General features: G+C 62.4%; 65 protein-coding genes, 1 tRNA gene and 1 riboswitch (1 of these 67 cut by a window edge). Of the genes, 56 read left to right on the top strand and 10 right to left on the bottom strand.

Annotated features, from left to right (window positions below; genetic code table 11):
* The 39 genes from SMD31_RS20895 to SMD31_RS21085 all read left to right on the top strand — a co-directional run.
* Positions 1-76: EF-Tu C-terminal domain-related protein (locus tag SMD31_RS20895; protein ID WP_211104280.1), on the top strand; the 76-nt coding region annotated here is incomplete at its 5' end.
* A gap of 27 nt (positions 77-103) precedes the next feature.
* Positions 104-418, top strand: coding sequence for a 30S ribosomal protein S10 (gene rpsJ, locus SMD31_RS20900; RefSeq protein WP_298681953.1), 315 nt, complete (start codon positions 104-106; stop codon positions 416-418).
* A gap of 14 nt (positions 419-432) precedes the next feature.
* On the top strand, positions 433-1,125 hold the full coding sequence (gene rplC, locus SMD31_RS20905; protein ID WP_320502885.1) for a 50S ribosomal protein L3: 693 nt from the start codon (positions 433-435) through the stop codon (positions 1,123-1,125).
* 7 nt (positions 1,126-1,132) lie between these two features.
* A complete protein-coding gene (gene rplD / locus SMD31_RS20910; RefSeq protein WP_320502886.1) occupies positions 1,133-1,762 on the top strand; it encodes a 50S ribosomal protein L4 in 630 nt (209 codons plus the stop codon).
* Positions 1,763-1,776: 14 nt separating this feature from the next.
* Entirely contained in the window at positions 1,777-2,091 is a 315-nt protein-coding gene (locus tag SMD31_RS20915) for a 50S ribosomal protein L23 (RefSeq protein ID WP_320502986.1), read from the top strand.
* Positions 2,092-2,094: 3 nt separating this feature from the next.
* The gene (gene rplB / locus SMD31_RS20920; RefSeq protein ID WP_320502887.1) at positions 2,095-2,919 is read left to right on the top strand and encodes a 50S ribosomal protein L2; all 825 of its coding nucleotides are present in this window, start codon (positions 2,095-2,097) and stop codon (positions 2,917-2,919) included.
* Between the two features lie 15 nt (positions 2,920-2,934).
* Positions 2,935-3,213, top strand: a complete 279-nt coding sequence (gene rpsS / locus SMD31_RS20925; protein ID WP_320502888.1) for a 30S ribosomal protein S19 — start codon at positions 2,935-2,937, stop codon at positions 3,211-3,213.
* Between the two features lie 2 nt (positions 3,214-3,215).
* Entirely contained in the window at positions 3,216-3,608 is a 393-nt protein-coding gene (rplV, locus tag SMD31_RS20930; RefSeq protein WP_320502889.1) for a 50S ribosomal protein L22, read from the top strand.
* Positions 3,608-4,333 carry a 30S ribosomal protein S3 gene (rpsC, locus tag SMD31_RS20935; protein ID WP_320502890.1) on the top strand — a complete coding sequence of 242 codons (726 nt, stop codon included), beginning with the start codon at positions 3,608-3,610 and terminating at the stop codon, positions 4,331-4,333. Before rplV ends, rpsC begins: the two co-directional genes overlap by 1 nt.
* 12 nt (positions 4,334-4,345) lie before the next feature.
* Positions 4,346-4,762, top strand: coding sequence for a 50S ribosomal protein L16 (rplP, locus tag SMD31_RS20940; protein ID WP_320502891.1), 417 nt, complete (start codon positions 4,346-4,348; stop codon positions 4,760-4,762).
* 18 nt (positions 4,763-4,780) lie between these two features.
* The gene (gene rpmC, locus SMD31_RS20945) at positions 4,781-4,978 is read left to right on the top strand and encodes a 50S ribosomal protein L29 (protein WP_407652154.1); all 198 of its coding nucleotides are present in this window, start codon (positions 4,781-4,783) and stop codon (positions 4,976-4,978) included.
* A gap of 11 nt (positions 4,979-4,989) precedes the next feature.
* A complete protein-coding gene (gene rpsQ, locus SMD31_RS20950; protein WP_320502892.1) occupies positions 4,990-5,235 on the top strand; it encodes a 30S ribosomal protein S17 in 246 nt (81 codons plus the stop codon).
* A 40-nt stretch (positions 5,236-5,275) separates the two neighbouring features.
* A complete protein-coding gene (rplN, locus tag SMD31_RS20955) occupies positions 5,276-5,644 on the top strand; it encodes a 50S ribosomal protein L14 (RefSeq protein WP_320502893.1) in 369 nt (122 codons plus the stop codon).
* Between the two features lie 23 nt (positions 5,645-5,667).
* Positions 5,668-5,985, top strand: coding sequence for a 50S ribosomal protein L24 (gene rplX / locus SMD31_RS20960; protein WP_320502894.1), 318 nt, complete (start codon positions 5,668-5,670; stop codon positions 5,983-5,985).
* A gap of 14 nt (positions 5,986-5,999) precedes the next feature.
* On the top strand, positions 6,000-6,545 hold the full coding sequence (gene rplE / locus SMD31_RS20965) for a 50S ribosomal protein L5 (RefSeq protein ID WP_320502895.1): 546 nt from the start codon (positions 6,000-6,002) through the stop codon (positions 6,543-6,545).
* 21 nt (positions 6,546-6,566) lie between these two features.
* Positions 6,567-6,872: a 30S ribosomal protein S14 gene (gene rpsN, locus SMD31_RS20970; protein ID WP_320502896.1), complete on the top strand. Its 306-nt coding sequence runs from the start codon at positions 6,567-6,569 to the stop codon at positions 6,870-6,872.
* A 13-nt stretch (positions 6,873-6,885) separates the two neighbouring features.
* The gene (gene rpsH / locus SMD31_RS20975; protein WP_320502897.1) at positions 6,886-7,281 is read left to right on the top strand and encodes a 30S ribosomal protein S8; all 396 of its coding nucleotides are present in this window, start codon (positions 6,886-6,888) and stop codon (positions 7,279-7,281) included.
* Between the two features lie 18 nt (positions 7,282-7,299).
* A complete protein-coding gene (gene rplF / locus SMD31_RS20980) occupies positions 7,300-7,833 on the top strand; it encodes a 50S ribosomal protein L6 (RefSeq protein WP_320502898.1) in 534 nt (177 codons plus the stop codon).
* A gap of 9 nt (positions 7,834-7,842) precedes the next feature.
* Positions 7,843-8,205 (top strand): 50S ribosomal protein L18, encoded by a 363-nt coding sequence (gene rplR, locus SMD31_RS20985; protein WP_320502899.1) that lies wholly within the window; start codon positions 7,843-7,845, stop codon positions 8,203-8,205.
* Positions 8,206-8,222: 17 nt separating this feature from the next.
* Positions 8,223-8,792, top strand: a complete 570-nt coding sequence (rpsE, locus tag SMD31_RS20990; RefSeq protein WP_320502900.1) for a 30S ribosomal protein S5 — start codon at positions 8,223-8,225, stop codon at positions 8,790-8,792.
* A gap of 15 nt (positions 8,793-8,807) precedes the next feature.
* Entirely contained in the window at positions 8,808-8,993 is a 186-nt protein-coding gene (gene rpmD / locus SMD31_RS20995) for a 50S ribosomal protein L30 (RefSeq protein ID WP_320502901.1), read from the top strand.
* A 12-nt stretch (positions 8,994-9,005) separates the two neighbouring features.
* Complete coding sequence (gene rplO, locus SMD31_RS21000; RefSeq protein WP_320502902.1) at positions 9,006-9,497, top strand: 50S ribosomal protein L15; 492 nt, start codon at positions 9,006-9,008, stop codon at positions 9,495-9,497.
* Between the two features lie 106 nt (positions 9,498-9,603).
* Positions 9,604-10,971 carry a preprotein translocase subunit SecY gene (secY, locus tag SMD31_RS21005; RefSeq protein ID WP_320502903.1) on the top strand — a complete coding sequence of 456 codons (1,368 nt, stop codon included), beginning with the start codon at positions 9,604-9,606 and terminating at the stop codon, positions 10,969-10,971.
* Positions 10,968-11,624, top strand: coding sequence for an adenylate kinase (locus SMD31_RS21010; protein ID WP_320502904.1), 657 nt, complete (start codon positions 10,968-10,970; stop codon positions 11,622-11,624). Before secY ends, SMD31_RS21010 begins: the two co-directional genes overlap by 4 nt.
* Before the next feature lie 180 nt (positions 11,625-11,804).
* Positions 11,805-12,182, top strand: a complete 378-nt coding sequence (gene rpsM, locus SMD31_RS21015) for a 30S ribosomal protein S13 (RefSeq protein ID WP_320502905.1) — start codon at positions 11,805-11,807, stop codon at positions 12,180-12,182.
* 21 nt (positions 12,183-12,203) lie between these two features.
* Positions 12,204-12,608, top strand: coding sequence for a 30S ribosomal protein S11 (rpsK, locus tag SMD31_RS21020; protein WP_320502906.1), 405 nt, complete (start codon positions 12,204-12,206; stop codon positions 12,606-12,608).
* A gap of 176 nt (positions 12,609-12,784) precedes the next feature.
* On the top strand, positions 12,785-13,798 hold the full coding sequence (locus tag SMD31_RS21025; protein ID WP_320502907.1) for a DNA-directed RNA polymerase subunit alpha: 1,014 nt from the start codon (positions 12,785-12,787) through the stop codon (positions 13,796-13,798).
* Between the two features lie 182 nt (positions 13,799-13,980).
* On the top strand, positions 13,981-14,400 hold the full coding sequence (gene rplQ / locus SMD31_RS21030; RefSeq protein WP_320502908.1) for a 50S ribosomal protein L17: 420 nt from the start codon (positions 13,981-13,983) through the stop codon (positions 14,398-14,400).
* A gap of 125 nt (positions 14,401-14,525) precedes the next feature.
* Positions 14,526-15,917, top strand: coding sequence for a DegQ family serine endoprotease (locus tag SMD31_RS21035; protein WP_320502909.1), 1,392 nt, complete (start codon positions 14,526-14,528; stop codon positions 15,915-15,917).
* Positions 15,918-15,934: 17 nt separating this feature from the next.
* Positions 15,935-17,263: a replication-associated recombination protein A gene (locus tag SMD31_RS21040; RefSeq protein ID WP_320502910.1), complete on the top strand. Its 1,329-nt coding sequence runs from the start codon at positions 15,935-15,937 to the stop codon at positions 17,261-17,263.
* A gap of 314 nt (positions 17,264-17,577) precedes the next feature.
* On the top strand, positions 17,578-18,234 hold the full coding sequence (locus SMD31_RS21045; RefSeq protein ID WP_320502911.1) for a cysteine hydrolase family protein: 657 nt from the start codon (positions 17,578-17,580) through the stop codon (positions 18,232-18,234).
* A gap of 25 nt (positions 18,235-18,259) precedes the next feature.
* Complete coding sequence (locus SMD31_RS21050) at positions 18,260-19,273, top strand: RluA family pseudouridine synthase (RefSeq protein WP_320502912.1); 1,014 nt, start codon at positions 18,260-18,262, stop codon at positions 19,271-19,273.
* Positions 19,274-19,275: 2 nt separating this feature from the next.
* Positions 19,276-19,965 (top strand): HAD-IA family hydrolase, encoded by a 690-nt coding sequence (locus tag SMD31_RS21055; protein WP_320502913.1) that lies wholly within the window; start codon positions 19,276-19,278, stop codon positions 19,963-19,965.
* A gap of 74 nt (positions 19,966-20,039) precedes the next feature.
* Positions 20,040-22,109: an AsmA family protein gene (locus SMD31_RS21060; RefSeq protein ID WP_320502914.1), complete on the top strand. Its 2,070-nt coding sequence runs from the start codon at positions 20,040-20,042 to the stop codon at positions 22,107-22,109.
* Between the two features lie 2 nt (positions 22,110-22,111).
* The gene (locus tag SMD31_RS21065; protein WP_320502915.1) at positions 22,112-22,825 is read left to right on the top strand and encodes an ATP12 family chaperone protein; all 714 of its coding nucleotides are present in this window, start codon (positions 22,112-22,114) and stop codon (positions 22,823-22,825) included.
* A 127-nt stretch (positions 22,826-22,952) separates the two neighbouring features.
* A complete protein-coding gene (locus SMD31_RS21070) occupies positions 22,953-24,485 on the top strand; it encodes an acyl-CoA carboxylase subunit beta (protein ID WP_320502916.1) in 1,533 nt (510 codons plus the stop codon).
* 43 nt (positions 24,486-24,528) lie between these two features.
* On the top strand, positions 24,529-26,514 hold the full coding sequence (locus SMD31_RS21075) for an acetyl/propionyl/methylcrotonyl-CoA carboxylase subunit alpha (RefSeq protein WP_320502917.1): 1,986 nt from the start codon (positions 24,529-24,531) through the stop codon (positions 26,512-26,514).
* The gene (locus tag SMD31_RS21080) at positions 26,514-26,795 is read left to right on the top strand and encodes an acylphosphatase (protein WP_320502918.1); all 282 of its coding nucleotides are present in this window, start codon (positions 26,514-26,516) and stop codon (positions 26,793-26,795) included. The genes SMD31_RS21075 and SMD31_RS21080 overlap by 1 nt, the downstream gene beginning before the upstream one ends.
* A 22-nt stretch (positions 26,796-26,817) precedes the next feature.
* A complete protein-coding gene (locus SMD31_RS21085) occupies positions 26,818-27,594 on the top strand; it encodes an SDR family oxidoreductase (RefSeq protein WP_320502919.1) in 777 nt (258 codons plus the stop codon).
* On the opposite strand, the gene lipB is transcribed toward SMD31_RS21085, so the two are convergent.
* A complete protein-coding gene (gene lipB, locus SMD31_RS21090; RefSeq protein ID WP_320502920.1) occupies positions 27,591-28,226 on the bottom strand; it encodes a lipoyl(octanoyl) transferase LipB in 636 nt (211 codons plus the stop codon). The two genes, SMD31_RS21085 and lipB, sit on opposite strands and share 4 nt — an antisense overlap.
* 125 nt (positions 28,227-28,351) lie before the next feature.
* On the opposite strand from lipB, the gene SMD31_RS21095 reads away from it, so the two are divergent.
* From SMD31_RS21095 to SMD31_RS21130, 9 genes are all read left to right on the top strand, one after another.
* Positions 28,352-28,436, top strand: a tRNA-Leu gene (locus SMD31_RS21095).
* A 179-nt stretch (positions 28,437-28,615) separates the two neighbouring features.
* The gene (locus SMD31_RS21100) at positions 28,616-30,919 is read left to right on the top strand and encodes an NADP-dependent malic enzyme (protein WP_320502921.1); all 2,304 of its coding nucleotides are present in this window, start codon (positions 28,616-28,618) and stop codon (positions 30,917-30,919) included.
* Positions 30,906-32,327 (top strand): magnesium transporter, encoded by a 1,422-nt coding sequence (mgtE, locus tag SMD31_RS21105; RefSeq protein ID WP_320502922.1) that lies wholly within the window; start codon positions 30,906-30,908, stop codon positions 32,325-32,327. Before SMD31_RS21100 ends, mgtE begins: the two co-directional genes overlap by 14 nt.
* Positions 32,328-32,487: 160 nt before the next feature.
* Positions 32,488-33,651 carry an isovaleryl-CoA dehydrogenase gene (locus SMD31_RS21110; protein WP_320502923.1) on the top strand — a complete coding sequence of 388 codons (1,164 nt, stop codon included), beginning with the start codon at positions 32,488-32,490 and terminating at the stop codon, positions 33,649-33,651.
* A gap of 39 nt (positions 33,652-33,690) precedes the next feature.
* Positions 33,691-33,864, top strand: coding sequence for a DUF1272 domain-containing protein (locus tag SMD31_RS21585; protein WP_407652156.1), 174 nt, complete (start codon positions 33,691-33,693; stop codon positions 33,862-33,864).
* A gap of 4 nt (positions 33,865-33,868) precedes the next feature.
* Entirely contained in the window at positions 33,869-34,249 is a 381-nt protein-coding gene (locus SMD31_RS21115; protein WP_320502924.1) for a RidA family protein, read from the top strand.
* 11 nt (positions 34,250-34,260) lie between these two features.
* A complete protein-coding gene (locus SMD31_RS21120; protein ID WP_320502925.1) occupies positions 34,261-34,935 on the top strand; it encodes an SDR family oxidoreductase in 675 nt (224 codons plus the stop codon).
* 7 nt (positions 34,936-34,942) lie between these two features.
* Positions 34,943-35,548 (top strand): 2-hydroxychromene-2-carboxylate isomerase, encoded by a 606-nt coding sequence (locus SMD31_RS21125; protein ID WP_320502926.1) that lies wholly within the window; start codon positions 34,943-34,945, stop codon positions 35,546-35,548.
* A gap of 20 nt (positions 35,549-35,568) precedes the next feature.
* On the top strand, positions 35,569-36,843 hold the full coding sequence (locus SMD31_RS21130) for an ArgE/DapE family deacylase (protein ID WP_320502927.1): 1,275 nt from the start codon (positions 35,569-35,571) through the stop codon (positions 36,841-36,843).
* A gap of 132 nt (positions 36,844-36,975) precedes the next feature.
* Here the strand turns inward: SMD31_RS21130 and SMD31_RS21135 are convergent, their stop codons facing one another.
* The 4 genes from SMD31_RS21135 to SMD31_RS21150 form a co-directional block, all read right to left on the bottom strand.
* Complete coding sequence (locus tag SMD31_RS21135) at positions 36,976-37,326, bottom strand: cupin domain-containing protein (protein ID WP_320502928.1); 351 nt, start codon at positions 37,324-37,326, stop codon at positions 36,976-36,978.
* A 32-nt stretch (positions 37,327-37,358) separates the two neighbouring features.
* A complete protein-coding gene (locus SMD31_RS21140; RefSeq protein WP_320502929.1) occupies positions 37,359-37,883 on the bottom strand; it encodes a tetratricopeptide repeat protein in 525 nt (174 codons plus the stop codon).
* 208 nt (positions 37,884-38,091) lie between these two features.
* Entirely contained in the window at positions 38,092-38,352 is a 261-nt protein-coding gene (locus tag SMD31_RS21145; protein ID WP_320502930.1) for a hypothetical protein, read from the bottom strand.
* Between the two features lie 232 nt (positions 38,353-38,584).
* A complete protein-coding gene (locus SMD31_RS21150) occupies positions 38,585-40,189 on the bottom strand; it encodes a 5-guanidino-2-oxopentanoate decarboxylase (RefSeq protein WP_320502931.1) in 1,605 nt (534 codons plus the stop codon).
* Positions 40,190-40,395: 206 nt separating this feature from the next.
* On the opposite strand from SMD31_RS21150, the gene SMD31_RS21155 reads away from it, so the two are divergent.
* Together SMD31_RS21155 and SMD31_RS21160 are read left to right on the top strand one after the other, a co-directional pair.
* Positions 40,396-41,277 carry an AEC family transporter gene (locus tag SMD31_RS21155; RefSeq protein WP_320502932.1) on the top strand — a complete coding sequence of 294 codons (882 nt, stop codon included), beginning with the start codon at positions 40,396-40,398 and terminating at the stop codon, positions 41,275-41,277.
* 50 nt (positions 41,278-41,327) lie between these two features.
* Positions 41,328-43,340, top strand: coding sequence for a CocE/NonD family hydrolase (locus tag SMD31_RS21160; RefSeq protein WP_320502933.1), 2,013 nt, complete (start codon positions 41,328-41,330; stop codon positions 43,338-43,340).
* A gap of 3 nt (positions 43,341-43,343) precedes the next feature.
* Here SMD31_RS21160 and SMD31_RS21165 read toward each other — a convergent pair whose 3' ends face one another.
* Positions 43,344-43,973, bottom strand: a complete 630-nt coding sequence (locus tag SMD31_RS21165; RefSeq protein ID WP_320502934.1) for a hypothetical protein — start codon at positions 43,971-43,973, stop codon at positions 43,344-43,346.
* A 196-nt stretch (positions 43,974-44,169) separates the two neighbouring features.
* Here SMD31_RS21165 and SMD31_RS21170 point away from each other — a divergent pair, with 196 nt between their 5' ends.
* Entirely contained in the window at positions 44,170-44,979 is an 810-nt protein-coding gene (locus SMD31_RS21170) for a maleate cis-trans isomerase family protein (protein ID WP_320502935.1), read from the top strand.
* 2 nt (positions 44,980-44,981) lie between these two features.
* Entirely contained in the window at positions 44,982-45,572 is a 591-nt protein-coding gene (locus SMD31_RS21175) for a hypothetical protein (RefSeq protein ID WP_320502936.1), read from the top strand.
* Positions 45,573-45,692: 120 nt separating this feature from the next.
* Here SMD31_RS21175 and SMD31_RS21180 read toward each other — a convergent pair whose 3' ends face one another.
* Positions 45,693-46,943: a D-amino acid dehydrogenase gene (locus SMD31_RS21180; RefSeq protein WP_320502937.1), complete on the bottom strand. Its 1,251-nt coding sequence runs from the start codon at positions 46,941-46,943 to the stop codon at positions 45,693-45,695.
* Positions 46,944-47,057: 114 nt separating this feature from the next.
* On the opposite strand from SMD31_RS21180, the gene SMD31_RS21185 reads away from it, so the two are divergent.
* Positions 47,058-47,531: a hypothetical protein gene (locus tag SMD31_RS21185; RefSeq protein ID WP_320502938.1), complete on the top strand. Its 474-nt coding sequence runs from the start codon at positions 47,058-47,060 to the stop codon at positions 47,529-47,531.
* A gap of 6 nt (positions 47,532-47,537) precedes the next feature.
* Here SMD31_RS21185 and SMD31_RS21190 read toward each other — a convergent pair whose 3' ends face one another.
* Both SMD31_RS21190 and SMD31_RS21195 read right to left on the bottom strand, forming a co-directional pair.
* A complete protein-coding gene (locus SMD31_RS21190) occupies positions 47,538-48,533 on the bottom strand; it encodes a glycosyltransferase family 2 protein (protein WP_407652155.1) in 996 nt (331 codons plus the stop codon).
* Positions 48,530-49,153 (bottom strand): TetR/AcrR family transcriptional regulator, encoded by a 624-nt coding sequence (locus tag SMD31_RS21195; RefSeq protein WP_320502939.1) that lies wholly within the window; start codon positions 49,151-49,153, stop codon positions 48,530-48,532. Before SMD31_RS21195 ends, SMD31_RS21190 begins: the two co-directional genes overlap by 4 nt.
* Before the next feature lie 229 nt (positions 49,154-49,382).
* Here SMD31_RS21195 and SMD31_RS21200 point away from each other — a divergent pair, with 229 nt between their 5' ends.
* Both SMD31_RS21200 and SMD31_RS21205 read left to right on the top strand, forming a co-directional pair.
* Complete coding sequence (locus SMD31_RS21200; protein WP_320502940.1) at positions 49,383-51,464, top strand: elongation factor G; 2,082 nt, start codon at positions 49,383-49,385, stop codon at positions 51,462-51,464.
* Positions 51,465-51,557: 93 nt separating this feature from the next.
* A riboswitch (yybP-ykoY riboswitch) is annotated at positions 51,558-51,729 on the top strand.
* A gap of 17 nt (positions 51,730-51,746) precedes the next feature.
* Positions 51,747-52,325 carry a TMEM165/GDT1 family protein gene (locus SMD31_RS21205; RefSeq protein WP_456077542.1) on the top strand — a complete coding sequence of 193 codons (579 nt, stop codon included), beginning with the start codon at positions 51,747-51,749 and terminating at the stop codon, positions 52,323-52,325.
* A gap of 79 nt (positions 52,326-52,404) precedes the next feature.
* Here SMD31_RS21205 and SMD31_RS21210 read toward each other — a convergent pair whose 3' ends face one another.
* Positions 52,405-54,159, bottom strand: coding sequence for a PHA/PHB synthase family protein (locus tag SMD31_RS21210; protein ID WP_320502941.1), 1,755 nt, complete (start codon positions 54,157-54,159; stop codon positions 52,405-52,407).
* 300 nt (positions 54,160-54,459) lie between these two features.
* Between SMD31_RS21210 and SMD31_RS21215 the strand changes: the two genes are divergently transcribed.
* Positions 54,460-54,721, top strand: partial view of an OmpA family protein gene (locus SMD31_RS21215; protein ID WP_320502942.1) — the 5' portion only. Its footprint extends 1,106 nt past the window's final position; the window shows 262 of its 1,368 coding nt (coding positions 1-262); its start codon is at positions 54,460-54,462; its stop codon lies beyond the right edge, outside the window.

Consider the following 54,721-nt stretch of genomic DNA (forward strand, 5'->3'; position numbering starts at 1 on the left):
TGAAGGCCTGCGCTTCGCGATCCGCGAAGGCGGCCGCACCGTCGGCGCCGGCGTCGTCGCCAAGATCGTCGAGTAAGGCCGTCAGGCCCAAAGGATCCAGGAAATGGAAAGCCAAAATATCCGCATCCGCCTCAAGGCGTTCGATCATCGTGTGCTCGACCAGTCGACCAACGAGATCGTCTCCACGGCGAAGCGTACCGGTGCTCAGGTTCGCGGCCCGATTCCGCTGCCGACCCGCATCGAGCGTTTCACCGTCAACCGTTCGCCGCACGTCGACAAGAAGAGCCGCGAACAGTTCGAGATCCGCACCCATAAGCGGCTGCTCGATATCGTCGATCCGACCCCGCAGACGGTGGACGCGCTGATGAAGCTCGACCTCGCCGCCGGCGTGGACGTCGAGATCAAGTTGAAGAATTAAGAGGAGGGGCACCTATGCGAACCGGCCTCATTGCCCAGAAGCTGGGCATGACCCGCGTCTTCGCCGAAGATGGCGCGCACGTGCCCGTGACCTTGTTGAAGGTCGCTGGTTGTCAAGTCATCGCGGTCCGGACCGAAGAATCGAACGGCTACAACGCCGTTCAGCTCGGTCTCGACAAGGCGAAGGTTAAGAACGTCTCGAAGGCCCAGCGGGGCCATTTCGCCAAGGCGAAGGTCGAGCCGACCAAGAAGATCGCGGAATTCCGCGTCGACAAGGATGCGCTCCTCGAAGTGGGCGCCGAACTGTCGGCTGATCATTTCGTCACCGGCCAGTTCGTCGATGTGACCGGCACCACCATCGGCAAGGGTTTTGCCGGCGGTATGAAGCGCTGGAACTTCGGCGGTCTGCGCGCGACCCACGGCGTCTCGGTCTCGCACCGCAGCCTTGGTTCGACCGGTCAGCGTCAGGATCCGGGCCGTACCTTCAAAGGCAAGAAGATGGCCGGCCACATGGGCGACGAGCGTGTCACCACGCAGAACCTCAAGGTCGTCGGCACCGATCCCGCGCTCGGCATCGTCATGGTGAAGGGCAACGTTCCGGGCCACGAGGGCTCCTACGTCCTCATTAAAGACGCCGTGAAGCGTCCTTTGCCGAAGGACGCGCCGTTCCCGGCCGCCCTTAAGGGCAAGGCCGAAGCGGCGGAGTGAGGAAATCATGAAGCTCAAGGTCATCGACATCAATAACAAGCCGCAGGGCGAGATCGAGTTGGACGACACCACGTTCAACGACATCTTCGGCCGTCCGGTTCGCAAGGACATCCTGGCCCGTGTGGTCAACTGGCAGCTGGCCAAGCGCCGCTCCGGTAACCACAAGACCAAGGAAATCGGCGACGTTTCCGGCACCACCAAGAAGCCGTATGCCCAGAAGGGCACCGGCCGCGCCCGCCAGGGTTCGCTGCGCTCGCCGCAGTTCCGTGGCGGTGCGACCATTTTCGGCCCCGTCGTGCGCAGCCATGCCCACGATCTGCCGAAGAAGGTTCGCGCCCTCGGCCTGAAGACGGCTCTCTCAGCCAAGGCCAAGGAAGGCAAGCTGATCGTCCTCGACAGCGTCGGCGCCGACGCCAAGACCAAGGACGTGGTCGAGAAGTTCAACGCGCTCGGCTGGAAGTCGGTTCTTCTCATCGAAGGCCCGGCGGTCACCGAGGGTTTTGCCCGCGCCGCCCGCAACATCCCGCATGTCGACGTGCTGCCGCAGCAGGGCGCCAATGTGTATGACATCCTGCGCCGCGACACCTTGGTTCTCACCAAGGACGCTGTGCAACATCTGGTGGAGCGCCTGAAATGAGCCGCGCACGTAAGATGGTTACGCCCAAGGTGAAGCTCTCTGAAGCAGCGATGCTGGAGATCATCCGTCGCCCCCATGTGACCGAAAAGTCGACCATGGGGTCGGAGCACAACCAAGTCACCTTCAAGGTGCCGCTCGATGCCAGCAAGCCGGAAATCAAGGCTGCGGTCGAGGGCGTGTTCAAGGTGAAAGTGGACGCCGTCAACACCATCCGTGTCGAAGGCAAGTCCAAGCTGTGGCGCGGCCGTGCCGGCAAGCGCCCGGATTTCAAGAAAGCGATCGTGACCCTCGCCGAGGGCCACAAGATCGACGTGACGACGGGGATCTAAGCCATGGCCTTGAAGACATTCAAGCCGACCTCCGCCGGTCGCCGCCAGCTGGTGCTGGTCGACCGTAAGGAGCTCCATAAGGGTGAGCCGGTTAAGGCTCTCACCGAGGGTCTCAAGAAGTCGGGTGGTCGCAACAACTATGGCCGTATCACGGCCTTCCGTACGGGCGGCGGTCACAAGCGCCGTTACCGTATCGTCGACTTCAAGCGCAACAAGTTCGACGTCGCTGCGACGGTCGAGCGTTTGGAATACGATCCGAACCGCACGGCGTTCATCGCCCTCATCAAGTATCAGGACGGCGAACTGGCCTACATCCTGGCGCCGCAGCGCTTGAAGGCCGGCGACCAGGTCGTCTCCGGCGAGCGCGTCGACGTGAAGCCCGGCAATGCGATGCCGCTGCGGTCGATCCCGGTCGGCACCATCATCCACAATGTCGAGCTGAAGCCCGGCAAGGGTGGCCAGATGGCCCGTTCCGCCGGCACCTTCCTGCAGCTGGTTGGCCGCGACCAGGGCAATGCGCTGCTGCGCATGCCCTCGGGCGAAGTCCGCATGGTGAAGTCGGAGTGCATGGCGACCATCGGTGCGGTCTCCAACCCGGATCAGCAGAACACCTCGATCGGCAAGGCCGGTCGCGCCCGTCATCTCGGCTACCGCCCGACCACGCGCGGTATCGTGATGAACCCGGTCGATCACCCGCACGGTGGTCGTACCAACGGTGGTCGCGCCTGGGTCACCCCCTGGGGCAAGCCGACCAAGGGCAAGAAGACCCGTCATAACAAGAAGACGGATGGCCAGATCCTGCGCCGCCGTCACGCAGCTAAGAAGTAAGGAGGGCGACAGAATATGACTCGCTCCGTTTGGAAAGGCCCGTTCATCGACGGCTATCTGCTGAAGAAGGCAGAGACCAGCCGCGCCTCGGGCCGCAACGAGGTGATCAAGACCTGGTCGCGCCGTTCGACCATCTTGCCGCAATTCGTCGGCCTCACCTTTGGCGTCTACAATGGCCAGAAGTTCCTGCCGGTCCTCGTCAACGAGAACATGATCGGCCACAAGCTCGGTGAGTTCTCGCCGACCCGGACCTTCCACGGCCATGCCGCCGACAAGAAGGCTAAGAGGGCCTAAAGATGAGCAAACAGAAGAAAGCACGCGCGCTGAAGGATACCGAGGCGAAGGCCGTTGCCTCGGTCGTGCAGACCACGCCGCGCAAGCTTAACCTTGTTGCACAAATGATCCGCGGTCTCGGCGCCCAGCCGGCCCTGGCGGCCCTCACCTTCTCCAAGAAGCGTGCGGCCCAGGACGTCAAGAAGGTGCTGCAGGCGGCGATCGCCAATGCCGAGAACAACCACTCGCTCGACGTCGACCGGCTGTTCGTGGCCGAAGCCTATGTCGGCAATAGCTTCCGTCTGAAGCGTTTCCACGCCCGCGCCCGCGGCCGTGGCGTGAAGGTGGTGAAGCTCTGGAGCAACCTGACCGTGGTCGTGCGTGAGCGCGCCGAAGTCGCCGAGGAGGCAAAGTAATGGGTCAGAAAGTCAATCCGATCGGGCTGCGCGTCGGTATCAACCGCACCTGGGACTCGCGCTGGTTCGCCGATAAGGACTATGCCCAGCTCCTTCATGAGGATCTGCGCCTCAAGAAGTACCTGACCGACCGCCTGAACCAGGCCGGCGTCGCCCGCGTCGTCATCGAGCGTCCGGCCAAGAAGGCCCGCGTCACGATCCACACGGCGCGTCCGGGTGTCGTGATCGGCAAGAAGGGCGCCGACATCGAGAAGCTGCGCGGCGACCTCTCGAAGATGACCGGTTCGGAAGTCAGCCTCAACATCGTCGAAATCCGCAAGCCGGAAATCGATGCCAAGCTGATCGCCGACAACATCGCCCAGCAGCTGGAGCGCCGCGTTGCGTTCCGCCGCGCCATGAAGCGCGCCGTTCAGTCGGCGATGCGCCTTGGCGCCCTCGGCATCCGTATCAACTGCTCGGGTCGTTTGGGCGGCGCTGAAATCGCCCGTCTCGAATGGTACCGCGAAGGCCGTGTGCCGCTGCACACCCTGCGCGCCGAGATCGATTTCGGTGAGGGTACGGCAAAGACGACCTACGGCACCTGCGGCGTCAAAGTCTGGGTGTTCAAGGGTGAGATCATGGCCCACGACCCGATGGCCATGGACAAGCGCGTTCTGGAGCAGCAGGCAGCCGGTGGCTCAGGCCATCAGGGCGGCGGATCCGATCGCCGGTCCGAGCGAGCGTAAAGGAATAGGAAGATGCTTTCTCCAAAGCGAACGAAATTCCGCAAGGCCCACAAGGGCCGTGTTAAGGGCGTGGCAAAGGGCGGCTTCTCGCTCGACTTCGGTGCCTATGGCATGAAGGCGATGGAACCCGGCCGTATCACGGCGCGCCAGATCGAAGCGGCCCGCCGCGCCATCACGCGTCACATGAAGCGTGTCGGCAAGGTGTGGATCCGCATTTTCCCGGACGTGCCGGTCAGCCGCAAGCCGGCCGAAGTGCGCATGGGTTCCGGTAAGGGCAGCCCCGAATACTGGATCTGCCGCGTGAAGCCGGGCCGCATCATGTTCGAAATCGACGGCGTTCAGAAGTCGCTGGCGGAAGAGGCGTTTACGCTGGCCTCCGCCAAGTTGCCGATCAAGACGCGCCTCGTCAGCCGTCTCGGCGAAGAATAAGGAACGAGGTACTTGATCATGAAGGCGAAAGACGTCGCCCTGAAGACCGAGGACCAGCTCAAGGCTGACCTCGTCAACCTGAAGAAAGAGGCCTTCAACCTGCGCTTCCAGCGCGCGTCGGGCCAGCTCGAGAACACCGCGCGCGTGCGCGTTGTTCGTCGTGACATTGCCCGTATCGAAACTTCGCTGCGCCAGAAGGCGCTGGTGAAGGCGTAAGGAGAGAGAGAATGCCCAAGCGCGTTCTGCAAGGCACCGTGGTCAGCGACAAGACCGACAAGACCGTCACCGTTCTGGTCGAGCGTCGCGTCATGCACCCGGTCTATAAGAAGTTCATCCGCCGTTCGAAGCGTTACGCTGCGCACGATGCGGACAACAAATGCAAGGTCGGCGACGTGGTGTTTATCCAGGAATGCCGTCCCTTGTCGAAGACCAAGCATTGGGAAGTGGTCGATGCTGCCACTGCCCAGGCTTAAGTCTGAAATCGCGTAATTGTAACGAGAAGGATCTCGAACCATGATCCAGATGCAAACGAACCTGGATGTTGCCGATAATTCCGGCGCGCGCAGGGTGCAGTGCATCAAAGTGCTGGGTGGCTCACATCGCCGCACAGCCGAGGTCGGCGACGTCATCGTCGTGTCGATCAAAGAAGCCATTCCGCGCGGCAAGGTGAAGAAGGGCGATGTCCATCGCGCCGTCATCGTGCGCACCGCCAAGGAAATCCGCCGCGCCGATGGCAGCGCCATTCGTTTCGACCGCAACGCCGCGGTCCTCATCAACAAGCAGGGTGAGCCCATCGGCACCCGCATCTTCGGCCCGGTGACTCGCGAGCTCCGCGGCAAGAAGTTCATGAAGATCATCTCGCTCGCTCCCGAAGTGTTGTGAGCGCGAGAGGCAAGGTGCTGAAAATGGCAACGAAGCTTAAAGTCAAGAAGGGCGACAAGGTGGTTGTGATCACCGGTCGCGACAAGGGCAAGACCGGCGAGATCATCGAGGTCAACCCCGCTGAAAACCGCGTCAAGGTGCGTGGCGTCAACCTGGTGAAGCGTCACCAGAAGCAGTCCATGCAGACCCCGGGCGGCATCATCGAGAAGGAGGCGACCATCCACGTCTCCAACATCTCGCATGTTGACCCCAAGACGCAGAAGCCGACCCGTGTCGGCTACCGGACCGAAGGCGAGGAGAAAGTCCTCTTCGCGCGCGGTTCGGGCGAAAAGATCCGTTAAGGGAGCGCTAGGAAATGGCTCGCACCCGTTTGCAAGATCACTACGACACCGTCGTCCGTCCGGCCTTGATGAAGGAGTTCTCCTACAAGAACGCCATGGAAGTGCCGAAGATCGAGAAGATCGTCATCAACATGGGTGTTGGTGAAGCGGCTGCCGACAGCAAGAAGATCAACGTGGCCGTCGAAGAGTTGACCGCCATTGCCGGCCAGAAGCCGGTGGTGACGAAGGCTCGCAAGTCGATCGCCGTCTACAAGCTGCGCGAAGGCATGTCGATCGGTACGAAGGTGACGCTCCGTCGCCAGCGTATGTACGAATTCCTCGATCGCTTGATCACCATCGCGCTGCCGCGCGTCCGCGACTTCCGCGGCGTCAACGGCAAGAGCTTCGATGGTCGTGGCAACTACGCGCTCGGTCTCAAGGAACAGCTGGTGTTCCCGGAAATCGACTACGACAAGGTCGATGCCATCCGCGGCATGGACATCATCATCGTCACAAGCGCCAAGACCGATGCTGAGGCCAAGGCGTTGCTGAAGGGCTTCCAGATGCCCTTCATCAATTAAGCCTGAGCCGGAGGAAAAATTATGGCTAAGACTAGCTCTGTTCAGAAGAACAAGAAGCGCGAGAAGATGGCGAAGCAGTACGCTGCCCGCCGCGCGCGCCTCAAAGCCGTGGCTGACAACGAGGACCTGCCGATGGAAGAGCGCTTTGCGGCGCGCCTGAAGCTGGCCGAACTGCCGCGCAATTCATCCAAGGTCCGCATCCGCAATCGCTGCGAGCTGACCGGTCGTCCGCGGGCGACCTATCGCAAATTCAAGCTTTCGCGCATTGCGTTGCGCGAGCTCGCTTCGACCGGCCAGATTCCTGGCATGGTCAAGTCGAGCTGGTAAGGAGCAAGAGATCATGGCAATGAACGATCCCTTGGGAGATCTCCTGACGCGCATCCGCAACGGCCAGAAGGCCCGGATGTCCGCAGTGACCAGCCCCGCTTCGCGTCTTCGGGCCAACGTGCTCGATGTGCTCAAGCGCGAAGGCTATATCCGCAACTACAGCGTCGACGGCACGAAGCCTGGCGGCGAGATCACGGTCGAGCTCAAGTATCACGAGGGTCAACCCGTGATTCAGGAGATCGCCCGCGTGTCGACCCCGGGTCGCCGGGTCTACTCGCGCATCTCGGATCTGCCGCGCTACTATAATGGCCTCGGCATCTCCATCCTTTCGACGCCCCGTGGCGTTCTCTCGGACAGCGAAGCGCGTACCCAAAACGTGGGTGGCGAAGTGCTGTGCCGGGTGTTCTAAGCGAGGAGATGGAAAATCATGTCTCGCGTTGGTAAAAATCCCGTCGCCCTGCCGCAAGGTGTCAGCATTGATCTCGCCGGCGGTCTCGCCACGGTGAAGGGCAAGCTCGGCACGCTGAAGCTCCCGATCTCGTCTCATGTCGAGGTCAAGGTGGAAGGTGACAAGGTGTGGGTGAAACCCATCACCGAAACGAAACAGGCTCGCATGAGCTGGGGCGCAACCCGCGCCAATCTCAAGAACATGGTCGAAGGCGTCTCCAAGGGCTTCACCAAGAATCTTGAGATCAACGGCACCGGTTACCGCGCCGCCGTCCAGGGCAAGAACCTGCAGCTGAATCTCGGCTACAGCCACGACGTGAGCTATCCGATCCCGGAAGGCATCACGGTGAAATGCGAAAAGCCGACGTCGATCTCGATCACCGGGTTCGACAAGCAGAAGGTCGGCCAGGTGGCCTCGGAAATCCGTGAATACCGCAAGCCGGAGCCCTACAAGGGCAAGGGCATCAAGTATTCGGACGAGACCATCCTGCGCAAGGAAGGCAAGAAGAAGTAAGGACTGGACATGTCGAAAACGAAAGAACTTTTCGAGCGCCGCAAGGCGCGCGTCCGGACCTCGCTCCGGAAGAATGCGATCGGCCGCCCGCGTTTGTCGGTGTTCCGTTCGGGCATGCATATCTACGTTCAGATCATCGACGACGTGAACGGCAGCACGCTTGCCGCCGCCTCGACGGTGGACAAGGAACTGAAGGGCAAGCTCAAGACCGGCGCCAACATCGACGCTGCCAAGGCTGTCGGCAAGCTCATCGCCGAGCGCGCTGCCACCAAGGGCATCAAGGAAGTCGTGTTTGATCGCGGCGGTTACATCTATCACGGTCGGGTCAAGGCCCTGGCCGACGCTGCCCGCGAAGGCGGGCTGGCGTTCTAAGGAAGGGACCGAAAATCATGGCCAAACCAGCAAAGAGCGAGCGTCGCGACCGCGAGCGTCGTGACCGCGAGGCAGAGCCCGAGCTCATTGAAAAGCTTGTCGGCATCAACCGCGTTGCAAAGGTGGTGAAGGGCGGCAAGCGCTTCGGCTTTGCCGCGATCGTCGTCGTCGGCGACGGCAAGGGCCGCGTCGGCCACGGGTCGGGCAAGGCGCGCGAAGTGCCGGAAGCCATCCGCAAGGCGACCGAACATGCCAAGCGCGGCATGATCCGCGTCGCCCTGCGCGAAGGCCGCACCCTGCATCATGACGTGACGGGCCATTTCGGCGCCGGCCGCGTCGTGCTGCGCGCTGCCGATGCCGGTACCGGCATCATCGCCGGCGGTCCGGTCCGCGCGATCTTCGAAGCGCTCGGCGTCAATGACGTCGTCGCCAAGTCGGTCGGCACCTCGAACCCGCACAACATGATCCGCGCCGCGTTCGACGCGCTCAATCATTGCTCCTCGCCCCGCTCCGTGGCTGCCCGCCGCGGCAAGAAGGTGAGCGACGTGATTGGCCGCAAGGACGCCGCCGCCGAAGCCCGCGAATAACGGGGGAACTGAAAAATGGCTGACAAAGTCAAGATCACCCAGGTCGCCAGCCGCATCGGTCGCAAGTTCGACCAGCGCGACACGCTGAAGGCCCTCGGCCTCGACAAGATGAACCGTTCGCGCGTGGTTGAAGACACGCCGTCGATCCGCGGCATGATCCGCAAGGTCCAGCACCTGCTGCTGATCGAACCGGTGAAGTAAGGAACAGAAACGATGAAGCTTCATCAGCTTTCCGATAACCCGGGTGCGCGCAAGAAGCGCATCCGCGTCGGCCGCGGTATCGGTTCGACCAAGGGCAAGACCGCCGGCGTCGGTGGTAAGGGCCAGCATGGTCGTTCCGGCGTCGCCATCAACGGCTTCGAAGGCGGCCAGATGCCGCTCTATCGTCGCCTGCCGAAGCGCGGCTTCAACAACATCTTCCGTCTCGATTTCTCGGAAGTGAATCTTGGTGCGCTCCAGGACGCGATCGAATCGAAGCGTCTCGACGCCTCGAAGCCGATCAACGGCAAGGCCCTGAAGGCCGCCGGCCTCATCGGCCGCGTCCGTGACGGCGTCCGCCTGCTCGGCAAGGGCGAACTGAAGGCCAAGATCAACATCACGGTCGTCGGTGCCACCAAATCGGCGATCGCCGCGGTCGAGAAGGCCGGCGGCAAGGTGACCGTCAAGGCGCCGAAGAAGCCAAAGGCCGAAGAAGCCCAGGCCTAAGGAACAAAGTTCGGGCCTCCGCCGACATCCGACAGGATGACAAGCGGGGGCCCGATCCCCATATACCACCCGGATTTCTCCGTTCCGACGCGCCGATAGGTAAAGTATGGCCTCCGCTGCTGAACAACTTGCCGCCAATATCAATTTCGGCGCCTTCGCCAAAGCCGAAGAGCTCAAGGCGCGCATCTGGTTCACGCTTGGTGCCTTGATCGTCGCGCGTGTCGGCGCCTATATCCCGCTGCCGGGTATCGATTCGGCGGCTTTTGCCGCGATCTTCCAGCAGCATTCGGGCGGCGTGCTCGGCATGGTCGACATGTTCGCCGGCGGTGCCATCAGCCGCATGACGGTGTTTGCCCTGGGCATCATGCCGTACATCTCGGCCTCGATCATCATGCAGCTCCTTACCTCCGTCTCGCCCCAGCTTGAGGCGTGGAAGAAGGAAGGCGAGTCGGGCCGCAAGAAGATCAACCAATACACCCGCTACGGCACGGTCATCCTCGCCGTGGTCCAGGCGCTCGGCATGGCCAATGGCCTGCAGAACATGGCCGGCCCCTCGGGCGGTGCCGTCATCAATCCCGGCATGATGTTCGTGCTGGTCACGATCGTCACGCTGACCGGCGGCACCATGTTCCTGATGTGGCTGGGCGAGCAGATCACGGCCCGCGGCATCGGCAACGGTATCTCGCTGATCATTTTCGCCGGCATCGTCTCGCGCCTGCCGACGTCCTTGGGTCAGCTCCTCGAGCAGCTCTGGGCCGGCTCGATCTCGGGCTTCCTTGTGCTCACCTTCGCCGTGCTGGCCGTCGTCGTCATCACCGGCATCGTCTTCTTCGAGCGCGCGCAGCGTCGCCTGATCGTCCAGTATCCAAAGCGCCAGGTCGGCAACCGCATGTTCGGTGGCGAATCCTCGCATCTGCCGATGAAACTGAACGCCTCGGGCGTCATTCCGCCGATCTTCGCTTCGTCGATCCTGTTGCTGCCGCTGACCATCGCCGGCTTCACCGGCAACCAGGAAGTCGCCAGCTCTGGTGGCATCTTCGGCGACACCATGCAGTGGATCCTGGTCCATTTCGGCCACGGCAAGCCGCTCTATATCCTCTCTTACATCCTGCTCATCGTGTTCTTCGCCTTCTTCTACACGGCGATCGTCTTCAATCCGGAAGACACGGCCGAGAACCTGAAGAAGCATGGCGGTTTCCTGCCCGGCATCCGTCCCGGCAAGAACACGGCCGATTACTTCGACTACGTGCTGACGCGCCTCACGGTCATCGGTGCCGCCTATCTCGCGGTCATCTGCGTCCTGCCGGAAATCCTCATCGCCAATTACGCCATGCCGTTCTATTTCGGCGGCACCAGCCTGCTCATTGTCGTGTCCGTCACCATGGACACCGTCGCTCAGATCCATTCGCATCTGCTGGCGCACCAATATGAAGGCCTGTTGAAGAAGTCCAAGCTGAAGGGGCGGCGGGGATGAAACTGATATTGCTGGGCCCGCCGGGGGCGGGTAAGGGGACCCAAGCAAAGCGTCTATTCGATCGTCATCACCTGGTTCAGCTGTCCACCGGTGACATGCTGCGCGCCGAGGTGGCGGCGGGCACGCCGCTGGGGGTCGAGGCCAAGAAGCTGATGGAAGCCGGCCAGCTGGTGCCGGACGCGATCGTCATCGGCATGATCGAGACGCGCATCGACCAGCCGGAAGCCAAGGACGGTTTTGTCCTCGACGGTTTTCCGCGCACCGAAGCCCAAGCTGTCGCCCTCGACGAGATGCTGGGCCGGCACAAGGCCCGGATCGACGGCGTCATTGAACTCGCGGTGGATGAGAACGCGCTGGTTGAGCGCATCTCCGGCCGCTATGCCTGCGCCAAATGCGGCGCTGGTTATCACGATAAATTCCAAAAGCCGAAGGTTGCCGGCGTTTGCGATTCCTGCGGCGGTACCGACTTCACGCGCCGCAAGGATGACAACGCCGAAACGGTCAAAGCCAGGCTGGTCGCCTATCGCCAGCAGACGGCCCCGATTCTCCCCTATTACAAGGGTAAGGGCTTGCTGCATCAGGTGGACGGCATGGCGGAACTTGATGAAGTCACCAAGCAGATCGAACAAGTATTAACGAAGATCAAGCATTAACCATTTGATTTCGTTAATAAATTAGAATCGCCGCAAACGCGGTCGGATGGTTGACGGGCAAGCATTTAGCCATATAATGCGCGCCTTCTCGACCCACCCGGCTGAACCCTGGGGTTCGGGCGTTTCGACTTGCGTCAATCCAGGGATTGGCGTTGATCGTATGAATTAAGGAGAGCCGACGTGGCGCGTATTGCTGGCGTGAACATCCCGACGCAAAAGCGGGTGATCATCGCACTGACCTACATCACCGGTATTGGCCCGAAGAAGGCTGAGGAAATCTGCGCGAAAGTCGGTATTCCGGCCGAACGCCGCGTCCATCAGCTGACTGACGCCGAAGTCGGTAAGATCCGTGAAACCATCGACCAGGACTACATGGTCGAGGGCGATCTGCGCCGTCAGGTTGCCATCAACATTAAGCGCCTGATGGATCTCGGCTGCTACAAGGGCCTGCGCCATCGCAAGGGCCTGCCGGTCCACGGCCAGCGCACCCACACCAATGCCCGCACCCGCAAGGGCAAGGCGGTTGCGATCGCCGGCAAGAAGCAGGCGACGAAGTAATCTTAAGGATCGGACGATAAAATGGCGAAAGCTGCAGCAGCTGCACAGGCGGGTCGCGTTCGTAAGCGCGAGCGCAAGAACATCACGTCGGGCATCGCCCACGTGAATGCCTCGTTCAACAACACCATGATCACCATCACCGACGACCAGGGCAACACGGTTGCTTGGGCTTCGTCCGGCGCGCAGGGCTTCAAGGGTTCGCGTAAGTCGACCCCGTATGCCGCCCAGGTCGCTGCCGACGTCGCCGCGAAGAAGGCGATGGAGCATGGCGTGAAGACCCTCGAGGTCGAAGTGAAGGGTCCGGGTTCGGGCCGCGAGAGTGCGCTCCGCGCCCTGCAGGCTGCCGGCTTCACCATCACGTCGATCCGTGACGTGACGCCGATCCCGCATAACGGCTGCCGCCCGCCGAAGCGCCGCCGCGTCTAAGAGAATATCGGTTCCGGCACTCTCGGGTGCCGGCGCCATGCACGACGTGTGCGGGAAGCAACGCTTCCCGCCATACGCGTTTCTAGGGCATCCCTCTGGAAACCACCGCCAAATCGGATCGCCGGATCGGGAACGACAGAATGGTTTCCGGCCGGATTTGAGAAAGGATACGACCCGTGATTCAGAAGAACTGGACTGAGCTGATCAAGGCGAACAAGAAGTTCGACGCCGGCTTCGACGGCAAGCGCGCCGGCACCCTCGTGATGGAACCGCTTGAGCGCGGCTTTGGCCTGACGCTCGGCAACGCGCTGCGCCGCGTGCTGCTCTCCTCGCTGCAGGGTGCGGCCGTGACCGCGATCCACGTCGATGGCGTTCTCCACGAGTTCAGCTCGATCCCGGGTGTCCGCGAAGACGTGACCGACATGGTCCTCAATGTGAAGCAGATCGCGCTTCGCATGGGCGGCGATGGCCCCAAGCGCATGCGCCTCAAGGCGCAAGGCCCGGGCGAAGTGAAGGCCGGCCAGATCGAGGTCGGCCATGACATCGAAGTGTTGAACCCGGATCTCGTGCTTTGCACGCTCGACCAGGGTGCCAACCTTTCCATGGAATTCACCGTCGAATCCGGCAAGGGCTATGTGCCGGCCTCCAACAACCGTCCGGAAGATGCGCCGATCGGCCTCATTCCGGTCGATGCCATCTTCTCGCCGGTGAAGAAGGTTTCCTACAAGATCGATAACAGCCGCGTCGGCCAGGTCACCGATTACGACCGCCTGTCGCTGTCGATCGAAACCAACGGTGCCGTGACGCCGGAAGACTCGCTGGCGATCGCCGCCCGCATCCTCCAGGACCAGTTGCAGCTCTTCATCAACTTCGAAGAGCCGACCGCTGCCGTTGCCGAAGTCGCGACCTCCGAGCCGCCGTTCAACCGCAACCTGCTCCGCAAGGTCGACGAGCTCGAGCTCTCGGTCCGTTCCGCCAACTGCCTGAAGAACGACAACATCGTCTATATCGGCGATCTCGTTCAGAAGACCGAAGCGGAAATGCTGCGCACGCCGAACTTCGGCCGCAAGTCGCTCAACGAGATCAAGGAAGTTCTCGCCCAGATGGGTCTCCATCTCGGCATGGAAATCCCGAACTGGCCGCCAGAGAACATCGAAGACCTGGCCCGCCGTCTCGACGAGCCGTATTGAGTTTTTAAATCAGCATGGACCGGCTGACAGGCCGGTCCATGTATCTGGGTCATGGTGACCCGCCCCTGCCGTGCCTGAAGAGCAAGCTTTGCGCCGGATTTGGGATTGCCATCGGATCTACGACGGCCGCCGAGACACTCGCCGGCACAACGTCGCAGGCCAGACACGAAGGAGCTAAGATTATGCGTCATGGTATGAGCGGCCGTAAACTCAACCGCACCAGCAGCCACCGCAAGGCGCTGTTCATGAATCTCTCGCAAGCGCTGATCAAGCACGAGCAGATCACCACCACGCTGCCCAAGGCCAAGGATCTGCGTCCGATCGTGGAAGGCCTGATCACCAAGGGCAAGAAGGGTGGCCTCGCCAACCGCCGCCTGCTCATCGCCCAGCTGCAGAACGAAGCGCTGGTCGAGAAGCTGATGACGGTTCTGGCGACGCGCTACAAGACGCGCGCCGGCGGCTACACCCGCATCCTGAAGGCGGGTTTCCGTCATGGCGACATGGCACCGATGGCCGTGATCGAGTTCGTCGATCGCGACGTCAGCGCCAAGGGCCAGGATTCCGGCCCGAAGCAGGACAAGGCCGCGGCGGACGCCGCCTGACCCGGCGGGCTTGTCAAAGCCGAACAGTTACGGAAAGGGCGGCCTTGCGGGCCGCCCTTTTTGCTATCATCTAATAACCGCACCAACATGACCGTTCATTCCGGACACGAGACGTCAGGCATTTCATGAAAACGATCTGGGCCGCCTTCTCCGCGTTTCTGCTCTTGAGCGCCCCCGCCGTGGCGCAGGAAACCGTGCCTGCGAGCCAGGCGCAGATCGACCTGACCTTTGCCCCCCTGGTGAAGGCGGCGGCACCCGCCGTGGTCAACATCTATACCCGCACCGTGATCAAGCAGCGTGCGACGTCGCCCTTCTTCGACGACCCGTTCTTCCGCCAGTTCTTCGGCGACCAGTTCAAATCGGGGCAACCGAAGGAGCGCGTGCAAGGTGCCCTCGGCTCCGGCGTCATCGTGCGCACCGACGGCCTTATCGTCACCAACAACCATGTCATCAATGGCGCGGACCAGATCCGCGTCGTGCTCAATGACAAGCGCGAATTCGAAGCCAAGGTGGTGGCGGCTGAAGAACGACTCGATCTCGCTCTGCTCAAGGTCGACACCAAGGGCCAGGCTTTGCCTGTCCTCTCATTGCGCGATTCCGACGATCTCGAGGTGGGGGATCTGGTGCTCGCAATCGGCAATCCCTTTGGTGTCGGGCAGACCGTCACCTCGGGCATCGTCTCGGGCGTCGCCCGCACCAATACCGGCATCGGCGATTTCGGCTATTTCATCCAGACCGATGCGGCGATCAACCCAGGCAATTCCGGTGGCGCGCTCATTTCCATGGACGGCAAGCTGGTCGGCATTCCGACAGCGATCTTCTCCAAGACCGGTGGCTCGGTCGGGATCGGCTTTGCCATTCCCAGCAACATGGTGGCGGCGGTCGTGAAGGCCGAAGGCAATGGCGGCAAGCTGGTGCGGCCCTGGATCGGCGCCGCCGGCGAAACCGTCACCAACGACATCGCCCAGAGCCTTGGCCTGCCGACGCCCGGCGGCGTCGTGGTGCAGCAGCTTTATGCCAAGGGCCCGGCCGAACAAGCCGGCATCAAGCCCGGCGACATCATCACCGGCGTCAACGGCCGCGAGGTCGAGGATCCGGAAGGATTGCGCTTCCGGCTTGCGACCCTGCCAGTCGGCGAAAAGGCGACGCTCAACCTCATCCGCAAGGGCAGTGTCGTCGACCTCCCTGTCGATCTTATCGCTCCGCCGGAGAAGCCGACCAACGAGACCCTGCTGGAGGGGCGCCAGCCCCTCTCCGGTGCCTTGATCATCGACCTGTCGCCGGCAACCGCCGATGAGCTCAACATCAGTGCCTGGGACGGCGTCGCCATCGCCAAGATGAAGCGCGGCAGCATCTCCGATCGCGTCGGCTTCGAAGCAGGCGATATCATTGTGAAGATCAACGACAAGGACATCAAATCAGCGGCCGAACTCGCGGATCTGATGTCGTCGCTGCCGGCGCCCTGGACCATCACCGTCAATCGTGGCGGCAAGGTCAAAACCTTCGATCTCGATTGACGCGGGGGGCTGGGATCGTGAGCGGTCTTTTCGAATCCCAGGCACCCCGTCCGCTCGCCGATCGCCTGCGCCCGCAGAAACTTGCCGACATCGTCGGCCAGGACCACCTCATTGGTCCCAACGGGCCGATCTCCCGCATGCTGGCGGCGGGTCAGGTCTCGTCGATGATCCTCTGGGGTCCGCCCGGCTGCGGCAAGACGACGCTGGCCAAGCTCCTCGCCGACGGCATCGACCTCCATTTCGAACTGCTCTCGGCGGTCTTTTCCGGTGTCGCCGATCTCAGGAAAGTGTTCGAAGCGGCCCGCGAACGCCGCCGCATGGGCAAGGGCACGCTCCTGTTCATCGACGAGATCCACCGCTTCAACCGGGCACAGCAGGACGGCTTCCTGCCCTATGTCGAGGACGGCACCATCGTGCTGGTGGGCGCCACCACCGAGAATCCGTCCTTCGAGCTCAACGCCGCGCTGCTCTCCCGCTCCCAGGTCTTCGTTCTTAACCGCCTCGATGCCGCGGCCGAAGAGTTGCTGCTGACCCGCGCCGAAGACCTGATGGGATACCGCCTGCCGCTGAATGCAGAGGCCAGGGCAGCGCTGCTCGACATGGCCGATGGCGACGGCCGCTATCTCCTCAACCTCGCCGAGGAGCTGTTCCGCCTGCCGCCGGACGTTGAATTGGATCCAGCCGGTCTCGGCAAAGCCGTGCAGCGGCGGGCGCCGCTTTACGACAAGGCGCAGGAAGGTCATTACAACCTCATCTCCGCCCTTCATAAATCGTTGCGCGGATCGGACACCGACGCTGCCCTTTATTGGTTTGCGCGCATGCTGGATGGCGGCGAAGACCCGCTCTATATCGCAAGGCGCCTGGTGCGTTTCGCGGTCGAGGATATCGGCCTTGCCGACCCGCAGGCACTGCACCAGGCGATTGCCGGCTGGGACACCTATAAGCGCCTCGGCTCGCCCGAGGGGGAGTTGGCCCTGGCCCAGGTGGTCATCTATCTGGGTACGGCGCCCAAATCGAATGCCGCCTACAAGGCATATAAGGATGCACGACGGGCAGCCAAGGCCAATGGCTCGCTGATGCCGCCCAAGCACATCCTCAATGCGCCCACCAAGCTGATGCAGCAACTGGGCTACAGTGCCGGCTATGAGTACGACCATGATGCCGAGGACGGCTTTTCGGGCCAGAACTATTTTCCAGACAGCATGCGGCGCGAGCGCTTCTATCGTCCGGTCGAGCGTGGCTTCGAACGCGATTTGCTCAAGCGCCAGGAATATTGGGAGAAGCTGCGCGCCAAACGCCAGCAGCCCCGGGCAACGGCGGCCAAGGATGATGACAACGAGGCGTGATCCACCAATTCACACCTAGACTGTCTGGTTCAGTCGGCTGCGGCGGCGTTAACGAACGCAAGGCGCCCGGCGCGCAATTCGCGCCAAAAGGCAAGTGAGAAGAGGTATCGAAGGTTTGCAGGGAAGGCGGCTTCGATATGCAAGATGAAGGGCTTGTACGCGGATATCCGCTTGGTTACGGTCCGCGAAGAAAGCTCCAATAGCGGGCAATCCCAATGGGGGATGCGACCCTTCGGCATGAAGCCACAAGGCAAGCCGGGATCGCATTCGGGGTGGTGGCGGCCATACCGCTGCATTAAGGGCGAGTTGTCAGAATGCAAGATTATCTGTCGCCGGAACGCGATCGTGTAGCTCTCATCACCATCGACGCTCAGCGCGATTTTGTTCTGCCCAATGGCCCGGCCACGGTCAGTGGATCCTTGTCCGCCGTGCCGCAGATGCAGCGCCTGACGCAAACCTTCCGCCAGCTCGGCGCGCCGATCGTGCATATGGTGCGGCTTTATCGTTGTAATGGTTCCAATGTGGATCTCTGCCATCGGGCGCAGATCGAATCCGGCCAGCGCATCGTCATGCCCGGCACATCGGGCTGCGAACTGATCGACGAGTTGAAACCCGATACGACGCAGCGCATCGAGCCGGAATTGCTGCTCGACGGCAAGCTGCAGGAGATCGGGCCCAAGGAATGGATCGGCTACAAGCCGCGCCTCTCGGCATTCTTCCAGACGCCGGTCGAGGAACATTTGAAGGCGCTCGGTATCAGCACCATCGTCATCTGCGGCACCGATTTCTCGACCTCACCGCGCTCCAGCGTCTATGCCGCCGCCAATCGCGACTTCCGCATGGTGCTGGCGACCGATGCGATTTCCGGCGCCACCGATGCCGGCCTCAATGAACTGGCGCAGATCGGCGTCTATCTGATGGCGACCGACAAGCTGCTCGATTGGCTGTCGCGCAGTCGGCAAGCTGCCTGATGACTCATATCCCTGGCCATTCGTCATGAGTGGCGTCAAGCAGTTCACGGTGACCGCGTCCGACGGCGACCAACGCCTCGACCGCTGGTTCAAGAAGAAGTTTCCGCATCTCACCCATGGCCGGCTGGAAAAGCTGCTGCGCAAGGGCGAAGTGCGCGTCGACGGCAAGCGCGCCAAATCCGCTGATCGTCTCGAGGCCGGCATGGTCGTGCGCGTCCCGCCCTTGGGCGACGCCAATGAGCCGCGCCCCGATCTCGATGAGCCGAGAGGCCCCAAGCCCATCACCGAGAAAGAGGCGGAGGCGCTGCGCAAGACGGTGCTCTTCAAGGATGCAGATGTCATCGTCATCAACAAGCCGGCGGGCCTTGCCGTCCAAGGCGGCACCGGCCTTGATACCAATATCGATGCCATGCTCGATGCGCTGCAATTCGATGCCGAGGAACGGCCGCGTCTGGTGCACCGCCTCGACCGCGACACCTCCGGCTGTCTCGTGCTGGCGCGCAGCCAGGCTGCGGCCAGGAAGCTCACGGCGGCGTTCAAGGACAAGACGGCGCGGAAGATCTATTGGGCTGTCACGGTCGGTGCCCCGAAGATGAACGAGGGCAAGATCGACGCGCCTTTGGCCAAGCAAAGTGTCGCCGCCGTCGGCCGCCGCGCCGCCGAGCGCGTGCAGATCGACGAGGAAGACGGCAAGAAGGCCGTCACCTATTACGCCGTCGTCGAGCGCGCCCATGACAAGGCCGCCTGGCTTGCCTTGATGCCGCTCACCGGCCGCACGCACCAGCTGCGCGCCCATTGCGTGGCATTGGGCACGCCGATCCTGGGCGACGGCAAATATGCCGGCGCCAAGGCTTACTTCGCGCGCGAATCCCTCCACAACCAGCTGCATCTGCACGCCCGGTCGATCCGCATTCCGCACCCCACCCGCGGCATCATCAATGTGACGGCGCCGCTGCCGCCACATATGCAGAAGACCTGGAAGTTCTTCGAATTCGCCGACGAGCCGGATCACGATCCGTTTGCTGGCCTCGACATCTGACGATGACCCAGCCGCCGGTCGGCCATTACCGCCTCGTCATCTTCGATTGCGACGGCACGCTGGTCGACAGCCAGCACAACATCATCAGCGCCATGCAACAGGCCTTCGGCGCCGCCGGCCGTCCCCTGCCGACACCGGACGCCATCCGCCGCCAAGTCGGGCTGACGCTCGAGGTGGCGATCGGCCGCATGCTCCCGGAAGCGGATGAGCAGAGCGTGGCGGACCTCGCCGAAAGCTACCGCGTCGTCGTGCGGGCCTTGCGCGCCGGCGAGGGACTGGCCGAGCCGCTTTATGACGGCATCCGCGATCTCATCCTGGCGCTCGATCATCCGGAGATCTTCTTGGGCGTCGCCACGGGCAAGAATCTGGTGGGGTTGGAGCATACACTGGCCCTTCACGGGCTCCGGGAGCGGTTTCATACCCTGCAGACGGCCGATCGGGCCCTTTCCAAGCCACACCCGGACATGATTCACCGCGCTATGGCGGAAACCGCCTGCGAACCGGCCCAGACGGTGATGATCGGCGATACCAGCTTCGACATGGAAATGGCCCGGGCGGCCGGCGCCACGGCCATCGGCGTCTCCTGGGGCTATCACCCGGAAGATGAACTCATGGAAGCGGGCGCCCATGTCGTCCTCGCCCATCCCGGCGAGTTGATCCCCCATTTGCAAAGCCTTTCGGCCAACCGCTAAAATCCCTGCCGGGTTGCCGGGCAGGGCAGATTTCGCCTTATCCCCAGCACCACTGAATAGGCGGAGAGAAGCCAATGCGGCTCAAGACAATCCTGGCCGGTTTGCTGATGCTGGCGGTGGGCCTGGCGGCGACGCTCGTCGCCATCGTCAAATCGACCGATTTCAACGCCTATAAGGACCTGATTGCCGCGCAGGTCAAATCCGCCACGGGCCGCGATTTGGTGCTGGCCGGCAATGTCGAGCTGGGCATCTCGCTTACCCCCACGCTCAGCATCAATCAGGTCACCTTCCGCAACGCCGATTGGGGCACCGAGCCGGCGATGCTGAAATTCGACAAGCTACAGGCGGAGATCCAGCTGCTGCCGCTGCTCTCCAACGAAATCGTCATCAACAAGATCGTCCTCAGCGACGCCGATGTGCTGCTGGAGACCAATGCGGAGGGTGTCGGCAATTGGGTGATGACGACGGGCGGGCAAAGTGGCTCGGCGCCGTTGCCGCATGTCGGCCAGGTCCAGATCGAGCGGTTGAAGATCCGCTATCATGAAGGCGAAAGCGGCTTCAGCCGCGAACTCAACATCGACAGCCTCACCGCCAAGACGACCGGGCCGGGGGCGCCGATCGATTTGGCCTTGAAGGCCGCGATGGCGGGCGAGACGCTGACCCTCGAAGGCCAGATAGGCGCTCTGCGCCAATTCACCCAAGGTCCGCTGCCGCTCGAACTCAAAGGCAGCGTCAACACGGTCGCCTTCACGATCGACGGCCAGATTGCCGATCCGGCGCAATTCGAAGGCATCGATGTCGACCTGTCACTCGCATCCGACAGCCAGGTGAAATTCGGCGAATTCAAGCTGCCGGGCACAGGTCCCTACCGGGTCGCCGGCCATCTCACCGGGGCCAAGGGGCAGTACAAGCTCTCGACCGCCAGCGGCCGTGTCGGCGACAGCGACTTCACCGGCGATCTCGCCTACAGCCGCGGCGAGGCGCGGCCCCTGATCGACCTCAAGCTCGCCTCGACCCATCTGAACAGCAAGGATTTCGGCCTCGAACCCGTCCTTTCCGGCCCAGATAATGGTCCCAAGGACGGCCGCGCCTTCTCTGCCGAGCCCTGGGACATTCCGCAACTCAACATGCTGGATGCGGATGTCATTTGGACCGCGCAGGAATTCTCGCATGGCCCCTATCCGTTGAAGAATGCGAGCATCGAACTGCATTTGCGCGATGGCAAGCTGACGCTCACCAACGTCACCGGCAACCTGGTCGATGGTCGCTTCTCGGCCGGCGGCACACTCGACACCATGCAGTCGCCGGCACCCCTGGTGGCGCGCATGCGCGCCGACGACGTGGCGGCCGCACCGTTGCTGGAGACCATGGGGCTTGCCGGTGTGCTGCAGGCCAAGAACGCCAATCTTGAGGTCGAAGTGGCGGGGCCGGCATCTTCCTTGCGCAACCTGCTGGGCGGTGCCAATGGCAATGTCCTGTTCGAAACCGGGGCAGGACGATTGCAGAATGATTTCGTGCGCCTGCTCTTTGCCAATCTCTTCAGCGTCATCTCGGTCGGTGGCAGCGGCGATGCCTCCGCGGTCAATTGCCTGGTGACCCGCTTCGACATCAAGAACGGCGTCGCCACCTCGCGCGGGCTGGTGCTGGATACGCCGGGCGCCACGGTTCTCGGCTCCGGCAATATTGATCTGCGCAACGAGCGCCTCGATCTCCATCTCGACACCCAGTCGAAACAGATCAACCTCGCTAACCTCGCGGTACCGATGAATGTCGGCGGCTCTTTGTCCAAGCCCAGTGTCACGCCCGACGCCATCGGCACGGTCGAAAACACGGCGGGTTTTGCGACACGGGCCGCCAATTTCGCCACCTTCGGCGCGCTGGAGGCGGTGACCGGCCTGGGGCAGAGCCAGGACCTCGGCCCCAACCCTTGCCGCACGGCACTCGACGCCGGCCAAAAGGCGGGGAAATCGGCGACGCCTGCCGAGAAGATCAAGAATGGTGCCGGACAGGTCATCGAAGGTGTCGGCGATGGCGCCGGGCAGGTGATCGAAGGCGTCGGTGACGGTGCCAAGAAGATCGGCAAGGAAACGGGCAAGGCGCTGGAATCGATCGGCGACGGCATCAACAATATCTTTGGGAACTGAGCATGCAGAATGCGGCGCCGCGGCGCTTCTATAAGACAGTCGCCGCCACAAAGGGCACCGACGGCTGGAACGTGACGCTGGACGGCAAGCTGCTGCGCTCGCCGGCCAAGAAGGAATTCAACCTGCCGACGGCCGGCCTCGCGCATGCCATCGCCGCCGAATGGGATGCCCAGACCGAACATGTGCGCCCCTTGGCTATGCCGCTGATGCAACTGGCGGCAACGGCAATCGACCGCATGGGAGCTGACCGGGCGCGCATCGTTGCCGAACTCGCCGGCTATGCCGGGACCGATCTGGTTTGCTACCGCGCGAGCGAACCACCCAGCCTGGTGGAGCGCGAGGCGCAAGCCTGGGATCCACTGCTCGCTTGGCTGCGCCGCCGCTATGACGTTTCCTTGGTGACCACCAGCGGCATCGTCGCCGTGGCGCAACCGCCGGCGACGATGGAAGCGCTAACAAAGGTGATCGGCGGCCATGATGACTTCGCCTTGGCAGCCCTCGCGACGCTGATTCAGACGGCCGGCTCGGTGATCATCGGCCTTGCGGTAGCTGAGGGCGAGATTACGGCCGAGCAAGGCGCCCATGCCGCACAGATTGACGAGCTTTATCAGACGGAACGCTGGGGCGAAGACAAGGAAGCCGTGGACCGGCGCGTGGCGCAGCTGGCGGAAATGGTGGCAGCTCGGCGCTTTCTTGATCTCCTGACTCAGGAATAGGCGCGTTTTCCGCGCATTATTCTGCGCTTCTTCCTTGGGTTCACGAAATCTTCGTGCTATCCAGATTGCGCTTTTCGCACCTGCGGAAAAACGGCGGGGCGATCTCTTTTGTTCGGGGGGCTGGTCCATGCAGGAAATCCTGAAACAGCTGGAAGAGAAACGCGCCGCGGCGCGGGCGGGTGGCGGCAAGAAGCGCGTCGAGGCGCAGCATGCCAAGGGCCGTCTGACAGCGCGTGAGCGTATCGAGCTGCTGCTCGACCCGGATTCCTTCGAAGAATGGGATATGTTCGTCGAGCATCGCTGCCATGATTTCGGCATGGGGGCGCAGCGCGTGCCGGGTGATGGTGTCGTCACCGGTTATGGCACCATCAATGGCCGCCTCGTCTTCGTCTTCAGCCAGGATTTCACCGTCTTCGGCGGCTCGCTCTCCGAGGCCCATGCCGAGAAGATCTGCAAGGTGATGGAGCAGGCGATCCGCGTCGGCGCCCCCGTCATCGGCATCAACGATTCCGGTGGCGCCCGCATCCAGGAAGGTGTGGCGTCACTCGCCGGTTATGCCGAGGTTTTCCAGCGCAACATCATGGCGTCGGGCGTCGTGCCGCAGATCAGCGTCATCATGGGGCCTTGCGCCGGTGGTGCGGTCTATTCGCCGGCCATGACCGACTTCATCTTCATGGTGAAGGACAGTTCCTACATGTTCGTGACGGGTCCCGATGTGGTGAAGACCGTGACGCATGAAAACGTCACCTTCGAACAGCTGGGCGGTGCGCTGACGCACAGCCAGAAATCCGGCGTTGCCGATCTCGCTTTCGAGAACGATGTCGAGGCACTCTTGGAAGTGCGTCGCTTCGTCGACATGCTGCCGGCCTCGAACCGCGCCAAAGCACCGCAGCGCCCGTCGCCCGACCCCATCGATCGTGATGAGCTGTCCTTGGATACGCTCATTCCGGCCAATCCCAACAAGCCTTATGACATGAAGGAGCTCATCACCAAGGTGGTGGATGAGGGTGACTTCTTCGAATTGCAGCCGAATTTTGCGCGCAATATCTTGACCGGCTTTGCCCGCATGGGCGGCGAAACCGTGGGCATCGTCGCCAACCAGCCGATGGTCTTGGCCGGTTGCCTGGACATCGATTCATCCCGGAAAGCCGCGCGTTTTGTGCGCTTCTGCGATTGTTTCGAGATTCCCATCGTGACCTTCGTCGATGTGCCGGGTTTCCTCCCCGGCACCACGCAGGAACACGGCGCCATCATCAAACACGGCGCCAAGCTGCTCTTTGCCTATGGCGAGGCAACGGTGCCGAAAGTCACGGTCATCACACGCAAGGCTTATGGCGGTGCCTATGACGTCATGAGCTCGAAGCACTTGCGCGGCGACGTCAACTTCGCCTGGCCGACGGCAGAGATCGCCGTGATGGGCCCGAAGGGTGCCGTCGAAATCATCTTCCGCGCCGATATCGGCGACAGCGCCAAGATCGCCGAGCGGACCGAGGAGTACCGCCAGAAATTCGCCACTCCCTTCGTGGCTGGTGCCCGCGGCTTCATCGACGACGTCATCATGCCGCATTCGACGCGCAAACGCATTTGCCGCTCGCTGGCCATGCTCAGGGATAAGAAAATCGAGAATCCCTGGAAGAAGCACGACAACATCCCGCTTTGATGAGCCGGATTAGAGTGGGTGGGGGAGAGCGGGAAAATTGAGCATGTTCAAAAAGATCCTGATTGCCAATCGCGGTGAGATCGCCTGCCGCGTCATCAAGACCGCCAAGGCCATGGGCATCAAGACTGTGGCTGTTTACTCAGAGGCCGATGCCGACGCACTCCATGTGCGCATGGCCGATGAAGCAGTGGCGATCGGCCCGGCAGCGGCGCGCGACAGCTATCTCGTCATCGAAAAGATTGTCGAGGCCTGCAAGGCGACCGGCGCGGAGGCGGTCCATCCCGGCTATGGCTTCCTCTCCGAGAACATGAAGTTCGCCGAAGCCCTGAAGAAGGCGAAGATCACCTTCATCGGCCCCGACCCCCATGCCATCCACGCCATGGGCGACAAGATCGAATCGAAGAAGCTCGCCAAGGAAGCCGGCGTCAACATGGTGCCGGGCTTCCTCGATGTCATCAAGGACGGCGACCACGCGGTGAAGATCGCCCGCGAGATCGGCTATCCGGTGATGGTGAAGGCATCCGCCGGTGGTGGCGGCAAGGGCATGCGCGTCGCCTATAACGATGCCGAAACCAAGGACGGCTTCCGCTCGGCGACGGCGGAGGCCAAGGCCAGCTTCGGCGATGACCGCATCTTCATCGAGAAATTCATCGAAGAACCGCGCCATATCGAGATCCAAGTGCTGGCCGACGGTCATGGCAACTGCCTGTACCTCGGCGAGCGCGAATGCTCGATCCAGCGCCGGCACCAGAAGGTGATCGAAGAAGCGCCGTCGCCCTTCCTTGATGAAAAGACTCGCGCCGCCATGGGCGAGCAGGCGGTGGCATTGGCCAAGGCGGTCAAATACAAATCCGCCGGCACGGTCGAGTTCATCGTCGACGGCAAGCGCAATTTCTATTTCCTTGAGATGAACACGCGCCTTCAGGTCGAGCATCCAGTGACCGAAATGGTGACCGGCCTCGACCTCGTCGAGCAGATGATCCGTGTCGCTGCCGGTGAAAAGCTCAAACTCAAACAGGCGGATGTGAAACTGAAGGGCTGGGCGATCGAGGCCCGCGTCTATGCCGAGGATCCGTTCCGCAACTTCCTGCCTTCGACCGGCCGCCTGGTGCGCTACCGCGAGCCGGTGGCGGGGAGTTCCGTGCGTGTCGATTCCGGTGTCTATGAAGGCGCCGAGATCAGCATGTTCTATGACCCGATGATCGCCAAGCTCGTGGCCTATGGTCCCGACCGCCGCGCGGCGACGCAGACCATGCGCGAGGCGCTGGATGCCTATTATATCCGCGGCCTCAATCACAACATGCCGTTCCTTGCGGCCTTGCTGGGGCATGAACGGTTCGCTGCCGGCAGGCTCACCACCGGCTTCATCGCCGAAGAGTTTCCGGATGGCTTCCACGGCGTCGAATTGAAACCCGAAGCCCTTTCCGACCTCGTCGCGGTGGCGGCCGTCATCCATCATCGCTATGAGCTGCGCGCCCATGAACGCGCCCCGCATTTCCAGGCCAATGGCAGTGCCGTGGCCGGTAAATGGGTGGTGAAGCTGGGGGCGGAGAAGCATGAGGCGACGGTTGCCGAAACCGCGGCAGGTTTTGCCGTGATTGCCGGCAAGACCAGCCATGAGTTGGTCAGCGACTGGAAGCTCGGCGACGTGCTGTGGCGCGGCCGCATCGACGGGCGCGGCATCACGGTGCAGATCGACCGCGTCGGCACCGGCTATCGCCTCACCTATGCCGGTGCGCAAGCCCATGTGCTGGTGCTCAGCCCGCGTGCCGCCGAGCTCGATCGGCACATGCTGGTCAAGCAGCCGCCGGACATGTCGAAATTCCTGCTGTCGCCGATGCCCGGTCTCCTGGTTTCGCTGGCGGTGAAGGAAGGCCAGGAAGTGAAGGCCGGCGAAGAACTGTGCGTCGTCGAAGCGATGAAAATGATGAACATTCTAAAAGCCGAGCGCGACGGCACGGTCGCCAAGATTGCTGCCAAGGCAGGCGACAGCTTGGCCGTCGACCAGGTCATCGTCGAGTTCGCCTGATGGCCGACACGGCCAAGCTCTGTCGCATCGGCGGCAAGGTGCAGAATGTCTGGTACCGTGCCTGGACCGTCCAGCAGGCAGAGGCGCGGGGCCTCAACGGCTGGGTGCGCAATCTGTCGAATGGCGATGTCGAGGCCCTCTTTGCCGGCCCCGCCGACAAGGTCGCCGATATGATCGCTGCCTGCCATGAGGGCCCCAAAGCCGCGCGCGTGGCGAATGTGGCGGTCGAGGATTTCGCAGGGGACATCCCAGAGGGATTCACGCAAACATCCGACGCCTGAAACTTTTTCCCGGAGCGTCATCATGGATCTCGGCATCGCCGGCAAACGCGCCCTAATCCTGGGTGCCAGCCAGGGCTTAGGCGCCGCCTCGGCGGCGGCTCTGGCGGCCGAGGGTGTGGCCGTGACCTTGCTGGCACGCAGTGCCGCCAAGCTGCAGGATCGCGTTGCCGAAATCGCGGCCACGGGCGGCATCGCCATATCGCTGGTGGCGGATCTCACCCGATCGGCCGATCTTGCCCCCATTCTGGGTGACGCGCTGGGCTATGACATCCTGGTCCTCAATTCCCCGCCGCCGCCGCCGGTCAAGGCAGGCGCTGTCGACCGTTCCGTCTGGTCGCAGCAATTCGACGCCATGTTCCTCAACCAGATCGACCTCACAGCACATCTGGTGAAGGGCATGACGGGGCGCGGCTGGGGCCGCATCGTCTCCATCGCTTCGACCAGCGTGCAGGAGCCGATCCCGGGCCTGGTCTATTCCAACGCGCTTCGCGCCGGCCTGCAGGGCTATCTGAAGTCGCTCAGCGACGAGGTGGCGGCACAGGGTGTTACGGTCAACACGGTGGCGCCAGGCTCCTTCGCCACGGAGCGCACCCATTCGCTCGACGCCGCTTTCGCCCAGCGTAGCGGCCGCAGCCACGAGGATGTGGCGGCCGAAGGTGCCGCCGGCATCCCCGCGCGCCGCTATGGCGCGCCGGCGGAATTTGGCGCCATGGTGGCGTTCCTTTGTGGACAGGTCTCGTCCTACACCACCGGCGCCTTCTTCCGCGTCGATGGGGGATCGAGCCGCGGCGGGATCTAGTCCCCGAACACCTCGCTGAATGCGGCCTTCAGGGCGATATCCAGTTCCGCCATCGTCACCATTTGCCCGAGCTTGGCGAGCGAGGTGACGCCGAAGGCGCTCTCGCTGATGCCGCAGGGCACGATGCCGCCGAAATGGCTGAGGTCCGGATCGACATTGATGCTGATGCCGTGAAAGCTCACCCAGTGCCGCAGGCGAATGCCGATGGCGGCGATCTTGTCCTCCCGCACCCCATCCAACACCCACAGGCCCACACGTCCCTCACGGCGCTCCGCCGTCACATTGAAGCGGGCGAGGGTGCGGATGACCCATTCCTCGAGGTCGTGCACGAACTGCCGCACATCGGCGCCGCGCTCCTTCACATTCAGCATCACATAGACCACGCGCTGGCCGGGGCCGTGATAGGTGAACTGGCCGCCGCGCCCGCTCTCATAGACGGGGAAACGGTCGGGGCTCAGCAGATCGCCGGCCTTGGCGCTGGTGCCGGCGGTGTAAAGGGGCGGATGCTCCAGCAGCCAGAGGGTCTCCGGCGCGGTTCCGGCCCGAATCTCGGCAGCCCTTTTCTCCATGAATTCGACCGCATCCGGGTAGGGAACGGACAAATCGCTGATGCGCCATTCTGTTTGCGCCATTTTCACCACGGCAAGCCCTTTAAATCCTTGGGTTTTTTGTTTGCTTGATCACTGCGTGCCGATTTGCTATTCCCCGCCGCGCTGTCTGGCAAGGGTTCTCGTGATCCTTGGCCTGGAGATTATGTGCGGTCGTGGCGGAATTGGTAGACGCGCAGCGTTGAGGTCGCTGTGGGGCAACCCGTGGAAGTTCGAGTCTTCTCGACCGCACCATAATCTTCTCAATCATGGGGCCCTCACGCGGCCCGCTATCTTCCTGAATTGAAACTCAAAAAATCGGACTTCTCCCCCTCTTTGGGTGGCGTCGCCAAAACCCTTGGCTATAATCCCGGCGCATTAACGATCCGCGCCGGGTTGAGATAGGCGCTTTTGAGTATCTTTTGAGGGCAGGCATGGCGGACGACAGCATCAGAGCGGGGGCCCTCGATTATCACCGGAACCCCAAGCCCGGCAAAATCGCCATCGCCGCCACCAAGCCGCTGGCCAACCAGCGCGACCTCGCTTTGGCCTATTCGCCGGGTGTCGCCGCCGCTTCCGAAGCGATCGCTGCCGACCCAGCCACCGCCGCCGACTATACCAGCCGCGGCAATCTCATCGCCGTCGTGACCAACGGCACCGCGGTGCTGGGCCTGGGTGCCATCGGGCCCTTGGCCGCCAAGCCGGTGATGGAGGGCAAAGCCGTCCTCTTCAAGAAATTCGCCGATATCGACGTCTTCGATATCGAGATCAATGAGACCGATCCCGACAAGCTGGTCGACATCATCGCTAGCCTGGAACCCACCTTCGGCGGCATCAACCTTGAAGACATCAAGGCGCCGGAATGCTTCGAGGTTGAAGGCAAGCTCAAAGAGCGGATGAAGATCCCGGTCATGCATGACGACCAGCATGGCACGGCCATCGTCGTCGCTGCGGCCCTCATCAACGCGCTTGAAGTGGTGGGGAAGAAGATCGGCGACGTGAAACTGGTGACGTCCGGTGCGGGTGCTGCGGCTCTTGCCTGCCTCGATCTCCTCGTGGCGCTCGGCCTCTCCCCGGCCAATGTCACCGTGACTGATATCGTCGGTGTCGCCTATGAAGGCCGCACCGAGTTGATGGATCCGAGGAAAGCCAAATACGCACGCAAGACTGACGCGCGCACACTCGCCGATGCGATCAAGGATGCCGACGTGTTCCTGGGCCTCTCCGCGCCGCGCGTGCTGAAGCCGGAAATGGTGGCCGAGATGGGCGCGCGCCCGATCATCTTCGCGCTCGCCAATCCGACGCCCGAGATTCTGCCCGAAGAAGTGAAGGCGGTACGGCCTGACGCGCTCATCGCCACCGGCCGCTCCGACTATCCCAACCAGGTCAACAACGTCCTCTGCTTCCCGTTCATCTTCCGCGGTGCGCTGGATGTGGGGGCGACACAAATCAACGAGGCGATGAAGGTCGCCTGCGTCTACGCCATTGCGAAGCTGGCACGTGCCGAAAGTAGCGACATCGTCGCCTCCGCCTATGGCGGACTGGAAATGCAGTTCGGCCCGGAATTTCTGATCCCGAAGCCCTTCGACCCGCGGCTCATCGTCGAACTGGCGCCGGCGGTGGCGCGGGCGGCGATGGACAGCGGCGTCGCCACGCGCCCGATCACCGATTGGGATGCCTATCGCGCCGGGCTTGAGCAATTCGTCTTCCGCTCAGGGCTGGTGATGAAGCCGGTCTTCGAGCGGGCGCGCGCCGACAAGCGCCGCCTGGTCTATGCCGAGGGCGAAGAAGAGCGGGTCCTGCGCGCCGTGCAATCGGTGGTCGACGAGCGCCTGGCCTATCCCATCCTGGTCGGCCGCCGTTCCGTGGTCGAGCGCCGCATCGAGAAGATCGGCCTGCGCCTCACCGAGGGCCGCGATTACGAGCTCTGCGATCCAGAAGGCGACCCGCGTTATAACGATTACTGGAATTTCTATCTTCTCCTCACCGAGCGTCGTGGCGTCACGCCGGATTCGGCGCGCACATTGGTGCGCACACGAAACACCCTCATCGCCTCGCTGATGGTGCGCCGGGGCGAAGCCGACGCGCTCATCTGCGGCACGGTCGGGCGGTTTGAGCGGCATCTCGGCTACGTCAATGAAGTGATCGGCCGCAAGGCCGGCGTCAAAGCCTATTCGACGCTGACGGCTGTGTTGCTGACGTCCGGCACCTTCTTCATCACTGATACCGAAGTGACGCATAACCCGACCGATGAGGAAGTCGCCGAAAGTGCGGTCATGTCGGCAGCCTGGCTGCGCCGCTTCGGCATCGCGCCCAAGGCCGCTTTGTTGTCGCATTCCAATTTCGGCAGCTCGGATTCCGAATCCGCCCGCAAGATGCGCCGTGCCTTGGGCCTTATCCTGCAGCGCGACCCGGAACTGGAGGTCGAAGGCGAGATGAAGGGCGATTCCGCCGTATCGGAGACGGTGCGGGAGCGGCTCTTCCCGTCGTCGCGGTTGAAAGGCCGCGCCAATCTGCTGGTCATGCCGAATCTCGACGCCGCCAACATCACGCTCAACCTGCTGCGTCTCTTGGGCGAGGGCCTGTCGATCGGCCCGATCCTGCTTGGGACCAATCTTCCGGCCCATATCGTGTCGCAGAGCATTTCCGTGCGCGGCCTGATCAATATGAGCGCCGTCGCCGCCGTCGAGGCCCAGGACAAGAAGTCCCGCGAGACAGCAAGCCATGGCCGGCCCTGAGGTCGAGAAGCCGACCGGGGAAGAGGACCGTCCGACAATCGTCGAGACGGTGGACGAGGAAGAGCTTTACGGCCCGTCCGAGGAATTGCTGGAGAATATCAACGCCGCACTCGCCGCCGGCGATATTCCCGTGGTCGAATCGCTCATCGAGCCACTGCATCCGGCCGATGTCGCCGATCTCATCGAGCATCTGGAACCGGAACAGCGCAAGCTCTTCCTCGACATCACCCGCCATGCCCTCGAAGCCGAGACCATCTCGCATCTTGATGAGGCCTTGCGCGAGGAAGTGGTCGACCAGATGGCACCGGCGGAACTGGCCGAGGTCGTCACCGAACTCGACACCGACGATGCCGTCGATTTGTTGGAAGATCTTGATGCCGACACGCAACAGCAGGTGCTGGACAGCCTGCCGGCCGAGGACCGCGCCTATCTCGAACAAGGCCTGACCTTCCCGGAGGACAGCGCCGGCCGCCTGATGCAGCGCGAGCTGGTCGCCATCAGCGACCAATGGAATGTCGGCGAAACGGTGGATTATCTCCGTAACGCCGAAGACCTGCCGGATGATTTCTACGACCTTTATATCGTCGATGCAGATAAGAAGCCGGTGGGCTCGGTGCCGCTGTCGCGTGCCATGCGCTCGAAGCGCGACATCAAGCTGACCGACGTCATGGACGAAGAACTGCGCCTCGTTCCCGTCGATACCGACCAGGAAGCCGTCGCCTATCTCTTCCGTCAATATGGCCTGGTCTCCGCACCGGTGGTCGATGGCGACGGGCGCCTCATCGGCGTCATCACGGTTGACGACGTGGTGCGCGTCATCGACGAGGAGGCCGAGGAAGACCTCCTCAACATCGTCGGCGTGTCGGATACCGACTTTCATGCGCCGGCCTACAAGACCGCTTTCCTGCGCGTACGTTGGCTGGTGGTGACCCTGGTCAATACACTCATCGCCAGTTTCGTCATCTCGCGCTTCGAAGGCACCATCGGGCATTACCCGGCGCTCGCCGTCCTCATGCCCATCACGGCGGCGATGGGCGGCAATGCCGGCGTGCAGGTCATCACGGTGACCGTGCGCGCGCTCGCCACCCGCGACATCACGCCCAATTCCAATGTCATGCGCCTCATCTCCAAGGAATTGGCGGTGGGTCTCATGAACGCCGTGGTCTTTGCCATCATCCTGGGTGCCGTGGGTGGCTATTGGTTCGGCCATATCGGCCTGGGCTTCGTCCTTGGCGGCGCCATGATCTTCAACATGGTCTGGGCGGGCTTTGCCGGCACGGTGATCCCGCTCGTCATGGACCGCATCGGCCTCGATCCCGCGACCGGTGCCGGGCCATTCCTCACCACCACCACAGACTGCCTCGGCTTCTTCGCCTTCCTTGGGTTGGCGACCTTGTTCCTGACCTGAAGGGGTGGCAGGATGCCACTCACCAACATCTAAAAACTCGCCATGCCCGGGCCCAGCGTTGATTCCGTTGGCCGGGCATCCATTCTCTCAAGCGGCACCAGTGGATCCCCGGGTCTTCGCCCGGGGATGACGAGAAAAAAAGATCGTGGGAGAAACGCGCATGACATTCCCAACTCTCGATTTCGATCTCGGTGAAACCGCTGATGCGTTGCGCGAAAGCGTCGCCGCCTTCGCCGCGTCGGAGATTGCGCCGCGTGCCGATGCGATTGACCGCGAGAATGATTTCCCGGCCGACCTGTGGCGCAAACTCGGTGATATGGGCCTGCTCGGCATCACCGTGGAGCCTGAATATGGCGGTTCCGGCATGGGTTATCTGGAACACGTCATCGCGATGGAAGAAATCAGCCGCGCCTCGGCAGCCGTCGGCCTTTCCTATGGCGCCCACAGCAATCTCTGCGTCAACCAGATCCGTCGCAACGGCAACGAGGCGCAGAAACGCCGCTATCTTCCTGGCCTCGTCGATGGCAGCAATGTGGGTGCTCTCGCCATGAGCGAACCGGAGGCCGGCTCCGACGTCGTTTCCATGCGCCTCAAAGCCGATCCGGCACCCGGTGGTTTCGTGCTCAATGGCGCCAAGATGTGGATCACCAACGGGCCGGACGCCGACACGCTCATCGTCTATGCCAAGACCGATATCGCGGCTGGCCCCCGTGGCATCAGCGCCTTCATCGTCGAGAAAGGCGACAAGGGCTTCTCCCGCGCCCGCAAGCTCGACAAGCTCGGCATGCGCGGCTCGAACACGGGCGAACTCATTTTCGAGAATTGCTTCCTGCCCGCGGAACGGCTGCTGGGCACCCTCAACGGCGGTGTCCGCGTTCTCATGAGCGGCCTCGATTACGAACGCGCCGTGCTCTCCGGTGGTCCCTTGGGCATCATGCAGGCCTGCCTTGATCTGGTGATCCCCTATGTCCATACCCGGCGCCAATTCGGCCAGCCGATCGGCACCTTCCAGCTGATGCAGGCCAAGATCGCCGACATGTACACGCAAGCGAGTGCTGCCCGCGCCTATGTCTATGCGGTTGCCAAGGCCTGCGACAAGGGCCGGACCACGCGCAAGGACGCCGCCGGCGCTATCCTGTTTTCGGCAGAAAAAGCCACATCTTTGGCACTCGATGCCATTCAATGCCTGGGTGGCAACGGCTATATCAACGACTACCCGGCCGGGCGACTCTTACGCGATGCCAAGCTCTATGAGATCGGCGCCGGCACCTCGGAAATCCGCCGCATGCTGATCGGCCGCGAGTTGTTTGAAGAAACCGCCTGAAAGACCTTGTTGCCAAGAGGTTGTGCCATGGCTCTCGAGATGCGCAGCGAATGCGAGAAATGCGCGCGGCTCCTGCCGTATGATGCGTCCGACGCATACATCTGCTCCTATGAATGCACTTGGTGCGGCCCTTGCACCCACGCTATGAATCACATCTGCCCCAATTGCGGCGGCGATCTGCAGCGCCGCCCCATGCGAAAGAAGGACGATTGAGACCATGCCGCGTCAGCTGATTTCCTCCGGTTCCGCCTTTGAAAAAGTTGCCGGCTATTCCCGCGCCGTGGTCGATGGCGATTGGATCTTCGTGTCCGGCACGACCGGCTTCGACTATGCCAAGATGAGCATCTCCGACGATGTCATCGAACAGACCCACCAGACGTTCCGCAATATCGAAGCGGCGCTGAAACAGGCGGGGTCGAGCCTGAAGGACGTCGTTCGTGCCCGTTACATCATCGTCAACCCGGCGGATTGGGAAAAAGTGGCGCCGGTGTTCGGCCAGTATTTCGGCGAGGTGCGTCCGGCCTCGACCGCCATCATCTGCGGCCTGGTCGATCCCAAGATGAAGATCGAGATCGAAGTCACCGCCAAGCGCCAGTAAAGGTTACCCCTATGCCCACCGTCCTCATCACCGGCGCCAATCGCGGCATCGGTCTGGAACTCACCCGCCAATATGCATCTGCCGGCTGGGACGTCATCGCCTGTTGCCGCAAGCCGAAGGAGGCGGGCGAGCTGACGGCGTTGAAGGTCGAGGTCAAGGCCTTGGACGTGGCCGATGCCGCGTCGATCAAGACGCTGGCGACCGATCTCAAGGGCCGCTCTATCGACGTGCTGCTCAATAATGCCGGCATCCTCGGCCGCCGCATCGGCTTCGGGCACGCCGAACCGGATGAGTTTCTGGAGCTTCAGCGCGTGAATGCGCTGGCGCCGCTATTGATAGCCGAAGCCTTCGTTGCGCACGTGACGGCGTCCGGGCAGAAGAAAATCGCCGCCATCACCAGCGGCCTCGCGTCGATCACCAATGTGAATGATGCCGCCTCCTATGCCTATCGCGCCTCGAAGGCGTCGCTCAACATGGTGATGCGCAAGCTGGACTATGATCTCAAGGATCGCGGCATTGTTGCCGCTGCGATCAGCCCGGGTTGGGTGCAGACCGATATGGGCGGCACCGACGCGGCACTCAAGGTCGAAGACAGTGCCGCCGGCATCATCAAGGTGATTGCCGGTCTGGATGCGGCCAAGGGCGGCGGCTTCTTCGGCTACGATGGTGAAACGATCCCCTGGTGATGCAGACATGACGGCCGGCCCGATCGAATTCTATTTCGACTTCTCCTCGCCCTATGGCTATCTCGCCGCTCACAGGATCGAGGAGGTCGGCGCCGAGTTTGGTCGCGACGTTCTGTGGCGGCCCATTCTGCTGGGCGCGGTCTTCAAGGCGAGCGGCCAGTCGCCGCTGGTGAGCCAGCCTTTACGCGGACCATATCACAAGCACGATCTGCTGCGCACGGCACGGCGGCAGAAGCTGCCCTTCCGCTTTCCTGATGATTTCCCGATGGCGACCATCGCTGCGGCCCGCGCCTTCTATGTGCTCGATGCCAGCGCGCCCAAGGATGCCAAACGCCTTGCTCTGGCGTTGTTTGATACCGCTTTCAGCCAAGGCATCAATATCAGCGCCACGGCCACCGTCCTCGATGTTGCCGAGAAGTGCGGCCTCGACCGCGTCGCGATCGAAGCCGGCATCGCCGACAATACCGTGAAGCAGCGCCTCAAGGCCGAGACGGACGGCGCCATCGACCGCAATATCTTCGGCTCCCCCTTCTTCGTCGTCGATGGCGAGATGTTCTGGGGCAATGACCGTATCCCCGATCTCAAGGACTGGCTGCGGACCGGCGGCTGGTAACCCACACAGGACAAGACATCATGCTCGACCAAAAGCTTGCTGCCGACATCATCGCCGCTGTTGCTGCCGGGTTCGACCGTCAACTTGAAGAGACCATGGCGCTGACACGCCTGCCGTCACTGCGCGGGCAGGAGGCGACGGCGCAGGATTTCATGGCAGGGCATTATCGCGACCGTGGCTTGTCGGTCGATCATTGGCAGATCAATGTCGCCGATATCGAGCATTTGCCTGGCTTCTCGCCGGTGGCGGTCTCCTATGACAATGCCTTTAACGTGGTGGGCACGCATCGCCCGCGCGAAAAAAAGGGTCGTTCGCTCATCATGAACGGCCATATCGACGTGGTGCCGACCGGCCCCGCCGATCTCTGGACGCGGCCGCCTTTCGATTCCTACATCACGGGTGACTGGCTCTATGGCCGGGGTGCCGGTGACATGAAGGCCGGCCTCTATGGCTGCCTCGCTGCCTTCGATGCGCTGGATCGCTTGGGTCTGCGCCCAGCGGCCGAAGTCTATCTGCAATCGGTCGTCGAGGAGGAGTGCACCGGCAACGGGGCGCTCGCCTGCCTGCAGCGCGGCTACCGGGCCGAGGCGGCAATCATCCCGGAACCTTCGGGCGATTCGGTGATGCTGGGCCAGCTCGGCGTCATGTGGTTCCAGGTGAAGGTGCGTGGGCGCCCGACCCATGTCGGCCATGCCGGCACAGGTTCCAACGCCATCGAGGCGGCCTTCCCGATCGTCGCCAAGCTGCATGAGCTGGAGGAACGCTGGAACAGCGAGAAACACGCGCTCTGGGAAGGCCACAAGCATCCCATCAATTTCGTCGTCTCGCGCATCGAAGGCGGTGATTGGACATCGAGTGTGCCGGCCTGGTGCACCTTCGACATGCGTATCTCCTTCTATCCGGGCATGGAGCTTGCGCGCGTGCGCCGCGACGTGGAGGAAACGGTGCGGGCAGCCGCCAGCGGGCATCCGTTCCTTGCCAACAACCCGCCGGAGATCGTCTATCACGGCTTCCAGGCCGAACCCTATGTGGTGAAGAACGCCGATGCGGCGATGTCCTGCCTCGAGGCCGCGCATCGCCAGGTCTACGGTGCCGATCTCCCGAAGATCTTTGCCACCGCCACGACGGACGCCCGCTTCTTCGGCCTCTATGCCGACACACCGGCTCTCGTCTACGGTCCCGTCTCCGAGGATTATCACGGCTTTGACGAACGCGTCTCGGTGAGCTCGCTGAAGAACGTCACGGCCGGCATGGCCGTCTTCCTCGCCGATTGGTGCGGGGTGGAGAAGAAGTGACGCCAACCAAACCGTCATGGTCGGCGTAGGCCGACCATCCACGAGTTTGCATTAGACCAACAGAAAACAAGTCGTGGATCCTCGGCCTTCGCCGAGGATGACGAATTTACTTAGCCGAGAAGGCGCGTAGCCTTACGGCAGCAGGATATAGGTCTTCCTGACCGTCTCGTGGATCTCCCACACGCCGAGGCTGTCAGCGGGGAAATAGAGCGCGTCGCCGGCGTTGATCTCGATCACCTGGCCGCTCGAGGCGCGGAAGGTGGCGCGGCCGCTGATGAAATGGGCGAATTCCGCCTTGCGGATCTGGCGGTTCCATTTGCCCGGCGAGCATTCCCAGATGCCGAAATCTGGCTCCTTCCCCTTCTCAGTGGGCGACACGCCGCGCAGCTGCGCGACCGGCTCGCCCAAGGGTTCGGCGACCTTGCCCCAGTCTTCGAGGGCCGCCGAGGAAAGACCGGCGGTGTTGGCAAGGCGCTTAATCATCTTGGGGAACTCCTGAAGGAAGGCGGATTGGTTTAGGGCTTTTCTGGCTTGGCCTGGAAGGCCATGGCTTCGGCGAGGGCCGCGTTGAGGTCGGCGCTCGACATCTCGCTCTTATACTTGTCCCTGAGGCCGTTGACGTTCTGGACCTCGGCCGGATCCTCTATGAGGTGCGACGCGATGGTGAGCCAGACGAAGGCGGTCTTGAGATCGACCGGGGCACCTTGTCCGCGCGCATTCATGACCGCCAGGCCCAGCATCGCATCGGGCAGTCCCTGGCGCGCGGCGCGGCCATACCATTCGCGCGCGAGGGCGAAATTGGCCGGCCCGGCATCGCCATAATGGTAATAGCCGGCAAGCTTCCACTGCGCGACCGGGTCGCCCAGCGGCGCCAGTTCCTTGAGCTTCAGGAAGGCACCGACCTTGTTGCCTTCGAGTTCCATCTTGTGAACCTCGATGAGGTCCTCAGGGGTTGCCGCGGCAAGGGACGGTGCCGCCAGGAGAAGGGCGGCGGCGAGGAAGGATGGGATGAATCGGTACAGGGCGCGTTTCTGTGACATGGCCCGGAGAATTGCCGATCTTGGGCCGCCGCGCAACCACGCTTGAAGGCAGCCGCAAGCAGCCGTGACGGCGGTCACAACCCGCGCACGACTCGGCAAAATTGACCCAGCCCGCCGGCAAAATCTGCCGCAGCTTGAGAAGGGATGGGCATGTCCGGGGAAAAGCTGAAGCGGCCCCGGCCGGGCTAGATCCGGCCGCGGGGACCGCTCAGTTCGTCGTCCGCATGCTGCTGAACTGGTCGCTGGCGATGCTCTGCACCAGATCCTGCACGAATTCCGCCGTGGTTTCCTTGCCATGCTTGGCAACCAGGGCGAACAGCGCCGCAGATATCGACATGGTGCCGATCGTGTCAAACGGAACGCCCTTGTTGAAGGCATCTTCCCAATAGGCGTTGAACAGGTCGAAGCACAACTTTCGCTGCTGCTCGTCGGTGGTCGGGGGCGCGCTCATCATTTGCCCTTTGGTCATTGCGGTCTCCATAGCCATCTCCTTGAACGGTGGACCGCGCTCTTATCAGCAAACCCTGTGCCATGACCGATTCATGACTGTATCTAGGGGGTTCGCCTGTCCGTTCGACGAGTCGTTGTATGGATTAGAGCTTCCTGATTCATAACAAGTACTTAACGGCGTCTGTGCCCAGCCGGGGTGCGGGGAATTTTTTGCCGGGCGAACGGCCGCCGCTTCATCCCCAGAAGACGCCCTATCGCAAATAATCCGCCTGTTCGTGCACCTCGATCAGCGTCGGACCGTCTGCCTTGAACGCCGCCTTGATGGCCTCCTGCAGTTCGGCAAGGCTCGCTGGCTTCACGGCACGGGCGTGGAAGGCGCGGGCAAGGGCCTGGTAGTCCGGGTTCTTGGGCTTCACGCCCAGTTCCGGGATGTCGAGCTCCACCATGTCCTTGGCAATCTGGCCGAAGGCATCGTTGTTCCAGACCAGGATCGGCAGGCCAAGATTCTGTTCCACCGCCGTGCCCAGGTCCTGGACCGTGAACATGAAACCGCCATCGCCGGCCACCGCGATCACCTGCCGGTCGGGGCAGGCGATCTTGGCGCCAATCGCCGCCGGCACGGCATAGCCCAGCGTGCCGAAACCGCAAGGGTGGAACCAGCAGCGTGAGCGTTCCATCGGAAACAGGAAATTGGCGGTATAGGCGATCTGGGTCATGTCGGTGACGATGATGGCGTCGTCGGCCAAAGCCGCGCGCACCGCATCCAGCACCTTCACATGCTTCTGCTGCACAGGTGTCAGGCCCTGGCGCACCGAGCCGCGCAGTTCCGCGGCGGTCGCGAGGTCCGGCTTGCGCCCGGCCTTGATGCCATCGCAGAGCGCTTTCAGCGTCGGTCCGGCATCGGCCAGCATGCCGATCGTCGGCGTGTAATCGCGCCTCATCGTCTTCTCGTCGAGATCGATGCGGATGAGCTTGCCGTTCAAGGTCAGCATGTTGACCCAGGAATCCGTCTCCGCCATCTCGGTCCCCACCGCGATGACGACATCGGCATGGGTGAGCAGATTCTGCGTCGCCGGCAGCACCAGGGTCGAGCCCAGCGATTGGTGATGGCTGTCGGGCAGCACGCCCTTGCCGGCGGTGGTGGTGACGCACAACACGCCCGATTTCTCGACGAAGGCCTTCACCTCGGCCGCGCAATCCACCGTGCCGCCACCGACGATCAGCACTGGCGCCTTGGCATTGTCGATGAGGGCGATGGCTGCCGCAATATCACCGGCACTGGCCTTGGGGCGCGCTGCCTTCTGGCGCTGCGGTTGGCCGATCTCGGCGGTGGCGGACAGCATGTCGAGCGGGAATTCCAGCACCACTGGGCGCGGCCTTCCGGTCTCGAACAGCTTGAAGGCGTCGGCCATGGCAGCCGGCAGTTCTGCCGCATTCCTCACCGTGCGGGCAAAACCGGTCAGCGGCGCGATGGCGGCACGCTGGTCAGTGATTTCATGCAGGCGACCGCGACCTTTGCCGAGATCGCTGCTCGCATTCACGCTGCACACCACCAGCATCGGCACAGAGTCGGAATAGGCCTGGCCGATGGGTGTGGCGGCATTCATCAATCCCGGGCCAGTGATAAGGCAGGCAACGCCCGGCTTGCCGGATGCGCGCGCATAGCCATCGGCCATGAAGCCTGCACCCTGTTCGTGGCGAACGCCGATATGGCGCATCTTGCGATCAGCCAGGCCGCGATAAAGATCCAGCGTATGCACGCCCGGAATGCCGAAGACGGTATCCACGCCATAGGTCTCAAGCAAAGCCACCGCAGCATGGCCGCCGATCTGGTTTGCCTTCTGATGTGCAGTCATCGTTTCCCCTGATCCCACTCGTCTATGCGTTCAATCTTGAATGCCATGCCCATGAATTGGTCCGCCTGATTGATTTCTCATCAACCCCTGCGAACCGGGCATGGGCCCTTGCAAAAAGTGGCGGGACTTTAGCCGATGTAACCTGTATGCAGCAATAGACGGCACTCCCTCTTTCCGGCTAGAAATGCCGCTCAAGAGGTATCTTCATGGATCTGCTGCAACAGCTTGCCGCCATCATCCTGCCGGTGTTGGTGGTGCCGGGCATTGGCTATATCTGGGCGCGATCGGGCAACCCGTTCGACAACCGTTTCGTCACCCAATTGGTCACCAATATCGGCACGCCGGCGCTTGCGGCCGACGCCCTGACCCGCATCCATATGGATACCGGTGCCTTGGCCGAGATGGCGGGGCTGACGGCACTTTGCTTTGCCGGCTTCTTGGTGATCGGCATCGTCACCTTGCGCCTGATGCGCTTGCCGCATCACTCTTACCTGCCGGCACTCATCTTCCCCAACACCGGCAATATGGGTCTTCCATTGGCGCTCTTTGCCTTCGGCAATGAAGGTCTTGCCTTTGCCGTCGTCTTCTTTGCCATTTCCATCACGGCACAGTTCACCATCGGCATGTCGCTGGCCTCGGGCAGTTTCAACCCCATGCGCCTCGTCAAGATGCCGCTCATCTATGCGATCATCTTCGCGCTGACGGTGCTCTATTTCGGCTGGAAACTGCCCGCCTATGTCAGCAACACGCTGCAATTGCTGAGCGGCGTCACCATTCCGCTGATGCTGTTGGCGCTCGGCGTTTCTCTGGCGCAGCTGCGTGTGACGCGCCTGCCGCGCAATCTGCTGTTGTCGATCGTGCGGTTGGGGGGTGGGGCGGCCGTGGGCTTTTCCGTCGGCCATTTCATTGGTGCCTCCGATCTCGCAACAGGCGTGCTGATGATCCAGAGCACCATGCCGGTGGCTGTCTTCAACTATCTTTTCGCACAATACTACAACCGCGAGCCGGCCGATGTCGCCTCGATGGTCGTCATCACCACGGCGCTCTCCTTCGTGACGTTGCCGTTGTTGCTCTATTTCGTGCTGTAAGGCGTGAGCGTCGAACAACGACGCCACAGAATAAAGTTAGGGGAGAACACATGCGTATCGTCCGCGACTTTCCGCACAAGGTGCGGCACATCGAAAACATCTGGATTCCGTTGCCGGACGGTATCAAGCTCGCCGCGCGCATGTGGATCGCGGACGGCGCCGACACACACCCGGTTCCCGCCATCATCGAATGCGTGCCCTATCGCAAGCGCGACGGCCTGCGCTTTCGTGACGATGAGATGCACCCCTACCAGGCCGGCCACGGCTATGCGGTGCTGCGCATTGATCTGCGCGGCACCGGTGAATCCGAAGGCCTGCCAGACGACGAATACACCCCGGCCGAGCAGGACGACATCATCGCCGCCATCGCCTGGATCGCAGCGCAGAAATGGTGCAGCGGCAAGGTCGGGATGATGGGCATCTCCTGGGGTGGGTTCAACGCGCTGCAGGTGGCAGCACGCCAGCCCGAGGCATTGAAAGCCATCATCACTGTCGATGCCTCGGACGATCGCTACAATGACGACGTCCATTACATGCAGGGCATCCTGCTGCACGATAACTTCTCGTGGGCCGCGGCGATGTATGCCTACGCCAATCTGCCGCCGGACCCGGAGATTGTCGGCGCGCGCTGGCGCGAGATGTGGCTGGAGCGGCTGCGCCATTACAAATTCCCCTTCCGCATCTGGGGCGCGCATCAGAACCGCGACGCCTATTGGCGCCAGGGTTCCGTGATCGAGAACTACGGCGCCATCAAGGCGGCGGTCTTTGCGGTGGGTGGTTGGGAGGACGGCTATTCCAATGCCGTGCCGCGTTTGGCAAGCCATGTGACGGCGCCAGTGAAGGGCTGGGTCGGTCCCTGGGGCCACACCTATCCGCATAACGGCCTTCCCGGTCCCGCCGGCGGCTTCCTGCAGGAGGCCCTGCGCTGGTGGGATCAATGGCTGAAGGGCAAGGAAACCGGCGTCACGCACGATCCGAAGATCCTGGCCTGGATGAATGAGTCCTATGCGCCGGACCCTTGCGCACAAGCGCGTCCCGGTCGCTGGATCGCCGAGAGCGAATGGCCGAGCCCCCGCATCAAGACGCAGACGATCGGCTTCGGCCGTAACACGCTGGGTCACGCCTTGGAATCTGTGGCGCTCGCCGTGCAGTCACCGCAGACCTGCGGGCTCACCTCGGTCGAATGGTGCTCCTATGGCGGCAGCGATGGCGACTACCCGGCCGATCAGCGTCCCGATGACGGCATGTCGCTCTGCTTCGATGGCCTGCCGCTCGATGAACGCTGCGAGATATTCGGGGCGCCGGTGGTGGAACTGGCCTTTGCCGTCGACAAGCCGGTGGCACGGGTCGCTGTCCGCCTCAACGATGTGGCGCCGGATGGCGCCTCGACCCGCGTCACCTTCTGCGTCTTCAGCCTCAATCACAAAGATGACCAGGCGCACCCGCAAGACCTGGTGCCGGGCCGGCGCTACACGGCACGCATCCCCTTGAACTACATCGCCCATGCCTTCTTGCCCGGTCACAGGCTGCGGGTGGCGGTCTCGACCAACTACTGGCCGATGATGATGCCGGCGCCGGACGCTGTGACGCTGACGCTCTTCACCGATGGTTGCCATCTGGAATTGCCGGTGCGCCCCACACACGCCCCCGATCCCGCTTTCGATATTCCGCTACCTGAGAAGGCGCCGCATGCCCCCGGCCACGTCACCCGCGAAGGTTCGTCACGGCGCGAAGCGCGGCTCGACATCGCCACGGGCGGCATCACCCTCGTCAATCACAAGGATGCTGGCGGCTATCATTTCTCCGACATCGGCGTCACCTCGGATTGCAAGGCGCTGGAGATCTATTCCATCAGGCCCGATGATCCGCTGAGCTATGCCTGCGAGATCACCTATGAGCAGATGCTCAAGGGCCCGGATTGGGAGGCACGCACGGTCGGGCACACCACGATCCAGGCGCATGCCACCCATTTCCGCATCACCGCCCGCATCGATGCCTTCGACGGGCAAACGCGCATCTTCAGCGACGAAGAGGCTTACGACCTGAAGCGGGAATATTGCTGAGGCCTATTCCACCAGCGGCACTTCGACGCCGCTTGCCGTCTCGCCGAAATGATCGAGCAGGGCCGGCAGCATCTCGCGCATGGCGGTGCTGGGGTCGATGGCGGCGTCGGCCCGTTCCACGGTGCCGCGCCAGATGTAATGGCCACTCGCCCGTTCATAGACCGTCAGGTTGACGCGGAAGGTGCGATCGGTGGTGTTCAGCGGATCGCGGGGGTTGAGAAGGGTGTTGCCCTCGGTGCTGAACAAAGCTGCGTTCTTGGGATCGCTTCTCTCGGCATTGACCGTCCCCACCGACTGGTCGGATTTCAGGCGGGAGGTCAGCTGCGTCGCTACCGTCACCACATAAGCGCCGTCGCTACCCAGCGCGTAGCCGCGCCCAGTGAGATCGGCATCGAGCTGCCGCCAGGCATCGTCATCCATCTGGCTCTGGCTTTCCGGCTGGGTCTCGAGATGAGCGCCCGGCGGGATTGGTTGGTAGGCAACAGCGTCGATCCTGGCGCTGCTTTCCACTTTCGTCTCCTGGGCGGCGGCAGACCCCGCAGCTCCGGCCGCCAGTCCCCCCAGGGCGGCCACGACCACCAAGGCCGACAGAGTCCGGCTGGTCTTGAAGGGGCGCATCGATGGGATCGACATGGGGGCTATCCTTTGGTGGCGAAGCGGTCTCGGCCGTCACATAGCGGATTTCCGGCAACTCTGACAACACGTGGGAATTGCTTTCGTTTCCGCTCGGCCCCATCATAACCGCATTGGCGCCGATCGCCCATGCCGGTTTGGCATGGCCAACCCGCCTGAAACTAGCTGTTTGTCCAAATTGAAGGGAGTAGCCGGCATGCCCCCCGTTCAAGCGCTCAGCGTGGAAAATTCAGCGGCGGAGAACGGTCTGCTGGTCAACCGCAAGCACATCCCCTTCGAACTCGATGGCGGCGTGTCGGCTCGGGCGCGCATCGGCCTCATCGTGCTCGCCACCGACCACACATTGGAGCATGAGTTCCGGCAGATTTTCCGCATGCCCGGCGTCGCCCTCTATGCGACCCGCATCCGCAACGCGGCCGAGATCAACCCGACGACGTTGGCAGCGATGGAAGCCGGGTTGGCGGCGGCAGCCGATGTGATCCTGCCCGGCATTCCCCTGGATGTCGTGGCCTATGGCTGCACCTCGGCCTCGGTCGTGATCGGCGAAGAAAACGTCTTCAAGCGCATCCATGAGACCCGGCCGGAAGCCAAATGCACCACGCCCATCACCGGCGGTGTGCTGGGCCTGAAAGCCTTGGGCGCCAAGCGCATCGCGCTGCTCACCCCTTATATCGACAGCGTCAACCAGCGCTTCAAATCTTACATCGAGGCCAAGGGCCTCGAGGTGCCGGTGATCGGCTCCTTCAACCATGAGAACGACAACGAAGTGGCGCGCATCAGCACGAAGTCGATCTATGACGCGGCCCTCGAACTCGGCCGCCATCCGTCGGTGGATGGTGTCTTCGTCTCCTGCACGTCCTTGCGTGTCGCCGAGATCGCCGAAAGCCTCGAGCGCGAACTCGGCAAGCCGGTGACCTCGTCGAACCACGCCATGGCCTGGCACACCCTGCGCCTCGCTGGCATCACCGAGCCGATCGACGGCTGGGGCCGTTTGTTCCGGATTTGACGATGCGGGCAATTCTGCTTGGTGCGCTGTTGAGTTTTGTCGGTGGTGCGGCGTTTGCCGATGACGATTTCATTGTAGGCGATCCGAATGCCTGCCATTTGAAGATTGAATATGAAGCCAAGGAGCAGATGCTTCATCTGCGACCGCAGTTGCCAAGCGGTACCGATTGTCACGCCACATCCGATCTGGTCGAACAAGGGCTTGATACCGCGCTGACACGGTACTCGACACTGCCGATAAGTCTCATCTTTTTAGGTCGCCTTGAACATTATCCCTGGCTTTCCGAAGACTTGACTGAGAAAGCAATTGCCATGAGTGGGCCCTCAGGCAGGTGGGATGCCATTAAAGGCCATGCAAGAGATGGCAATGATAATGACTTCGTCTCGAAAGCCTTGTTTTTGCGGTTGCCGGTCTCCGCAGTAGGTGAGTTTGGTGAGCGACCGCTTGAGCCTTTTGTGTCGGTTCTCGCACAGCTTGGTTACTCGGTCTACGCCGTCTCTGTCGAAAAGGTGATGTTGAGATCGGTCACTGGGCGCGAAGGGCACTATCCCTATGACGCCCTGGTGCATGTCCGCGTCGACAAGGCACCGTAACCTCGTTCGTCATGGTACGCGAAGGCGTACCATCCACGAGTTTCTTTCTGGCGGAACTAGGTAGCTGCAAGCAAACTCGTGGATGGTCGGCCTGCGCCGACCATGACGAACGAGATGCAATCAATACCGGCTCATCAGAAACGGCTCGGCATCGATCTCCGGCTTCCGGCCCATCATCTGGTCAACGAGGATGCGCGACGAGCCGCACGCCATGGTCCAGCCCATATGGCCGTGGCCGGCATTCAGCCACAGATTGGAAATCGGCGACGGGCCCATGATCGGCGGGCCGTCGGGCGTCATCGGGCGCAGGCACGCCCAGTAATCGGGCCGGTCATACATCGCGGCTTTGGGGAACAGGTCGCGCGCCACGCGCAGCATGTGGGCGAAATTCCGCGGTTCGAATTCGGTGTCATAGCCGGCGAAATCGGCGGTGGCGGTAAGGCGCAACCTGTCGCCGAGGCGCGAGAACGCCACCAGATGTTCCTCATGCACGCCGCCGATGGTGGGGGCGTCAGCGGGGTCGGCGACGGGGAGGGTGACGGAATAGCCTTTCACCGGGAAGATCGGCAGATTGAAGCCGATCTGGCGTGACAGCAGCGGCGCATAGGACCCCAGCGCCAGCACATATTGATCGCCGCTCACCTGGCCCTTGTCGGTGGTGACGCCGGTGACGCGCTTTCCCTGCACGTCGATGCGCGTGATGGTCTCGCCGAAACGGAAGGTGACACCGAGGGCCTTTGCCCGTTCGGCCAAGCCCAGGGTGAATTTCCGCGCATCACCCGATTCGTCGCCCGGCGTATGCATGCCGCCGGCCAACTTGTCCTTGGCGTGGCGCAAGCCCGGCTCCAGCGTCACCAGCTGGTCTGGATCGAGGAAGTTCATCTCGACGCCCTGGTCCATCAGGAAGCGCATGCTCTCCTTGCCGGCGCGATAGGCGGCAGGGTCGCTGTAGAGATAGATGGCGCCCTTCGCCACGCGGTCCCACTCAAGCCCTTCCTCGCGCCCGACGCGCAAGGTCTCGGCCTGGGAATAGACGCAGAGCTTCATCTTCACCCGTGTCGCATGGCGGTTCCGCGCCAGGGTACAATTGCGCAGGAACTGGAGACTCCAGATCCACATGCGCGGGTCGAGGCGCAGCCGATAGCGCAAGGATGTGTCATTTCGCCACAGCGATTTCAAAAGGATCAGCGGTGCCTTGGGGCTGGCCCAGGAACTGGCATGGCCCGGTGTGACGAGGCCTGCATTGGCAAAGCTGGTCTCGCGGGCGGGTTCCGGCCGGCGGTCGATCACCGTCACCTCATGGCCTTCCTTGGCAAGATAATAGGCTGCCGTCACACCCAGCAAGCCGGCACCCAGAACAACGATCCGCATTGAGCCCCACCTGTTTATTTGCTTATTTGGCCGCAACATTGCCATAAACCGCGGCTAGAGCATAAGGTCTTGAGCATAAAGCTCTGGCCCAAGAAAAAAAGCGGAAGAGACTTCATGACCTATCGGTTTGCAGCATCCCTCCTCACCCTTCTCGTCATGGGCAGCGCCACAGCCATGGCGCAGAATGCCACGCCGCTGCCGAGCGGCCCGGCCCTCACGGTCGAGGAACTCAAAGGTTGCCTGTGCGAGGAGCCGCAGCTTGAGGCCATGCGCAAGGAGATCGCCACGCGCCGCGCCATGCTCAATGAGCGTCAGGCCCAGCTCACGGCCCTCGATGCCCAGATCGCCGAGCGGCGCAAGACGCTCGATCCCAACGATCTCATCGGCCAGGAACTGCTGAAGAACAGCATGGCGCAATCGGCCGCCTTGCGCGACCTCATCCAGAGCGACACGCGCCCGGCGCTCAATCAATCGGTGACCGATTACAACGCACTTGCCGCCAGATACACCGAGACCTGCGTCAATCGCCCGCGCTACGCCTATGACGTCGACGCCGCAAAGCAGAATCTGGTCTGCCCGCTTCCGTAAGGGGGCCTATTTCGTGACCTGATCGCCCGGCCCGCGGTGGTTGAGATAGAAGAGGTGCCGCATTTCGCGCCGGCCGCGGGTGACGTTGTCGAGGATGAAGCCGCTGGTGAGATTGAGTGCCGCAAGGATCATCAGGCCGGTGACCAGGATGGCGGTCGGCAAACGCGGCACCAGCCCGGTTTCGACATAGGTCACGATCAGCGGTATGGCCAGCAGGATCGAGGCCAGGGCGAGGGCGCCCGCCACGGCAGAAAAGAACCGCAGCGGCATTTCCAGGCGCAGCAATTGGAGAATCGTGAGGATGATGCGCCAGCCGTCACGATAGGTGTTGAGCTTAGAGGCCGAGCCCTGTCGCCTACTGCCATAGGGCGTCGAAATCTCGCCGCAGGGCATGATCAGCTGCAGGGCATGGACCGTGAGCTCGGTCTCGATCTCGAAGCCGTCGGAAATGGCCGGGAAGCTTTTGACGAAGCGGCGGGAAAAGACCCGGTAACCGGACAGCATGTCGGTGAAGGTGCGGCCGAAAATCATCGCCACCATGTTGGTGAGCAAGGCATTGCCGAACCGATGGCCGGGTCGGTAGGCCGCCTGCTCATCGCTGGTGCGGCACCCCACCACCATGTCGAGATGGTCTTTCAGCAGCGCCTCCACCATCGCCGGCGCGCTGGCGGCGTCATAGGTGTCGTCGCCATCGACCAGCAGATAAATGTCGGCATCGATATCGGCGAACATGCGCCGCACGACATTGCCCTTGCCCTGGGTGGTGACATGGCGCACCTCGGCACCGGCTTCCAGCGCCACGGCGATGGTGCGGTCCTTGGAATTGTTGTCGAAGACATAGACCGCTGCCTGTGGCAGCGCGGCGCGAAAGGCCTTCACCACATGGCCCACCGCCACTTCCTCGTTATAGCAGGGGACCAGCACCGCGATCCGACCGGCCTCGGTCGGCAGATCGGCCGGCATCGCGGCGCGCTTCGGTGCGCTGGCTTCGGAAATCGTCATGATGCCCTCCGCAGGCGCGTGCGTCCCGGTTCCTCGCCCGGCTTTTCGATTGCGCGCGCGCCGACGAGGCGCAGGCAGCCGGCCAGAATATCGGCCTCGATCCTCTGCATGCCGGGCGCCAGCAATCCATAGACCATGAAGGTCGCGGGCTGCAGGATCAGCCCCAGAACCTGTGCGGTCAGAAGATCGGCGTCGCCTGCCTCGATCTCGCCATTCTTCCTGGCATCGCTCACCAGCCGGTGCAGGACCTGGACCGGCGACTGCGTCTTCGATTTCAGCTTGGGCAATTCCTGGTGCTGGGTCAGCAGCAGGAAGCGGAACAGCAGCGGTTCCTCGTCGAAGAACTGGCAGAAGCGATGGATCATGGTGCGGAGGCGCGCGGGGAGATCACCTTTGGCCTTGGCCAGTTCGCCCAGTTCCTTGGCAAGGCCGGCATAGTTTTCGGAAAAGAGCTTCCAGGCGAGGTCTTCCTTCGACGCGTAATGCCGATAAAGACCGCCCTCGGCGATTTCGGCGAGGGCCGCGATATCGCGCACCGATGTGCCGAGCACACCCTTGGCGACGAAGAGTTCGAGCGCTGCCTGTTTGATCCGGTTTCTGGTCGCAAACCCGCGCGGCATGCCTTCCCCAAAGCAGCTGTGAACGATTGTTCACAGCTTGCCTCAACTGACGCGCATTGCCAAGCGTCAGCAAGACTGGCCTTCATATTGCGATGCAATGGAATTGAAGCGGTTTTGCCGCAGCTTTTATCCTTGCAAGCGCAGGCGCGGGGGCGAAAACTTGAACCCTACCGGCCCCGCAGAAGACCGGACCTCTCGCGTGATTTCACCCACAGCACAGGAGGTCAAGATGGCGACGAATTCGCAAGGCACTGGAACCCAAAACGGCAGAGAACAAAAGGCGCCGCGATGCGCGGCGCTCGTCGGACCATACTTGAGCGGCAAGACCGCTCTCCTCGAAAGCCTCTTGTTTGTGACCGGCGCCATCCATCGCAAGGGATCGGCAAAGGAAGGCAATACGGTGGCCGACAGCGCGCCGGAAGCGCGGGCCCGCAAGATGTCGGTCGAAGTCACCGCCGCCACCACGGAATATCTCGGCGAACGCTGGTGTTTCCTGGATTGCCCGGGTTCGGTCGAACTCGCCCAGGAAACGCGCAATGCCCTCATGGTCGCCGATGTCGCGATCGTCGTCGCCGAACCGCTCATCGACAAGGCGCTGATGCTGGCGCCAACCTTGAAATTTCTCGACGATCACCAGATCCCGCACATGCTCTTCATCAACAAGATGGATGTGTCGAGCCGCCAGGTGCGCGAAATGATGGACGCCCTGCAGGCCGTCTCGGCGCGCCCGCTGGTCCTGCGCCAGGTGCCGATCCGCGGCGCGGGAAAGGATGGCGGCGAGGTCACGGGCTATGTCGATCTGGTCAGTGAACGGGCCTATAAATACCACCCGGGCCAGGAATCCGACCTCATCAAAATGCCCGAGGAAGTGCTGCCGCGCGAACAGGAGGCCCGCAGCAAGATGCTCGAATCGCTGGCCGATTTCGATGACCATCTGATGGAGGAGATCCTCTCCGATGTGGTCCCACCCAAGGACGAGATCTATCAACAATTCGCCAAGGACCTCGCCGCCGATCTCATCGTGCCGGTGCTGCTGGGTGAAGCGGAAAAGGATGCCGGCGTGCGGCGCCTCCTCAAGGCCTTGCGCCATGAAGTGCCGGGGCCGGAAGCAACGGCGCAGCGGCTTGGCATATCGAGCTATGACGCCTCGACACTCGTCTTCAAGACCTACCACCAACCCCATGCCGGCAAGCTGTCCTTGGCGCGCATTTTCGGCGGACGGGTCTCGGAAGGCTCGGTCCTCAACGGTGTTCGCGTGGCGGGCGTGTTGAAGCCAAAGGGCAATGCTTTCGAGAAGGTGCCGCATGGCAATACCGGTGAAATCATCGCGCTGGCGCGCATGGAAGAGGTGAAGACCGGCGACCTGCTGACCGCATCGGGGAAGAAGAATCCTGATTTCAGTTGGCCCAAGCCGCTGGAGCCGCTCTTTGCGCTGGCGATGGATGCCGAGAACCGTGCCGACGAAGTGAAGCTGACCGCGGCGCTGGCAAAACTCACCGAAGAAGATACCTCGCTCGTCTTCACGCATGATCCGGACACGCATGAGATGCTGCTCTCCGGCCAGGGCGAGATTCATCTCAACATCGCCTTCGATCGGCTGAAGTCGCGCTTTGGCCTGCCGATGAAGCACCGCCGGCCGCAGGTCAGCTACAAGGAAACGATCCGCAACGGCGTGAAGCAGCATTCGCGCTTCAAGCGGCAATCCGGTGGTCATGGCCAATTTGCCGACATCCATATCGAGATATGGCCGCTGGAGCGGGGCAAAGGCTTTGAATTCCACGACCGTGTGGTCGGCGGATCCGTGCCGCGGCAATTCATCGGCTCGGTCGAGGACGGGGCGAGGGAGTCGCTTGTGCGCGGTGCCTTCGGTTTCCCCGTGGTAGATGTGGCGGTCGCGCTTTTTGATGGCCAGTTCCATGCCGTCGACAGTTCCGACATGGCCTTCAAGACCGTGGCACGGCAGGCGATGCAAGAAGCCCTGCCCCAATGCGGACCGGTGCTTTTGGAGCCGATCTTCTCGGTCGAAATATCTGCACCGGCCGAATTCACCGCGCGCGTCCACAATCTGGTCACCGGTCGGCGCGGGCAGATTCTCAACTTTCAGGCCAAGGAGGATTGGACCGGTTGGGAAGTGGTCGAGGCGCTGGTGCCGCAAGCAGAACTCCATGACATGATCATCGAGTTGCGCTCGCTGACCCTCGGCATCGGCAATTTCGCCTGCCAGTTTGATCATCTGCAGGAACTTACCGGTCGCCTGGCCGACAAGGTGATCGAACAGCGCCAGGGGCATTTGCAGAAGGGCGCTGCTTAGAGGTAAGAATTGTTCGCAGCCAGGCGCTGGTTCCGCCGCACCATCGAGCGGAATCGGCGCCTATTGCCGTCGGAAAGTCGCTCTGCTAAAAACCCGCCCGTCATTGGGGAGTAGCCGCTCTTCGTGTTCCGAAGAGGCCCGCGTCAACATACTTGGCCGATAGGCCATGGCGCTGGCAGTCCTGAAAGCTTGGCAAGACCTTTGACCAAACGCGCCTCCGAATTGGCCGGGGATGTGCGTCTGGTCAATTGTGTCTGAAATCGCCGGCCGGGATATGAAATCATGGAATCCTTTCTCGTATCGACCGGCGTCGTGACGCTCGCCGAAATCGGCGACAAGACGCAGTTGCTTGCCTTTCTCCTCGCCGCCCGATTCAAGAAGCCGGTGCCGATCATCCTCGGCATCCTGGCGGCAACTTTGGTCAATCACGGCCTTGCTGGTGCGCTTGGCGCCTGGATCACGGCCATGCTGGCACCTGAGATCCTGCGCTGGGTGCTGGGCGTCTCCTTCCTCGGCATGGCGGTGTGGACGCTGATCCCTGACGAGATCGAGGAAGAGGAAACGCAAGTAGCCAAGCGCTTCGGTGTGTTCGGCGCGACACTCGTCACCTTCTTCCTGGCTGAAATGGGCGACAAGACGCAGGTCGCAACGGTGGCGATGGCGGCGCATTACGCCACGCCCATCCTGGTGGTTGCCGGCACGACGCTCGGCATGCTGATTGCCGACGTGCCTGCGGTCTTCATCGGCGACAAGCTCGCGGCGAAGATTCCGATGCGGCCGGTGCACATCACTGCGGCCGCCCTCTTCGCCCTCCTCGGCGGGATGACGCTGCTGGGGCTGGGGAAGGGTTTGGGGTTCTGAGGTCGCCTGGGCTTTCCTCGATCGTCATCCCCGGAACCCTCGCCCCGGGGATGGGGCGCTTTTTGGCATTCAGTGAGACCTACTGCGCCAGTACCTTCACATAGGATCCCGGCGCATCCTCGATCGGCTTGAGCTTGCCTGCACCCGGCTGCCTTGCCGCCACGTCACCATCGCTGAAGGCGGCGATCCATTTCGCCCATTCCGGCCACCAGGAGCCCGGATGCTGTTGCGCCTTTTCCAGCCAGGCTTCCGGCTTCTTGGGGTAGGTCTTGCCATCGCCGATCCAGTGGCAGTATTTCCCGGCCGCCGGCGGGTTGACGACGCCGGCGATGTGGCCGGAGGCGGCCAGCACGAAGGTGACCGGGCCCTTATAGGTCTGCGTCGCTGCATAGGCCGCGATCCACGGCGCGATATGGTCCTCGCGCGTTGCCAGCACAAAGGACGGCTGGCGGATGGTGGTGAGGTCGATCGCCACACCGCCTAGCTCGATGCCGCCCGGCTGGATCAGCAGATTCTTCTGATACATGTTGCGCAAGTAGAAGCTGTGCATCGCCGCCGGCATGCGCGTGGAATCGGAGTTCCAATAGAGCAGGTCGAAGGGGAAGGGTTCCTTGCCGAGCAGATAGTTGTTGATGACGAAGGACCAGATCAGGTCATTGGCGCGCAGCATGTTGAAGGTCGCCGCCATGTCGGCGCCGTCCAGATAGCCGCGCTCGTTCATCTTCGTCTCAAGCGCCGTCAACTGCTCCTCGTCGATGAAGACGGACAGCTCGCCCGCTTCGGCAAAATCGATCATGGTGGTGAAGAAGGTGGCACTGGCGATGATATCGGACTTCTTCTTCGCCTCGAGATAGGCCAGCGTCGAGGCAAGCAGCGTGCCCCCCAAGCAATAGCCGATGACGTTGACGCTCTTCTCGCCGGTATCCTTTTGCATGGCCTCGATCGCGGCCAACGGCCCTTCCTTCATGTAATCGGCGAAGGTCTTCTGCGCCAGGCGTTCATCCGGGTTGACCCATGAAATCATGTAGACCGACTGGCCCTGGTCGACCGCCCATTTGACGAAGGAATTCTGCGGCTTCAGATCGAGGATGTAATACTTGTTGATCCAGGGCGGGATGACGAGCAGCGGTCGCTTGGCGACCTTCGCCGTCGTCGGTGTGTAGTGGATGAGCTGCAGGAGCTCGTTCTGATAGACCACCTTGCCCGGCTGCACGGCGACATTCTTGCCGATCTCGAACGCTTCCGCGTCGGTCATCGAGATCTTGAGCCGGCCGTTGCCGCGCTCGAGATCCTCGAGGAGATGCTCGAGGCCCTTCACCAGGTTCTCGCCGCCGCTTTCGATCGTGGTGCGAAGAACTTCCGGGTTGGTCATCACGAAATTGCTGGGTGCCATCGCGTCGACGAACTGACGCGTGTAGAAATCGACCTTCTTCGAGGTCTTGTCATCAAGCCCGTCGACCTTGCGCACGGTGTTCTGCAGCCAGCGGGCGGTCAGCAGATAGGATTGCTTGATGTAGTCGAAGACTTGGTTGTCGTTCCAGGCGGCGTCCTTGAAGCGGCGGTCGTCCTTGGCGGGTGTTATGACCGGCGCCGCCTCCTGGCCCATCATGCGCGCCGCGGTCGTCTGCCACAGGTTCATGTAATCCTGCCACAGCGAGACCTGGGCCTCGATCAGCTTGGCGGGGTCGCCCATCATTCGGGTGGTCATTTCGAGGAAGGCGCGGCCGAGATTGGCGGCATCCGGCCCGACGGTGAAATCCTGCGCGTGGCGGGCGAGGAAATCGTTCATCAGGCGCTGCGACTGTTCGGCGATTCGGCCGACGGTCTCTGCCATCGCCGCCGGGTCCGGCGCGGGTCCCGGGCCGTCATTAGGCGGCAAAACGCGATTTGCCTTCTCTTGCTCTGTCCTGGGGGGATTGCCGGAAGTGGTCTTCGCCATCGTGAAACCCTGGAAAGGACAAAAATAACAAAGATTTAGGTTCTAGCGCTTTTTCACGTCCATGATCTCGCTTGTTTGTTATAGTAGCGCAGTCTAAAAAATCGGAACTTTTATTTTGCGCCAGTGGTTTGCGCGCTTAGGATGAGGGGCCGGGCGGGCTATTGGTTCCCGGTCCGGCGCCGTGGGGAGGATGGAATGGTAGATTTTTCGGATTTGGCCGCATCGCGCGGTGTTGCCGTGGCCGAGGCCGTCGGGCGTTTTGCCCTGACCTCCGGTTCGGCGCTGCGGCCGTTCCTGCCGCATTCGCGCTATCAGATGCGTCGCTGGGCGACCGTCGCGGCCTTCATCACCATCGCCGGTTGCTCCTCCTTCGGCGGCGATACCCAGCACCCGGCCCAGGACGCGGCGGCCAAGCAGGCCGCAGCCGACGCCGCCAAGGCGAGCGGCGAGGCGGCCA

Source organism: Dongia rigui (genome assembly GCF_034044635.1).
Classification (GTDB): Bacteria; Pseudomonadota; Alphaproteobacteria; order Dongiales; family Dongiaceae; genus Dongia; species Dongia rigui.

Coding starts and splice junctions, on each gene's coding strand:
- rpsJ (WP_298681953.1), top strand. CDS start 104: ATGGAAAGCCAAAATATCCGCATCCGCCTCAAGGCGTTCGATCATCGT.
- rplR (WP_320502899.1), top strand. CDS start 7,843: ATGTCGAAAACGAAAGAACTTTTCGAGCGCCGCAAGGCGCGCGTCCGG.
- rplB (WP_320502887.1), top strand. CDS start 2,095: ATGGCCTTGAAGACATTCAAGCCGACCTCCGCCGGTCGCCGCCAGCTG.
- lipB (WP_320502920.1), bottom strand. CDS start 28,226: ATGGCGCAAACAGAATGGCGCATCAGCGATTTGTCCGTTCCCTACCCG.
- SMD31_RS21160 (WP_320502933.1), top strand. CDS start 41,328: ATGCGTATCGTCCGCGACTTTCCGCACAAGGTGCGGCACATCGAAAAC.
- rpmD (WP_320502901.1), top strand. CDS start 8,808: ATGGCTGACAAAGTCAAGATCACCCAGGTCGCCAGCCGCATCGGTCGC.
- SMD31_RS21190 (WP_407652155.1), bottom strand. CDS start 48,533: ATGACGATTTCCGAAGCCAGCGCACCGAAGCGCGCCGCGATGCCGGCC.
- SMD31_RS21120 (WP_320502925.1), top strand. CDS start 34,261: ATGCCCACCGTCCTCATCACCGGCGCCAATCGCGGCATCGGTCTGGAA.
- SMD31_RS21585 (WP_407652156.1), top strand. CDS start 33,691: ATGCGCAGCGAATGCGAGAAATGCGCGCGGCTCCTGCCGTATGATGCG.
- SMD31_RS21100 (WP_320502921.1), top strand. CDS start 28,616: ATGGCGGACGACAGCATCAGAGCGGGGGCCCTCGATTATCACCGGAAC.
- SMD31_RS21155 (WP_320502932.1), top strand. CDS start 40,396: ATGGATCTGCTGCAACAGCTTGCCGCCATCATCCTGCCGGTGTTGGTG.
- rpsE (WP_320502900.1), top strand. CDS start 8,223: ATGGCCAAACCAGCAAAGAGCGAGCGTCGCGACCGCGAGCGTCGTGAC.
- rplX (WP_320502894.1), top strand. CDS start 5,668: ATGGCAACGAAGCTTAAAGTCAAGAAGGGCGACAAGGTGGTTGTGATC.
- SMD31_RS21060 (WP_320502914.1), top strand. CDS start 20,040: ATGCGGCTCAAGACAATCCTGGCCGGTTTGCTGATGCTGGCGGTGGGC.
- SMD31_RS21180 (WP_320502937.1), bottom strand. CDS start 46,943: ATGCGGATCGTTGTTCTGGGTGCCGGCTTGCTGGGTGTGACGGCAGCC.
- SMD31_RS21115 (WP_320502924.1), top strand. CDS start 33,869: ATGCCGCGTCAGCTGATTTCCTCCGGTTCCGCCTTTGAAAAAGTTGCC.
- rpsK (WP_320502906.1), top strand. CDS start 12,204: ATGGCGAAAGCTGCAGCAGCTGCACAGGCGGGTCGCGTTCGTAAGCGC.
- SMD31_RS21050 (WP_320502912.1), top strand. CDS start 18,260: ATGAGTGGCGTCAAGCAGTTCACGGTGACCGCGTCCGACGGCGACCAA.
- SMD31_RS21150 (WP_320502931.1), bottom strand. CDS start 40,189: ATGACTGCACATCAGAAGGCAAACCAGATCGGCGGCCATGCTGCGGTG.
- SMD31_RS21035 (WP_320502909.1), top strand. CDS start 14,526: ATGAAAACGATCTGGGCCGCCTTCTCCGCGTTTCTGCTCTTGAGCGCC.
- SMD31_RS21085 (WP_320502919.1), top strand. CDS start 26,818: ATGGATCTCGGCATCGCCGGCAAACGCGCCCTAATCCTGGGTGCCAGC.
- rpsN (WP_320502896.1), top strand. CDS start 6,567: ATGGCTAAGACTAGCTCTGTTCAGAAGAACAAGAAGCGCGAGAAGATG.
- SMD31_RS21045 (WP_320502911.1), top strand. CDS start 17,578: ATGCAAGATTATCTGTCGCCGGAACGCGATCGTGTAGCTCTCATCACC.
- SMD31_RS20915 (WP_320502986.1), top strand. CDS start 1,777: ATGGTTACGCCCAAGGTGAAGCTCTCTGAAGCAGCGATGCTGGAGATC.
- rplP (WP_320502891.1), top strand. CDS start 4,346: ATGCTTTCTCCAAAGCGAACGAAATTCCGCAAGGCCCACAAGGGCCGT.
- SMD31_RS21065 (WP_320502915.1), top strand. CDS start 22,112: ATGCAGAATGCGGCGCCGCGGCGCTTCTATAAGACAGTCGCCGCCACA.
- SMD31_RS21145 (WP_320502930.1), bottom strand. CDS start 38,352: ATGACCAAAGGGCAAATGATGAGCGCGCCCCCGACCACCGACGAGCAG.
- SMD31_RS21140 (WP_320502929.1), bottom strand. CDS start 37,883: ATGTCACAGAAACGCGCCCTGTACCGATTCATCCCATCCTTCCTCGCC.
- SMD31_RS21205 (WP_456077542.1), top strand. CDS start 51,747: ATGGAATCCTTTCTCGTATCGACCGGCGTCGTGACGCTCGCCGAAATC.
- rplQ (WP_320502908.1), top strand. CDS start 13,981: ATGCGTCATGGTATGAGCGGCCGTAAACTCAACCGCACCAGCAGCCAC.
- SMD31_RS21185 (WP_320502938.1), top strand. CDS start 47,058: ATGACCTATCGGTTTGCAGCATCCCTCCTCACCCTTCTCGTCATGGGC.
- rpsH (WP_320502897.1), top strand. CDS start 6,886: ATGGCAATGAACGATCCCTTGGGAGATCTCCTGACGCGCATCCGCAAC.
- rplE (WP_320502895.1), top strand. CDS start 6,000: ATGGCTCGCACCCGTTTGCAAGATCACTACGACACCGTCGTCCGTCCG.
- rplD (WP_320502886.1), top strand. CDS start 1,133: ATGAAGCTCAAGGTCATCGACATCAATAACAAGCCGCAGGGCGAGATC.
- rplF (WP_320502898.1), top strand. CDS start 7,300: ATGTCTCGCGTTGGTAAAAATCCCGTCGCCCTGCCGCAAGGTGTCAGC.
- SMD31_RS21165 (WP_320502934.1), bottom strand. CDS start 43,973: ATGTCGATCCCATCGATGCGCCCCTTCAAGACCAGCCGGACTCTGTCG.
- SMD31_RS21175 (WP_320502936.1), top strand. CDS start 44,982: ATGCGGGCAATTCTGCTTGGTGCGCTGTTGAGTTTTGTCGGTGGTGCG.
- SMD31_RS21135 (WP_320502928.1), bottom strand. CDS start 37,326: ATGATTAAGCGCCTTGCCAACACCGCCGGTCTTTCCTCGGCGGCCCTC.
- SMD31_RS21195 (WP_320502939.1), bottom strand. CDS start 49,153: ATGCCGCGCGGGTTTGCGACCAGAAACCGGATCAAACAGGCAGCGCTC.
- SMD31_RS21125 (WP_320502926.1), top strand. CDS start 34,943: ATGACGGCCGGCCCGATCGAATTCTATTTCGACTTCTCCTCGCCCTAT.
- rpmC (WP_407652154.1), top strand. CDS start 4,781: ATGAAGGCGAAAGACGTCGCCCTGAAGACCGAGGACCAGCTCAAGGCT.
- rplV (WP_320502889.1), top strand. CDS start 3,216: ATGAGCAAACAGAAGAAAGCACGCGCGCTGAAGGATACCGAGGCGAAG.
- rpsQ (WP_320502892.1), top strand. CDS start 4,990: ATGCCCAAGCGCGTTCTGCAAGGCACCGTGGTCAGCGACAAGACCGAC.
- SMD31_RS21170 (WP_320502935.1), top strand. CDS start 44,170: ATGCCCCCCGTTCAAGCGCTCAGCGTGGAAAATTCAGCGGCGGAGAAC.
- secY (WP_320502903.1), top strand. CDS start 9,604: ATGGCCTCCGCTGCTGAACAACTTGCCGCCAATATCAATTTCGGCGCC.
- rplN (WP_320502893.1), top strand. CDS start 5,276: ATGATCCAGATGCAAACGAACCTGGATGTTGCCGATAATTCCGGCGCG.
- rplO (WP_320502902.1), top strand. CDS start 9,006: ATGAAGCTTCATCAGCTTTCCGATAACCCGGGTGCGCGCAAGAAGCGC.
- SMD31_RS21110 (WP_320502923.1), top strand. CDS start 32,488: ATGACATTCCCAACTCTCGATTTCGATCTCGGTGAAACCGCTGATGCG.
- rplC (WP_320502885.1), top strand. CDS start 433: ATGCGAACCGGCCTCATTGCCCAGAAGCTGGGCATGACCCGCGTCTTC.
- SMD31_RS21200 (WP_320502940.1), top strand. CDS start 49,383: ATGGCGACGAATTCGCAAGGCACTGGAACCCAAAACGGCAGAGAACAA.
- rpsS (WP_320502888.1), top strand. CDS start 2,935: ATGACTCGCTCCGTTTGGAAAGGCCCGTTCATCGACGGCTATCTGCTG.
- SMD31_RS21075 (WP_320502917.1), top strand. CDS start 24,529: ATGTTCAAAAAGATCCTGATTGCCAATCGCGGTGAGATCGCCTGCCGC.
- rpsC (WP_320502890.1), top strand. CDS start 3,608: ATGGGTCAGAAAGTCAATCCGATCGGGCTGCGCGTCGGTATCAACCGC.
- SMD31_RS21070 (WP_320502916.1), top strand. CDS start 22,953: ATGCAGGAAATCCTGAAACAGCTGGAAGAGAAACGCGCCGCGGCGCGG.
- SMD31_RS21080 (WP_320502918.1), top strand. CDS start 26,514: ATGGCCGACACGGCCAAGCTCTGTCGCATCGGCGGCAAGGTGCAGAAT.
- SMD31_RS21130 (WP_320502927.1), top strand. CDS start 35,569: ATGCTCGACCAAAAGCTTGCTGCCGACATCATCGCCGCTGTTGCTGCC.
- mgtE (WP_320502922.1), top strand. CDS start 30,906: ATGGCCGGCCCTGAGGTCGAGAAGCCGACCGGGGAAGAGGACCGTCCG.
- SMD31_RS21210 (WP_320502941.1), bottom strand. CDS start 54,159: ATGGCAGAGACCGTCGGCCGAATCGCCGAACAGTCGCAGCGCCTGATG.
- SMD31_RS21055 (WP_320502913.1), top strand. CDS start 19,276: ATGACCCAGCCGCCGGTCGGCCATTACCGCCTCGTCATCTTCGATTGC.
- SMD31_RS21010 (WP_320502904.1), top strand. CDS start 10,968: ATGAAACTGATATTGCTGGGCCCGCCGGGGGCGGGTAAGGGGACCCAA.